Annotated in this window: 54 protein-coding genes and 1 pseudogene (1 of these 55 only partly in view); 39 read left to right on the plus strand and 16 right to left on the minus strand. The window is 71.9% G+C overall.

What is annotated here, in order from left to right; translation table 11 throughout:
• Positions 1-149, plus strand: a pseudogene (locus MHW47_RS35890) (urease accessory protein UreD); the annotation flags it as partial.
• A 150-nt stretch (positions 150-299) separates the two neighbouring features.
• On the plus strand, positions 300-800 hold the full coding sequence (locus tag MHW47_RS03835) for a metallophosphoesterase (RefSeq protein ID WP_239221230.1): 501 nt from the start codon (positions 300-302) through the stop codon (positions 798-800).
• Positions 801-849: 49 nt separating this feature from the next.
• Here the strand turns inward: MHW47_RS03835 and MHW47_RS03840 are convergent, their stop codons facing one another.
• Positions 850-2,637: a serine hydrolase gene (locus MHW47_RS03840; protein WP_308381361.1), complete on the minus strand. Its 1,788-nt coding sequence runs from the start codon at positions 2,635-2,637 to the stop codon at positions 850-852.
• Between the two features lie 162 nt (positions 2,638-2,799).
• Between MHW47_RS03840 and MHW47_RS03850 the strand changes: the two genes are divergently transcribed.
• From MHW47_RS03850 to MHW47_RS03865, 4 genes are all read left to right on the plus strand, one after another.
• On the plus strand, positions 2,800-3,450 hold the full coding sequence (locus tag MHW47_RS03850; protein ID WP_239221173.1) for a TetR/AcrR family transcriptional regulator: 651 nt from the start codon (positions 2,800-2,802) through the stop codon (positions 3,448-3,450).
• Between the two features lie 129 nt (positions 3,451-3,579).
• Positions 3,580-4,092 carry a tetratricopeptide repeat protein gene (locus tag MHW47_RS03855; RefSeq protein WP_239221174.1) on the plus strand — a complete coding sequence of 171 codons (513 nt, stop codon included), beginning with the start codon at positions 3,580-3,582 and terminating at the stop codon, positions 4,090-4,092.
• A gap of 227 nt (positions 4,093-4,319) precedes the next feature.
• Entirely contained in the window at positions 4,320-4,655 is a 336-nt protein-coding gene (locus MHW47_RS03860) for an STAS domain-containing protein (protein WP_239221175.1), read from the plus strand.
• A gap of 189 nt (positions 4,656-4,844) precedes the next feature.
• On the plus strand, positions 4,845-6,056 hold the full coding sequence (locus MHW47_RS03865; RefSeq protein ID WP_239221176.1) for a PP2C family protein-serine/threonine phosphatase: 1,212 nt from the start codon (positions 4,845-4,847) through the stop codon (positions 6,054-6,056).
• A gap of 37 nt (positions 6,057-6,093) precedes the next feature.
• Here the strand turns inward: MHW47_RS03865 and MHW47_RS03870 are convergent, their stop codons facing one another.
• From MHW47_RS03870 to MHW47_RS03880, 3 genes are all read right to left on the minus strand, one after another.
• The gene (locus MHW47_RS03870) at positions 6,094-6,522 is read right to left on the minus strand and encodes an ATP-binding protein (RefSeq protein WP_374230048.1); all 429 of its coding nucleotides are present in this window, start codon (positions 6,520-6,522) and stop codon (positions 6,094-6,096) included.
• 267 nt (positions 6,523-6,789) lie between these two features.
• Complete coding sequence (locus MHW47_RS03875; protein WP_239221178.1) at positions 6,790-7,209, minus strand: DUF302 domain-containing protein; 420 nt, start codon at positions 7,207-7,209, stop codon at positions 6,790-6,792.
• 306 nt (positions 7,210-7,515) lie between these two features.
• Entirely contained in the window at positions 7,516-9,003 is a 1,488-nt protein-coding gene (locus MHW47_RS03880; RefSeq protein WP_239221179.1) for an FG-GAP-like repeat-containing protein, read from the minus strand.
• A gap of 247 nt (positions 9,004-9,250) precedes the next feature.
• On the opposite strand from MHW47_RS03880, the gene MHW47_RS03885 reads away from it, so the two are divergent.
• Together MHW47_RS03885 and MHW47_RS03890 are read left to right on the plus strand one after the other, a co-directional pair.
• On the plus strand, positions 9,251-9,664 hold the full coding sequence (locus MHW47_RS03885) for a hypothetical protein (RefSeq protein ID WP_239221180.1): 414 nt from the start codon (positions 9,251-9,253) through the stop codon (positions 9,662-9,664).
• Between the two features lie 146 nt (positions 9,665-9,810).
• Positions 9,811-10,302 carry a hypothetical protein gene (locus MHW47_RS03890; RefSeq protein WP_239221181.1) on the plus strand — a complete coding sequence of 164 codons (492 nt, stop codon included), beginning with the start codon at positions 9,811-9,813 and terminating at the stop codon, positions 10,300-10,302.
• 72 nt (positions 10,303-10,374) lie between these two features.
• On the opposite strand, the gene MHW47_RS03895 is transcribed toward MHW47_RS03890, so the two are convergent.
• Positions 10,375-10,773 carry a VOC family protein gene (locus MHW47_RS03895; protein WP_239221182.1) on the minus strand — a complete coding sequence of 133 codons (399 nt, stop codon included), beginning with the start codon at positions 10,771-10,773 and terminating at the stop codon, positions 10,375-10,377.
• Between the two features lie 90 nt (positions 10,774-10,863).
• On the opposite strand from MHW47_RS03895, the gene MHW47_RS03900 reads away from it, so the two are divergent.
• The gene (locus MHW47_RS03900; protein WP_239221183.1) at positions 10,864-11,856 is read left to right on the plus strand and encodes a YafY family protein; all 993 of its coding nucleotides are present in this window, start codon (positions 10,864-10,866) and stop codon (positions 11,854-11,856) included.
• A gap of 42 nt (positions 11,857-11,898) precedes the next feature.
• On the opposite strand, the gene MHW47_RS03905 is transcribed toward MHW47_RS03900, so the two are convergent.
• Entirely contained in the window at positions 11,899-14,046 is a 2,148-nt protein-coding gene (locus MHW47_RS03905) for a protein kinase (RefSeq protein ID WP_239221184.1), read from the minus strand.
• Positions 14,047-14,195: 149 nt separating this feature from the next.
• Here MHW47_RS03905 and MHW47_RS03910 point away from each other — a divergent pair, with 149 nt between their 5' ends.
• The 4 genes from MHW47_RS03910 to MHW47_RS03925 all read left to right on the plus strand — a co-directional run bounded on the left by MHW47_RS03910 (position 14,196) and on the right by MHW47_RS03925 (position 17,149).
• Positions 14,196-14,366, plus strand: coding sequence for a hypothetical protein (locus tag MHW47_RS03910; RefSeq protein WP_239221185.1), 171 nt, complete (start codon positions 14,196-14,198; stop codon positions 14,364-14,366).
• A 144-nt stretch (positions 14,367-14,510) separates the two neighbouring features.
• The gene (locus MHW47_RS03915; protein ID WP_239221186.1) at positions 14,511-14,678 is read left to right on the plus strand and encodes a hydrophobic protein; all 168 of its coding nucleotides are present in this window, start codon (positions 14,511-14,513) and stop codon (positions 14,676-14,678) included.
• Between the two features lie 536 nt (positions 14,679-15,214).
• Positions 15,215-15,880: a maleylpyruvate isomerase family mycothiol-dependent enzyme gene (locus tag MHW47_RS03920; protein ID WP_239221187.1), complete on the plus strand. Its 666-nt coding sequence runs from the start codon at positions 15,215-15,217 to the stop codon at positions 15,878-15,880.
• Positions 15,881-16,078: 198 nt separating this feature from the next.
• Positions 16,079-17,149 (plus strand): hypothetical protein, encoded by a 1,071-nt coding sequence (locus tag MHW47_RS03925; RefSeq protein WP_239221188.1) that lies wholly within the window; start codon positions 16,079-16,081, stop codon positions 17,147-17,149.
• A 34-nt stretch (positions 17,150-17,183) separates the two neighbouring features.
• On the opposite strand, the gene MHW47_RS03930 is transcribed toward MHW47_RS03925, so the two are convergent.
• Positions 17,184-18,191 (minus strand): Gfo/Idh/MocA family oxidoreductase, encoded by a 1,008-nt coding sequence (locus MHW47_RS03930; protein WP_239221189.1) that lies wholly within the window; start codon positions 18,189-18,191, stop codon positions 17,184-17,186.
• A 166-nt stretch (positions 18,192-18,357) separates the two neighbouring features.
• On the opposite strand from MHW47_RS03930, the gene MHW47_RS03935 reads away from it, so the two are divergent.
• Entirely contained in the window at positions 18,358-19,101 is a 744-nt protein-coding gene (locus MHW47_RS03935) for a GntR family transcriptional regulator (protein WP_239221190.1), read from the plus strand.
• A gap of 62 nt (positions 19,102-19,163) precedes the next feature.
• Here MHW47_RS03935 and MHW47_RS03940 read toward each other — a convergent pair whose 3' ends face one another.
• The 3 genes from MHW47_RS03940 to MHW47_RS03950 all read right to left on the minus strand — a co-directional run bounded on the left by MHW47_RS03940 (position 19,164) and on the right by MHW47_RS03950 (position 22,176).
• Complete coding sequence (locus MHW47_RS03940) at positions 19,164-19,808, minus strand: DUF47 domain-containing protein (protein WP_239221191.1); 645 nt, start codon at positions 19,806-19,808, stop codon at positions 19,164-19,166.
• Positions 19,802-20,773 (minus strand): inorganic phosphate transporter, encoded by a 972-nt coding sequence (locus MHW47_RS03945; RefSeq protein ID WP_239221192.1) that lies wholly within the window; start codon positions 20,771-20,773, stop codon positions 19,802-19,804. The genes MHW47_RS03940 and MHW47_RS03945 overlap by 7 nt, the downstream gene beginning before the upstream one ends.
• 95 nt (positions 20,774-20,868) lie before the next feature.
• Positions 20,869-22,176 carry a phytase gene (locus MHW47_RS03950; RefSeq protein WP_239221193.1) on the minus strand — a complete coding sequence of 436 codons (1,308 nt, stop codon included), beginning with the start codon at positions 22,174-22,176 and terminating at the stop codon, positions 20,869-20,871.
• A 286-nt stretch (positions 22,177-22,462) separates the two neighbouring features.
• On the opposite strand from MHW47_RS03950, the gene MHW47_RS03955 reads away from it, so the two are divergent.
• The 19 genes from MHW47_RS03955 to MHW47_RS04045 all read left to right on the plus strand — a co-directional run bounded on the left by MHW47_RS03955 (position 22,463) and on the right by MHW47_RS04045 (position 42,859).
• Positions 22,463-23,677, plus strand: coding sequence for an ABC transporter substrate-binding protein (locus tag MHW47_RS03955; RefSeq protein ID WP_239221194.1), 1,215 nt, complete (start codon positions 22,463-22,465; stop codon positions 23,675-23,677).
• A gap of 71 nt (positions 23,678-23,748) precedes the next feature.
• Positions 23,749-25,602: an iron ABC transporter permease gene (locus tag MHW47_RS03960; RefSeq protein WP_239221195.1), complete on the plus strand. Its 1,854-nt coding sequence runs from the start codon at positions 23,749-23,751 to the stop codon at positions 25,600-25,602.
• Between the two features lie 7 nt (positions 25,603-25,609).
• The gene (locus MHW47_RS03965) at positions 25,610-26,752 is read left to right on the plus strand and encodes an ABC transporter ATP-binding protein (protein ID WP_239221196.1); all 1,143 of its coding nucleotides are present in this window, start codon (positions 25,610-25,612) and stop codon (positions 26,750-26,752) included.
• Positions 26,740-27,522 (plus strand): HAD family hydrolase, encoded by a 783-nt coding sequence (locus MHW47_RS03970; protein WP_239221197.1) that lies wholly within the window; start codon positions 26,740-26,742, stop codon positions 27,520-27,522. The genes MHW47_RS03965 and MHW47_RS03970 overlap by 13 nt, the downstream gene beginning before the upstream one ends.
• Positions 27,523-27,589: 67 nt before the next feature.
• Positions 27,590-28,387 carry an HAD family hydrolase gene (locus MHW47_RS03975; RefSeq protein WP_239221232.1) on the plus strand — a complete coding sequence of 266 codons (798 nt, stop codon included), beginning with the start codon at positions 27,590-27,592 and terminating at the stop codon, positions 28,385-28,387.
• Positions 28,384-29,214, plus strand: a complete 831-nt coding sequence (locus MHW47_RS03980) for an inositol monophosphatase family protein (protein ID WP_239221198.1) — start codon at positions 28,384-28,386, stop codon at positions 29,212-29,214. The genes MHW47_RS03975 and MHW47_RS03980 overlap by 4 nt, the downstream gene beginning before the upstream one ends.
• Positions 29,211-30,026, plus strand: a complete 816-nt coding sequence (locus tag MHW47_RS03985; protein ID WP_239221199.1) for an HAD hydrolase family protein — start codon at positions 29,211-29,213, stop codon at positions 30,024-30,026. The genes MHW47_RS03980 and MHW47_RS03985 overlap by 4 nt, the downstream gene beginning before the upstream one ends.
• 61 nt (positions 30,027-30,087) lie before the next feature.
• Positions 30,088-30,783, plus strand: a complete 696-nt coding sequence (locus MHW47_RS03990; protein WP_239221200.1) for an MgtC/SapB family protein — start codon at positions 30,088-30,090, stop codon at positions 30,781-30,783.
• Between the two features lie 235 nt (positions 30,784-31,018).
• The gene (locus MHW47_RS03995) at positions 31,019-31,939 is read left to right on the plus strand and encodes a sugar phosphate isomerase/epimerase (protein WP_239221201.1); all 921 of its coding nucleotides are present in this window, start codon (positions 31,019-31,021) and stop codon (positions 31,937-31,939) included.
• Positions 31,940-31,941: 2 nt separating this feature from the next.
• Positions 31,942-32,916: a 5-dehydro-2-deoxygluconokinase gene (gene iolC / locus MHW47_RS04000; RefSeq protein WP_239221202.1), complete on the plus strand. Its 975-nt coding sequence runs from the start codon at positions 31,942-31,944 to the stop codon at positions 32,914-32,916.
• Positions 32,916-33,794: a deoxyribose-phosphate aldolase gene (locus MHW47_RS04005; RefSeq protein ID WP_239221203.1), complete on the plus strand. Its 879-nt coding sequence runs from the start codon at positions 32,916-32,918 to the stop codon at positions 33,792-33,794. The genes iolC and MHW47_RS04005 overlap by 1 nt, the downstream gene beginning before the upstream one ends.
• Positions 33,791-34,762 carry a 5-deoxy-glucuronate isomerase gene (gene iolB, locus MHW47_RS04010; RefSeq protein WP_239221204.1) on the plus strand — a complete coding sequence of 324 codons (972 nt, stop codon included), beginning with the start codon at positions 33,791-33,793 and terminating at the stop codon, positions 34,760-34,762. The genes MHW47_RS04005 and iolB overlap by 4 nt, the downstream gene beginning before the upstream one ends.
• Entirely contained in the window at positions 34,759-36,744 is a 1,986-nt protein-coding gene (gene iolD / locus MHW47_RS04015; protein ID WP_239221205.1) for a 3D-(3,5/4)-trihydroxycyclohexane-1,2-dione acylhydrolase (decyclizing), read from the plus strand. Before iolB ends, iolD begins: the two co-directional genes overlap by 4 nt.
• A 23-nt stretch (positions 36,745-36,767) precedes the next feature.
• The gene (locus MHW47_RS04020; protein ID WP_239221206.1) at positions 36,768-38,267 is read left to right on the plus strand and encodes a CoA-acylating methylmalonate-semialdehyde dehydrogenase; all 1,500 of its coding nucleotides are present in this window, start codon (positions 36,768-36,770) and stop codon (positions 38,265-38,267) included.
• 91 nt (positions 38,268-38,358) lie between these two features.
• Positions 38,359-38,940, plus strand: a complete 582-nt coding sequence (locus MHW47_RS04025; RefSeq protein WP_239221207.1) for a YdeI family protein — start codon at positions 38,359-38,361, stop codon at positions 38,938-38,940.
• 169 nt (positions 38,941-39,109) lie between these two features.
• Positions 39,110-40,348 carry a PP2C family protein-serine/threonine phosphatase gene (locus tag MHW47_RS04030; RefSeq protein WP_239221208.1) on the plus strand — a complete coding sequence of 413 codons (1,239 nt, stop codon included), beginning with the start codon at positions 39,110-39,112 and terminating at the stop codon, positions 40,346-40,348.
• An 80-nt stretch (positions 40,349-40,428) separates the two neighbouring features.
• On the plus strand, positions 40,429-41,232 hold the full coding sequence (locus tag MHW47_RS04035; RefSeq protein WP_239221209.1) for an alpha/beta fold hydrolase: 804 nt from the start codon (positions 40,429-40,431) through the stop codon (positions 41,230-41,232).
• Complete coding sequence (locus MHW47_RS04040) at positions 41,232-42,515, plus strand: PP2C family protein-serine/threonine phosphatase (protein WP_239221210.1); 1,284 nt, start codon at positions 41,232-41,234, stop codon at positions 42,513-42,515. Before MHW47_RS04035 ends, MHW47_RS04040 begins: the two co-directional genes overlap by 1 nt.
• Complete coding sequence (locus tag MHW47_RS04045; protein WP_239221211.1) at positions 42,512-42,859, plus strand: STAS domain-containing protein; 348 nt, start codon at positions 42,512-42,514, stop codon at positions 42,857-42,859. Before MHW47_RS04040 ends, MHW47_RS04045 begins: the two co-directional genes overlap by 4 nt.
• An 81-nt stretch (positions 42,860-42,940) precedes the next feature.
• Here MHW47_RS04045 and MHW47_RS04050 read toward each other — a convergent pair whose 3' ends face one another.
• Positions 42,941-43,894, minus strand: coding sequence for a hypothetical protein (locus MHW47_RS04050; RefSeq protein WP_239221212.1), 954 nt, complete (start codon positions 43,892-43,894; stop codon positions 42,941-42,943).
• Positions 43,894-44,280 (minus strand): hypothetical protein, encoded by a 387-nt coding sequence (locus MHW47_RS04055; protein ID WP_239221213.1) that lies wholly within the window; start codon positions 44,278-44,280, stop codon positions 43,894-43,896. The genes MHW47_RS04050 and MHW47_RS04055 overlap by 1 nt, the downstream gene beginning before the upstream one ends.
• Positions 44,281-44,479: 199 nt before the next feature.
• On the opposite strand from MHW47_RS04055, the gene MHW47_RS04060 reads away from it, so the two are divergent.
• The 3 genes from MHW47_RS04060 (at position 44,480) to MHW47_RS04070 (ending at position 49,839) form a co-directional block, all read left to right on the plus strand.
• A complete protein-coding gene (locus MHW47_RS04060) occupies positions 44,480-47,230 on the plus strand; it encodes a CHAT domain-containing protein (protein WP_239221214.1) in 2,751 nt (916 codons plus the stop codon).
• 106 nt (positions 47,231-47,336) lie between these two features.
• Positions 47,337-49,049, plus strand: a complete 1,713-nt coding sequence (locus tag MHW47_RS04065) for an amidohydrolase (protein ID WP_239221215.1) — start codon at positions 47,337-47,339, stop codon at positions 49,047-49,049.
• A gap of 31 nt (positions 49,050-49,080) precedes the next feature.
• A complete protein-coding gene (locus MHW47_RS04070) occupies positions 49,081-49,839 on the plus strand; it encodes a LuxR family transcriptional regulator (RefSeq protein WP_239221216.1) in 759 nt (252 codons plus the stop codon).
• Between the two features lie 52 nt (positions 49,840-49,891).
• Here the strand turns inward: MHW47_RS04070 and MHW47_RS04075 are convergent, their stop codons facing one another.
• On the minus strand, positions 49,892-50,374 hold the full coding sequence (locus tag MHW47_RS04075; RefSeq protein WP_239221217.1) for a hypothetical protein: 483 nt from the start codon (positions 50,372-50,374) through the stop codon (positions 49,892-49,894).
• 69 nt (positions 50,375-50,443) lie between these two features.
• Positions 50,444-51,478 carry a YihY/virulence factor BrkB family protein gene (locus tag MHW47_RS04080; RefSeq protein ID WP_239221218.1) on the minus strand — a complete coding sequence of 345 codons (1,035 nt, stop codon included), beginning with the start codon at positions 51,476-51,478 and terminating at the stop codon, positions 50,444-50,446.
• A gap of 244 nt (positions 51,479-51,722) precedes the next feature.
• On the opposite strand from MHW47_RS04080, the gene MHW47_RS04085 reads away from it, so the two are divergent.
• Complete coding sequence (locus MHW47_RS04085; RefSeq protein ID WP_239221219.1) at positions 51,723-52,193, plus strand: hypothetical protein; 471 nt, start codon at positions 51,723-51,725, stop codon at positions 52,191-52,193.
• A 148-nt stretch (positions 52,194-52,341) separates the two neighbouring features.
• Here the strand turns inward: MHW47_RS04085 and MHW47_RS04090 are convergent, their stop codons facing one another.
• Complete coding sequence (locus MHW47_RS04090) at positions 52,342-52,575, minus strand: DUF5133 domain-containing protein (protein ID WP_239221220.1); 234 nt, start codon at positions 52,573-52,575, stop codon at positions 52,342-52,344.
• 235 nt (positions 52,576-52,810) lie between these two features.
• Positions 52,811-53,833, minus strand: a complete 1,023-nt coding sequence (locus tag MHW47_RS04095) for a LacI family DNA-binding transcriptional regulator (RefSeq protein WP_239221221.1) — start codon at positions 53,831-53,833, stop codon at positions 52,811-52,813.
• Between the two features lie 292 nt (positions 53,834-54,125).
• On the opposite strand from MHW47_RS04095, the gene MHW47_RS04100 reads away from it, so the two are divergent.
• Both MHW47_RS04100 and MHW47_RS04105 read left to right on the plus strand, forming a co-directional pair.
• Entirely contained in the window at positions 54,126-56,102 is a 1,977-nt protein-coding gene (locus MHW47_RS04100; protein WP_374230047.1) for a glycoside hydrolase family 127 protein, read from the plus strand.
• A 52-nt stretch (positions 56,103-56,154) separates the two neighbouring features.
• Positions 56,155-56,337, plus strand: the 5' end (the start) of a protein-coding gene (locus tag MHW47_RS04105) for an extracellular solute-binding protein (RefSeq protein WP_239221223.1). 1,068 nt of this gene lie beyond the right edge of the window; only the first 183 of its 1,251 coding nucleotides appear in the window; it begins with the start codon at positions 56,155-56,157; the stop codon falls past the right edge of the window.

The raw sequence follows: 56,337 nt of genomic DNA on the forward strand, positions 1-56,337 counted from the left end.
CAGCCGCACGGGCCCGCCCGCCCGGCCCGCCGCACCACCACCGCGCGGAGCTGGCCGGGCCCGGCGCGCAGATCCGGCTGCTGGACACCGCCGCCCCGGCCGTGGACGCGGAGCTGACGGTGGTCTGGGAGGCGTGGAGCCGTCCTTGACGAAGCCGATGCGTATACGGTGCTCGGCCCGTCGCGTGGGAAGAAGAGGCCCCATGGAGGAGACTGCTGCCCGGGCCGGCGCCGCCCGGCCGGACAAGCGTCGACGACACCACAACAGACAACGACACCACACCACGCGTGGAGGCTTCCGTGCTGCTCGTGCTCGTCTCGGACACCCATGTGCCCCGACGCGCCAAACAGCTCCCCGGTGAACTGCTGGACGCGATGGAACGGGCGGACGTCGTCGTTCACGCCGGCGACTGGGTCGACGCGGCCACCCTCGACCTGTTCGAGCACCGCGCCCGGCGCCTGGTCGGCGTCTACGGAAACAACGACGGCCCGGAACTGCGGGCCAGACTGCCGGAGGTGGCCCGCGTCCGCCTGGGAGGTTTGCGCTTCGGCGTCGTCCACGAGACGGGAGCGGCCCCGGGCCGGGAGGCGCGCTGCGCCGCGCGCTACCCGGACCTGGACGTCCTGGTCTTCGGCCACAGCCACATCCCCTGGGACACCGAAGCACCGGGCGGTCTGCGCCTGCTCAATCCCGGGTCGCCGACGGACCGCAGACGTCAGCCGTACTGCACCTACATGACGTGCGCAGTCGTGGACGGAGCCCTCACCGACGTCACCCTGCACCGCCTTCCCCGACGCTGAGCGCGAAGGTTCCGCGCGTGGCGCAAGGGGGCGGTTCCGGGCCGGACCTTCACCGCGCGGAGCGGCCCTCTCCCCGGAGCGCGGCGGTGACCGCGGCGATGAGACGGTGGTTCTCGGGCGCTCCGCCCCCGCCGCCGGGAGTGAAGCGGCGGCGGGTGTAACTGTAGGCGAGGCCGGTGGCGGGGTCCGCGAACGACTGCGCGCCGACCGCCCCGCTGTGCCCGAACGCCCGCGCGCTCAGCGACCCGTAGCGGACGCCCTGCGCTTCGAAGCCCAGCAGGAAGTGGTCCCGCTCCCCGGTGACCAGATCGACGCCCGGCGAGTGCGGGGTGGTGAACTCCGCGAGCACCTCCGGGCCGAGCAGGGGCGCACGACCGTCGACCGGGGAGATCGCCGCCGCGTACAGCTTGGCGAGGCCCCGTGCCGTGCCTACACTCGCCGAGGAGGCCGAGCCGCCCGCCCGTACGCCCCGCGTATTGGCGTACGCCACCAGGTCGGTGGGCGGATCGGCGTGCGTGTTGAAGGCCAGGGCGGTCAGACCGGCGGGCACCGGACCGGCTGCCGGTGAGGGTGCGGGCTGCGCGGGCAGGTAGCGGGGCTCCTCGGTCTCGGGGAGGCCGAGGTGGAAGTCGAGCCCGTACGGGACGCGCAGCCGTTCGGCGTAGTGCTCCTGGAGGGTGCGGCCCGTGACGCGGCGGACGACTTCGCCGGTCAGGGCCGTGACGGTGAAGGCGTGGTACCCGTAGCCGCTGCCGGGCGCCCAAGCCGGGGGCAGGGGCGCGAGCAGCTCCGCCAGGCGCCGTTCGTCGGCCAGCTCGGCGCTGCTCAGCCCCTCGGGTGTGCCGAGGAGCCCGGCCCGGTGGGCCAGCAGGTCACGCAGCGTCAGCCCCGCCTTGCCGGCGGCGGCGAACTCGGGCCAGTCGCGGGCCACGGGCCGGTCGAGGTCCACCACGCCGTCCTGCACGAGCAGCGCCGTGACGAGGTGGGCGGCACCCTTCCCGGAGGAGTACAGGGCGAACAGGGAGTCGCCGGTGACCCCGGGACCGGTCCACAGGTCCGCGACCTGGCGCCCGTGCAGCCGTACGGCCAGCTGCGCGCTCAGCCCCGGTTCTTCGCGGGCCACCGCGGCGAGTTCCTCGCGTACGGCGGCGAACCGCGCGTCCACCGTGCCGTGCACGGATGCGGCCGACGGCGCCGTGGTCGCGGGGGAGGAGGAGATCGGTGCGTTCATCGTGGGCGTTCTCCTGCAGACCGCGGCCGGGACGCCGGCCCGGGCCGCCTCGACCTTGTGGGCGAGAGTGTCCAGCAGTTCCGCCAGCAGGCGGCGGGTGGTGGGGTCGGTGAGGTTGCCCTCCTCGTTGAACCGCTCGTGCGAGCGGAAGACGATCACCTCCGGCTTCACGACCAGGTCTGAGTCCGTCCAGAGGAACACCTGGCGCAGCGCCAGCTGTGCTCGTACGGAGCCGAAGCTGGTCGGCGCGGCCCCCGTCAGGGCGATCGGCTTGCGCCGCAGCGGCAAGCCTTCGGTGCCGGTCCAGTCGGTGCTGACCCAGTCCAGGGCGTTCTTCAGCACGCCCGGAATCGAGTAGTTGAACTCCGGCGTGGCTATCAGCAGCGCGTCCGCGGCGGCGATGCGGGCCCGCAGTTCAGCGACGGGGGCGGGGCGCCGGTCCGGGGTGTCGAGGTCCATGTCGTACGGGGGGATGTCCCGGAGCCCCGCGTAGAGGTCGATCGCGACGCCTTCGGGGGCGATGGCCCGTGCGGCGCGCAGCAGGGCCGTGTTGTGGGAGTCGGCGCGCAGGCTGCCGGAAAGGGCGAGGACATCGATGGGGCTCATGGGATCAACTCCGTTGTCTCGTTCGGGGGCAGGTGTGCCATCGGGGCAGGTGTGCCATGAGGGCCCGCGTGACGGTGGGCCGCCGCGGGAACGCCGTGAACTGTACCGTTCAGTTCATGTGAACTCAACTGTACAGTTCAGATCCTTGGTAGGATGCGGCCGATGAAGGACTCCACGACCAAGCGGAAGCCGTCAGGGGAGCGCGCGGCCCGCAAGCGCACCGCGATCATCGGCGCTGCCCGCGAGCAGTTCCTGCGCCACGGCTTCGGCGTCGGAATGGACCAGATCGCCACCGAGGCCGGCGTGTCGAAGGTGACGATCTACAACCACTTCGACGGCAAGGAAGACCTGTTCACGGAGGTGGTCGGCGACGCCCTGGAACAGGCCCTGGGTGATTCGGCCCGGGCGATGGACCGGCGGCTGGCGGCGGACGAGGACATCCGCGACGTGCTCGTCGCCGCGGCGCACGGCTGGGTGGAGGGGATCGCCCAGGACGAGGTGCTGGCGCTGCGCGCGCTCATCGCCGCCGAATCCCACCGCTTCCCCCAGCTGGGCCGCGCCTGGCGCGCCCAGGGACCGGACCGCTTCGCCGAACCCCTCGCCGTCGCCCTGAGACGCTGCGAGGACCTGGACATCCCCGACATGCAGGTGGCGATCCTGCAGTTCTACGCGCTGGTCCTCTACCCCCACATCGTCCACAGCGGCTACGGCGAACGCCTCGCCCCCGACCTCGCGGAACGCCTGGTGCAACGCGGCGTGGACATGTTCCTGAGCTACTACCGCACGCCGGGTGGTGCGGGTCGAACCGGATGACGGCCGGCTCACGGACCCGCCGTTGATTCCGGACCTCGCCCGCACCATCTCGCCCACGAGAAGGCGCCCGCGGGCGGGGCTTCGGTACGGTGGGACGATCTTCGGACTCGTAGGCGTGGGGGCCCAGTAGTGACGACCGACGTGACACCCGAACTGGCCGAGGCGATCCGGCGCGGCTACGACCAGCGCGACCGGGCGAACATGGCGCCGACGATCGCCTACTTCCAGGCGCTGCTCGCCGAGCACCCGGACCACCCGGTCCTCGTGTTCGAGGTGGGCGGCGCCTACGACAGTGCGGGCCAGGAGGACACCGCCCGCGGCTACTACGAGCGCGCGCTCGCCCTCGGCCTCCACGGTGACGTGCTGCGCCGGTGCCTGTGCCAGTACGCGAGCACCCTGAGGTGGCTGGGCGAGCTGGACGAGTCGCTGGCAGTGCTCGACCGCGCCCGCACGGAGTTTCCCGACTCCGACGCCGTCCGCGTCTTCCGCGCGCTCACCCTCAACGATGCGCGGCGGCCGGACGAGGCGGTGGCCGAGCTGCTCACCGTCGTCACCGGGCACGACGAGGTGACCGACCTCGGGCGCTGGTCGGTCGGGCTGCGCGGCGTGGCCCAGTGGCTCGCCGACGGCCGCCCCGAGTAGGAAGCGGGCGCTCCCCGTCCCGGCGAGGCTCGCCAGACGGGGTACAGATGTGCGACGGTGGGCTGACAACGAGACCGACCGCCGCCCCCTCCCACGGGTGGCGGCCTTTCAGGGAGCGGGCGTTGCCCCCACCACGGGCACCCGGCCCCTGCCATCGTCGTAGCCCCCCGTAGCGGGGGTGGCTCCGCCTTTGGGCTCGACAACCCCCGAAGGGGGGCGCGCCCACCATGAACATCACCACCGTCATCAACGGCACGTCCGCACGCATCACCCCGCGCGGGGACATCGACGCCGACACACTCGTCCCCCTGCGGACTGCTGTGCACGCACTCCCGCCCCACGTGACCGATCTGCAATGGGACCTGCGCGGCACATTCTTCATGGACGTCACGGGCCTCCACCTCTTCGTCCCCTCATCCACGCCGGCAGGTGCCGCGAGACGCCGCATCACGGTCACCGGACTCCAGGACCAGCCGGCACGGCTCCTCCTCCTAGCCGCGGACACCCGCCCCGACGTCATCGATTTCGCCGGACTCCTGCCCGATTCACCCGCAGAGCTGTAGGCGACGTGGTCCGGTGACCACCCCCTCGCACACTCCGCGAACGTCCGCGCCCACCGGCTCCTCGACACCGGCATGCCGGCGGGGGCCCGAACCGCACTGAAGGAGGACGCGGTGCTCCATCTGCGGCAAGGCCGATGGGCCCGGGGACGGAGAGGTGTGAGAGTGGGCGGATGAAGTGGAGGCGGCGCCGTGACGGACGAGCGTGACCATGTGACCGAGCCGTGGCCGGACGAGCGGCTCCTGGAAGGACTGCTCGCCGAGGCCCACGCGAGCGTCCCCTACCGGCTGCCCGGCGTGGTGAACCGCTGCGCCCGGGCGATGGGACTGGGCAGCGCGACCACCTACCTGGTCGACCTGCAGCAACAGGTACTGGTGCCCCTCGACGATCAGGACGCCTGGCTGCCGGTGGACGACAGCAGCGCCGGATGGGCCTACCGCACGGTTTCGGTGCGGGTGGAAGAAGACCAGAACGAACTCGTGGTCTGGGTTCCCCTGATCGACGGCGCCGAACGCCTCGGCGTACTCGGCGTGCGCCCCGGCACGATGGACGCCGTGCGCCTGCGCCGCTGCCATCTGCTGGCTCACGCCCTCGCACTGGTGATCACGTCGAAGCGCACCTACAGCGACTGGTTCGTCTCCCGTACGCGCACGAAGAACATGCACACGCACACCGAGATGCTCCGCGCCTTCCTGCCTCCCCGCAGCATCGGCACCACCTCGGTGACCTCCGCCGGAGTCCTGGAACCCGCCTACGAACTCGGCGGGGACGCCTTCGACCACTCCCTGACCCGCAACATCCTGCATGCGGGCATCCTCGACTCCATGGGCCACAACCTCGCCTCCGGCCTGACCACGGCCGTGGCCCTGGCGTGCTGGCGCAACGCCCGTCGCTCCGGCGCGGACCTGCCCGAGATGGTGGGCACCGTCGACCAGGAGCTCGCCCGCTGGCTGCCCGAGCAGTTCTGCACCGGCGTCGTCTGCCAGCTGAACACGGACACGGGCGTGCTGCGCTGGTGCAACTGCGGCCATCCCGCGCCTCTGCTGATCCGCGATCAGCGCGTGGTCGACAAGGCGCTGGAACGTCCCCCGCAGCCGCCCATGGGCTTGGACTCCCTGCTCTCCACCCCCGGCACCGCGCGCCCGGTGCACGAGCAGACCCTGGAGCCCGGCGACCGGGTCCTGCTGTACACGGACGGCGTCACCGAGGCCCGCCGGGGCAGCGACGAATTCGGCCTCGGCCGGTTCACCGACTTCATCATCCGCTCCGCGACCGCAGGGCAGCGGCCCGCCGAGATCCTGAGGCTGCTCATGCACGACATCCGCGCACACCACCACGACGAACTGACCGACGACGCGACCATCGTCCTGATCGAATGGAAGCCCCAGACTCCCTTCCACTGAGACTTCTGTCATTGCAGGCTGGGGTGCGGCGCGAGGGCTACCAGGCGGTGTGGCCGGCAGGGCTGCCTTCCTGGCTGTCGACCAGGGAGATGCGGACGGTCAGGCGTTTGCCGACCGGTGCGCGGTGGATCTCGAAGCTCTGGCAGACCATGAGGACGAGTTCCAGGCCGTGCCGGCCGATCCGGGCCGGGTCCGAGGGGGAAGCGGCGGGCAGTACCGCGCCGGAGTCCCACATGGTGATGCTCAGCATGGCGCCGTCGGATTCCAGGTCCAGCAGACACGGCCCCGGAGCGTACTTGCACACGTTGGTGGCCAGCTCACTGACCACCAGCTGCGCGATGTCCGCCGCACGGTCGGAGACCGGCCATCCGCGTGATGCCTCGGTCTCGGAGAGAAAGTCGCGGACGAAGCCGCGGGCATCGGCGATCGCACCGGACGTCATGTCGTACGCGGCGCTGCCGCGCATGGTGTGGCTTTCGCCGTGCCGGATCTGGTCGCCGCTGTGACAAGCCGCCTGCTGGTTCATGAATCCCCCGTGTACCTGGCCGAATTTCGCAACCTTCCGGCCACTACCCCGACACGCGAGGTACACACCTGCTGGAGTGCGTGATCAGGGGCACGTCCATGGTCGAGGGCGGACAGACGGACGGTTGCCGTCGGCCATCGGCGTCGAGCACGCGACAGAGCGCGGGGCGGGTTGCCCGCGAGAGGCGGCGCACCGCAGGTCGCCGGTTCAGGCGGAGCCGCCCTGGCGGTCCTGCCCGGCGGCTTCCACGGCGGCGAGGGCGGCGTCGAGCCGGCGGGTGGCTTCCTGGGCCACGGGCGCGAGGGCGTCGAGGCCGGTGAGGGAGACCATGGCGTTGGGGTCGAAGGCCTGCACGACCACCTCGTCGCCATCGGCTCGCACGACGACGTTGCAGGGCAGGAGCAGCCCGATGGAACGGTCGACCTCCAGCGCCCGGTGGGCCAGGGAAGGGTTGCAGGCGCCCAGGATCAGGTAGGGCTCCATGTCGTGATCGAGCTTCGCCTTCAGGGTCGCCTGTACGTCGATCTCGGTCAGCACGCCGAAACCCTGGTCGGCCAAGGCGCTGCGGACCTCCTGCTGGACCCGGTCGAACGGTCCCTCGACGGTCACGGTGCGGTCGTAGGGCATCAGGGCGCCTCCTCCGTCTCCTGCCGCGCGTGATCGAGTCCGGCGGTCCCGGCACCGCGACAGTCACCACTTCCTGCACGTACCCCCGGAGGGTAAGCCTCGCCGCAACCTCAGCCCGGCATTGACCAGGCCGCGACGAGCGGAATCCCTGATGAAGGAGGTGCGCCCTTCGGCGGCTCGGGAAGTCCGAGACGGACGAACCGTGTCGCGGCAGCCCTCGCCGCGACACGGTTCGTCCGAGGCACAGCGCGGGGTGGTGCCGTTACGTGGCCGAGGCCCGGCACCACCCCGCTATCGGCAGGTACGTCAGCCGATGCCGGGGCCGTTGTCGTTGGCCAGGTTCAGGCCGAAGCGGGCCTTGAGAACCGGGGAACCCAGGTCGACAGGGTTGAAGGCGAAGGAGCCCTTCGCGGTCAGGCCCGAGGAGACACCCCGCAGCGACCACACCGCACCGCCGTCGGCGACGGTGCCGAGGTTCTCGTCGGGAGCACCGGCCATCAGGTCCGCCTTGCGGTCCTTGTTGATGTCGAGCAGCCGGACCGATGCGCCGAAGTGGTCACCGGCCTCCGCCACCCCCGGCACCCCGGCCGAATCCTGGTGGAAGGACTGCGAACCGGTACCGCTGAGACCACCGGCCCGGCCCTTCAGCAGCACCACCGCGCCCGCCGCCTTGGTCGTCCCGATGGCCTCGAACGGCACACCCGCGGCCAGGTCGGCGTAACCGTCGCCGTTGACGTCACCCGCGCTCAGCCGCGCGCCGAACTGATCGCCCTTCTCGCTCACCCCGGGTACGCCCGCGGTGTCCTGGGTGATCGTCTTCGTCCGGGTGGTGCTCAGCCCGGACGCGGAACCGTAGTAGATCTTGATGGTTCCGGCATCGGTGGACAGGTTGTCCGTGTTGCCCTTCGGGATCACCCGCGTCGCGAGGTCGTCCCTGCCGTCCTTGTCGAAGTCACCGACCGCGGCGGCCGAGGCGCTCGGGAGCGGGATCGACTTCGTGGACAGGCCCTTGCGGGTACCCAGCCACAGCTTGCCGCCCAGGGCCTTGCCCTCGTACACGAAGAACGTGCACAGGTCGTCGATGCCGTCGCCGTTGAAGTCACCGACAGCGGTGTCCGACATGCGGTTGTTCGTATCGGCCATGAAGATCCCCCGCTCGCGGGCGGGCTTCCCGGTACGGGTGAACGGGCCGTACAGCACGTCGCGCTGCCACCCGTCGTCTCCGTTGAGCATCATCAGGTCCGTCGCGCCGTCACCGTCGAAATCACCGGCGGTGAGGTCGTCCCCGATCTGGTAGTCGGGGAAGGTCGGTATACGGGCCGCACCCTTCCCGGTGATGCCGCTGGTCCTGCCCCACAGCAGAATGACGGACCCGTTGATGGCATAGCCCTCGCCCATGAACCGTTCATGGGTGACCAGAGCGAGATCGGTCAGCCCGTCGTGGTCGAGGTCCCTGGCGGCCAACCGGTAGCCGAAGCCGTGATTCTTTCCGGGCGCGCCCGGCACGCCCGCGGTGTTCTGATCGATGACCGTGGTCTTCGCCTTGCTCAGACCCTTCGCCGATCCATAGCTGACGGTGACATAGCCGGCCCCGGAGTGGCCGGCGACCGTCGCGGCGGGAGCGGCGACGGCAAGGTCCTGATAGCCGTCGCCGTTGAAGTCCTCACGCACGGTCGTCGCCGCCGTACTTCCGGCGGCCCCCGCGGACGTGCCGCTGGGGGCTGCGACGGCCATGCCGCCCGTCAGTGCCGTGACAGCACAGACAGCCAGGGCCAGCGTGGTGCGTTTGCCCACAAATTCTCCTTGGTCGCATACATCGAGCCAATGGCGTACGAGGTACGAGGCTCGCAAGGAAGACCCTTACGAAGGAAAGAAGGTTGCACAGTGAACACGGCGTGAACTCATCCGCTGAGCAGGCACGGAGGGACGGGGAGGGCGACGCTCGTGCACTGTGGTGCGTGGTCGCGCGGGGATTTCTACTCGGGTACGGCTGAGTACCTTCGCTCTGCTGCGGGCCGGGAAGTGCCGGGAGGCTGGGGCCATGACGAACGAACAGCGAAACCCCGCGCCCCTGTCCATGACGATCGTGCTGCTCGCCGGTGTGGCGGTGGCGATGTGGGCGTCCTGGCTGGGATGGGACCAGCACCGTGACGTGCATCCCGACGGTTCCACGACCGGCCCCTACGAGGCGTGGCAGGTGGCCGGGCTGGCGCTGGGTCTGCTGATACCGGTGTGCTGGGCGGCGCTGCGGGGGCACGGCAGAGCCGCGGTGCTCGGCATCTCAGGTGGTTTGACCCTGGCCGCGGCCTACGACTGGTCGGACGACGCGAGCGGTCTGTTCGTGGTCGGTGCGGGAATGGTGATGCTCGGGAGCGCGGCCGCGACGGGTCTCGTCACCTTCCTGACCTCCACCCTGCACAGGGCAGTCGCCGGAACCGGCCGCGCCGGGCACTGATCCGCAGAGGCGGTGGAAGCGGCGGCGGCCTCGCCGGTCTCCTCCTGGCCGGGGGTGACATGATCGTGCGGTGTCACGGGTGATCATGGCGTCGCGATCGGCGAACTCGTGCCCCTTCACGAGCACGAGAACAGGAGCAGCGACCGGTGAACAGGAACCTGGCCGAGGTGGAGATCGCTCGTACGGACTGGGCAGGCTTCCGGACGCTGGGCGACCGGTCCCGTGACGTACCCGGCGCGTTGCGTCGTCTGCTGGCGGCCTCGGACGAGGACGAGGCCATGGCGGCCTACTGGGACCTGGAAAACGTGGTCGTGGTGCAGGGGCAATTGCACAGCGCCGCCCTCCCCACGGTCCCCGTACTCCTAGCGGGGCTGCTCGGCGAACTGTCCCCGGACGCCCGCGACCTCGTTCTGGAACTCCTCCGGCAGATCGTCACGGGCGAGCCGGACAGGGACGAGCATGCCCTGGGCAACACCGATCTCGGTGACCGCTGCCGGCAGGCCGCCCGCACCGGTCTCTGGCTCGTCTATCGGGAGCTGGGAACACGGCGCCGGGACACGGCGGAGGCCATCCTGGACCGCATCGAGGAGGACCCCGCGCGTATCGCCGCGTACCTGGCGAACACCCGGGGCAAGTAGCCGCCGGAGAACCGGGGGACACCCCGAGCCGTCCTCCGCCCCCGACGGCCGAGCCGGGCAGCCGCGCCGGCCTCAGCGAGCGAACTTCTCGATGGCCGCCGGTGTGACGGGGGTGAAGAAGTTGACGAGGTTGCCGTCGGGATCCCGGAACAGGAGCGCGCGGTTGCCCCAGGGCATCGTGGTGGGCTCGTTGACGAAGTCCTCCACGAAGCCCCTCAGGTTCTTGTACACGCCGTCCACGTCGTCGACGAGGAATTCGAGGATGACGCTGCGATTGTCGGCCGGACGGGCGGAGCCGGGCGCGAACAGGCCGACCGTGCGGGTGCTGCCGATCGCCAGGGTGGCCGAGCGGGTCGTGAGTTCGGCGAAGTCCTCGGTGAACCAGGTGGCGGACACGCCGGTGGCGCGCTCGTAGAAGCCGACGAGGCGGGCCACGTCGCCCGTGATGATGCGTATGGAGACGAAATTCATGGATTTCTTCCGTTCTGTACGTGCTGAGGGCTTCACCGTACGACTGATACCGGGCGGAACCCGCCCGGTATATGCGGGAGGATGCGAGGTATGCCTCGCCCCGCCGCCCGCGTGCTCGCCCTGCTGGAGCTTCTGCAGTCGGGCGGCATCCGCACCGTGACCGAACTGGCCGGACGGCTCGGCGTCGACGAACGCACCGTCCGCCGCTATGCCGGTCACCTCCTCGACCTCGACATCCCCGTCGAGTCCGTCCGAGGCCGCTATGGCGGCTACCGCCTCGCCCCCGGTTACCGCATGCCCCCGCTCATGCTGAGCGACGACGAGGCGCTCGCCGTGCTGCTCGGCCTGATCGCAGGCCGGAGAGCCGGACTGACGACAGCCGTGTCCACGGCCGGTGAGACGGCGACGGCCAAGATCCGGCGCGTGCTCCCCGAACGGCTGAGCCACAGGCTCGACGCGGTCCTCGGCGCCCTTGCCTTCACCGATCCGCCCGGCGAGACAGCCGCACCGCAGTCCGCGGTGCTGCTCGCCATCGCCGACGCGGTCAGCCATCACCGGCCGGTCTCGATCCGGTACACCGCCGCCGACGGCAGGCACAGCGCACGCACCCTGCACCCGTACGGGGTCGTCTCCCACTCGGGCCGCTGGTACGTCACGGCCGCGGATCTCACGACAGGTGAGGACCGGACGTTTCGGCTGGACCGCGTCACGGAGGCGAGAATCCTGCCCGGCTCATTCGAACCGCCCGCCGGACCCGACCCTGCCCAGCGCGTCCTGACCGGGCTCGCCACGGCTCCGTACCGGCACGAGGTGACCGTGCGGATTCAGGGCACGCCCGAGCAGATCCACACCCGGCTCCCCGCCGGCGTCGCCATCGTGGAGGAACTTCCCTCCCCGGGCCGTGCGGAACCGGACACCGAGCGCTGGTGCCGGGTCGCCCTGCGGGTCGAACGGCTCGACTGGCTGCCCGCCGTCCTCGCCTCGCTGGACCGGCCCTTCGTCATCGAGCGCCCCGATGAGCTTCGCGGTCTCGTCGAAGCCTTCGCCGAACGGCTCAAGAGCTCCGCCCGGCGCACCCCGTGAGCACACCCGGCGAACCCGTTCCGCCTTCGCCCGGAACCGGTGCTACCCGGTGGCGCTCGCACGGCCCGGCGGCTCGAAGGCGGCCAGGGTGCGTTTCCCGACGGCCGCGTAGACGACACCGTCGGCCCGGACCGTCAGGTGCGATCCGCCGCCGGACGGTCGGGGCTCCGAGGTCCGGACGGGCTTCGACCGCCACAGCTCCCGCCCGTCGGCGCCGTCCAGGCAGACGAGCGAGCGGTTCGCCCTGAGCACGTAGACGCGGCCCTTGGCGTCGATGTACGGATCGGCGTCCGACCCGGCGATCGGCACCTGCCATCGCACCCTGCCGTCCTCCAGGCCAGTGGCCACCAAGCGGCCCTTCACCCGGTCCCGCACCACCTTCCACGTGGGGCCGAAGACGACGGTGTCGGGTTCCTCGCCGGCGGTCTGCGGCGGGTCGATCTCGTGGCTCGCCCGCCGCGTTCCGTCGGTGTCGAAACGCATGTACTCCTTCATGCGGGTCGAGTCGTCGTTCCAGATCTCGATGCCGACGGAGTCCTTGTCGGACTGGTGCGCCCAGGACACGGCGGGGGAGGGCAGGTCGCGGCTCCAGCGGACGTCGCCCGTATGCGGATCGATGCGCTCCACGACCGCTCGGGGCCGTTGCGCGGTGGGGCCGGGACGGAGGTTGAGGACGGCACCCGCCACCATTCTGGGGTAGGTGGCCGCGCTGCTCGGCGTGGTCCGGTTCCAGATCGCGGCGCCCGTCTCGATGTTCCTGCCGCTGATACCGAAGGTGCTTCCCACGACGAGGTCGGTACCGCTCAGCACCGCTGACGTACCCATCGGAGCCTTGACGTTCCACCGGTCGATGCCGGTGGCCAGATCCACGGCGCGCAGCACCTGCCGTTCCCATTCACCGGTGTCCATGAAGTTGTTCCCCTCGGCGACGATCACCAGTGACCGCCTGGGCGAGACGGTCAGCATCATGCTGTTGTCCCGGGTACGCGGGGTGGCCCACCGCTTCTTTCCCGTGCGGGCGTCGTAGGCGGTGACCGCCTCCCGCTGCGACTCGCAGAGCACCAGTTCGCCGGTGGCGGTGCAGTGACCGACGTCCGACGGTACTTTCGCCGTCCAACTCGCCGTAACGGCGGGCCCCGTCGGCGAGGACGTGGCGCCGGACGCGCCCTGTCCCTTGTCCGTACGACCGGTTCCCCACTGCTGCCAGGCGACCAGGCCGAGAGTCAGCGAGACCACGAGAGTCCCGGCCCCCAGGGCCACCCGTCGCCACGGGCGGCGGCCGGACGCGGCAGCATCCTGCCCGGTCTCGTCCTCCTCCTTCTGCTGGGGTTCCGGTGACGGGGGTGCGTCCTCGGCGGATGAGACCGCCGGTGGCCGGATCGTGCTGCCCCGGAGCAGCTCCAGGATCTCGGCGGGGGCCGGCCGGGCGGCGGGGTCCTTGGCCAGGCACCGGCCGATCAGCTCGTGCAGGGGGCTTGTCCCGGCGAGGGGTGCGGGCTCGCCGTGTACGACGTGCCAGGCGATCGCGTAGGGGCTGTCGCCCTCGAACGGACCCGCGCCGGTCAGCGCGTACGTGAGCACCCCGCCCAGTGCGAAGACGTCGGCGGCCGGCCCCGCCTGGGCCTGGGCGAGGAACTGCTCCGGGGCCATGAACGCCGGCGTGCCCACCAGGGCGTCGGTTTGGGTCAGGCGTTCGGTGCCGTTGACCCGCGCGATGCCGAAGTCGATGACGCGCGGACCGTCGCCGGTCAGCAGGATGTTGCTGGGCTTGAGATCGCGATGGACCAGCCCGACCCGGTGGATGTCCCGCAGGGCCTCGGCCAGTTCGTACGCCAGGACGCGCACCTCGTGCTCCGGTAGCGGACCGCGGTCCCCCACGCGGTCGGCGAGCGAGGGCCCCGGTACGAACAGCGTGGCCATCCAGAGCAGCGGGCCCTCGGTGGCGGCGTCGATCACCGAGGCCGTGTACGCCCCGCTGACCCGCCGGGCCGCCTCCACCTCGCGGGCGAACCGGGCCCGGAATCGGGGATCGGCGGCGTACTCCTCGCGTATCACCTTCATCGCGACGCGCCGGCCGGTGGGGGAGACCGCCACGAAGACGCGGCCCATGCCTCCCGACCCCAGGAGCCGCTCGACCACGTAGTGGCCGACCGTCGCCCCCGGCCCCAGCCGCTCCCCGTACGCATCCATCACTCCGGCCCCCGCTTTCACCGGCCGACGACGATACCGATCCGGGATGCCCGCCGTGAGAGCGTTCTCGGCCGTAGCCGCCCGCCGACAGCGCCTATGTGCCCGGCGACGGGGTACTGGGGGTGCACTTTCCCTGAGAGGAGCTTGTGATGCTCGGTATGGTCGCGGCAGTGCTGTTCTTCGTCTCGTTCCTGATCAACGTGGCGGAGGTCAGCACCAACGACGTGTTCTCTTCGACGAACGTGATGCTGCTGGGGCTCACGGCCCTGGCTCTGCATGTGGCGGGCGTGGGCCACGGCTGGGGCGCCCGCAGGAGGTGACTGCCGTCCGGGCGCCGTGACACGCCGGACCGGTCCCTCGACAGCTCTCCCTGACACCCCGCTCCGGGCGGAAAGAGGAATTCCAAAAGTGGGGGGAGTGGGATCGCACCTTGGGGGCAGAGGATGTCTCGGAGGTTGATAATCATGGTTCCCCTTATTCTCGTTCTTCTGCTGGCTCTGCTTCTCTTCGGTGCGGGTTTCGCATTGAAGGCGCTCTGGTGGATAGCGATCATCGTGCTGGTGGTCTGGCTGCTCGGATTCATCGTCCGGCCGACGGCGAATGGAAAGCGGGGCCGTTGGTATCGGTGGTGACATCCACCGCTCTACCGGGCTGGTCCCCGCGTGTGGGCCGCAACGATGCGTCGTTGCGGCCCACACGCACGTCGACATCCTGGTGTGGGTCAGGCATGGGAGGAGCGGTGCGGGGAAGCAGGGAGGAATGGCCGGAGATTCCTTCAGGAACCATGACCTCCACTGAGGGAATCTCCGGTCACCCCCTTACGCCTTTCATCGGCTACCGCTGCCTCACGCGCAACGGGAATTCTCAGGTCTCGGGTCAGCCGATCTCGCCGAAAGCGAACACAGTCGGCTCCGCGTCCTGCTCGTGACGCGGATAGCGAAGATTTCCGCAGGGGGCCGCCTCGTTGGGCCAGGAGCCGTCCCGCGCCTTCGCGCCGGCGGATCGTCGCGGAGGCGCCGCTCGCCGCCGGCCGATCGCCGGAGGAAAGATCATCCGCGGCGATTACTTTGCTCCGGAGCGGGAGTCCTCTTCAGGAACGCTCTGCCGGACACCCACCTGCTTCCGGACCGGGCACGATGTCGAGCACGCCCCTACCAGGAGGTACCTCATGACTGATCCGGAACTGGCAACAGACCACAGCCGCAAGGCCGGAGTCTGGCCCGCGATCCACACCGAGCGGGCGGAACTGGCAGCCGATCTCGGACAGCTGACGGCCGAACAGTGGGAGACGCCGTCGCTGTGCTCCGGCCTGACGGTGCGTGAGGTGCTGGCGCATCTCACCGCCGGCGCCAGCCTGAACACCGTGCGCTGGCTGGCGGGGGTGATCCGCTGCCGGTTCGACTTCGACAAGCAGGTGGCCATGCGGCTGGCCGAGCAACTGGGCACGGGTCCGGCCGAGACCCTTGAGCGGTTCCGGGCTGTCGTACCGAGCCGCACCAAACCTCCCTTGCCCCCCATCGCCATGCTGGGCGAGACGATCGTCCACGGAGAAGACATCCGGAACCCGCTGGGCATCCGTCGCCCCTACCCGATCGAGGTCGTCACTCAGGTGGCCGAGTACTACCAGGGCTCGGACCTCGTGGTCGTTGCCAAGGGACGCATCGGTGGCCTGCGACTCGTCGCGGCCGACGGCCCTTTCACGACCGGATCCGGGCCGCTCGTGTCCGGCCCCACCCTGGCCCTGGTGATGGCCATGACCGGACGCGCGACGTACTGCGACGACCTCGAGGGCGACGGTGTGGAACTCCTCCGCAGTCGGTGCGGGACAGCCTGACCATGTCCTCGGCGTTGAGCGCGCCGGCCGGCCTGTGATCACTCGTCGGGCACGGTGTGCGAGGCCCGGCCCTTGCCTGGGGCCGTGCTCCGCCCGTTTCCCGTGATCGCCGCACATGGTTGCGATCCACGTGGTTCGCTGGCCTCGGGGGGCGCCACCGGTGCCCGCACGGGATACGAGACGGCAATCGGAGGCTCAGTGAATCACCCGCGTGAATCCTTCAAGGTGCTGGCCGCGCTCACTCTGCTCGGGGCCGCCGTGCTCGGCACCGCGCCCACCGCGTCGGCCGTCGAACAGCCGGTCCCGGCCGCCCGTGCCGTGGCGGAGGAGTCCGTGCCCTCGGTGGCGTACCTCTGGGCGGGTTCGCACACCTTCGACTTCAGCCTGGACGGTGGGGCGACCACCCGGACCGGCTCCTACCAGAACGTGACACCCCCGCTCTCCAGTGCGAAGCCGAGCGATCTGGCCAGCGGTGCGGACGTGCGCAGCACCGTGACGACCGAGGGCGGCGTCACCACCGTGTCGCAGGTGCACCGTTCCAGTGGGGACGCGGCCCGGTTCAACCTGCCCAGCGGGCAGTCGTTCCGGGCCGCCACCGGCTGGAGCGTCCTGGCGGGCGGCAACTGGGGCAGCCCCCTGCGGGTATGGCGCGCCGGCGCCCTGCTGCCGGTCGCGAACGTCATCGGCGGGCAGCAGGTGAGCGGCATACCCTCCGGCGCCTCGGTGAGCCGGGTCCAGCCGGGCGGTTCCGTGCAGTACATGGCCGTCAGCTACAGCTACCAGGGCGTGACCACGGCCGGTCTCGTCAACCTCACCACGTACGCCTTCACGCCGTACGTCACCGGCCTGTCCGGCACGGCCCAGATCCGCTACAACGACCGGTGGTTCGCCGTCGACGAAGGGCCGGACCACACGCTCCGCGCCGCACGCGTCGGCTCCCCTTCCGGTACCCAGCCCAAGGCCCTCGGCGACGCCGGCTCCTACCGGCTCCGTGCCGTCGTCGGGGACCATCTCGTGCTGGACGACCCCGACGCCGGCTCCGGGACGCCCGGGCGGGTGGACGCGGTGTCCGCCATCGACGGTTCGCGGCGCACGGTCCTCGAACCCGCACTGGGCGACGCGACCTTCGCGCAGGACGGCGCCGCGCTCGTCACCGCCCAGGACGAAACCGGGCTGTGGCGCGTGTACCACCTGCTCCCCGGCGGCACCTCAGGACTCCAGGCGTGGCCCTCCTGGATCGTCGGCGGTACGGACATGACGGCGAACTGACGGGCGGGGCCCGGCCACCCGGGCGCCCGTCGCCCTACACGTGCGCCCGGGTGGCAGCGGACACCGGGACGGGGCGCCCCTCGGCCCGTGAACGGGTGGCGGCTTCGGCCACGGCCAGGGCCGCCCGGGCGTCCTCGCCGGTACACGGGCTGGGGCGGGCGCCCGCCACGACCTCGGCGAACGCGGCGAGTTCGGCGCGGTAGGCGTCCCGGAAGCGCTCCATGAACCCGGGGTAGGGGGAGCCGGCCGGGTACACCTTCCCCTCGGCCGAGGCCAGCGGGGCCTGTTCCGTCAGACCGGCGACCAGGGTGCCTTCGGAGCCGCAGACTTCCAGACGGACGTCGTAGCCGGCGCCGTTGTACCGGGTGGCGGTGCAGGTGGCCAGGGTGCCGTCGTCCAGGGTGAGGACGGAGACGGCGGTGTCGACGTCCTGGGCCGCGGCGAAGAACGCGTCACCGCGGTTGGCCCCGGTGGCGTAGACCTCGGTGATCTCCCGGCCGGTCACCCAGCGGACGATGTCGTAGTCGTGCACCGAGCAGTCGCGGAAGATGCCGCCCGAGCCGGGCACGTACCCCGGGTGCGGGGGAGCCGGGTCCGCGGTGCAGGCCCGCAGGGTGTGCGTCCAGCCGAGCCGCCCGGCCGCGACCGCCTCGCGCGCGGCCCGGTACCCCGCGTCGAACCGGCGCTGGAAACCGATCTGCAGGGGCACGTCCGAGTCCCGCAGCGCCGCCAGCACGCGGTCGGTCTCGTCGAGCGTGGAGGCGACGGGCTTCTCGCAGAAGGTGGGCAGCCCCGCGCGGTGGGCGGCCAGGATCAGCTCCGCGTGGCTGCCGGTGGGCGCCGCGATGACGATGCCGTCCAGTCCGGCGCCGAGCAGCCCGCCGAGGCTGCCGGCGCACGCGCCGCCCACGGTGTCCGCCACGGTACGGGCGGAACGTGCGTCGGGATCGTGGAGGACGAGCGCGGTGACGGCCGGGAGGGCGGCGAGCGTGGAGGCGTGGAACGCGCCGATGCGGCCCGTGCCGATGAGTCCGATACGCATGTGCGAGCCTTTCGAGCGGGCGGGGGGACGAGCCTGGAACGGCCCAGCTGATTTCTATCCCCGGGCCGGGCCAAGGACAAGGGTTTGTTCAGACATAAAGACGTACGAATCTAATGTGGAGTGAGGCATACTGGCAGGTGTCGGCAGCACAGCGCGGGAGGGTGACGTGGAATCGCTCACGAAGAAGATCACGATCGACCGGAGCAGCCCGGTCCCCCTCTACTTCCAGTTCGCCCAGCAGTTGCAGAGCCTCATCGAGTCGGGTGACCTGCCGCCCGGCACCAGGCTGAGCAACGAGATCCTGATGGCCGACGAGTTCGGCCTCTCCCGCCCGACCATGCGCCAGGCGATGCAGCACCTCGTCAACAAGGGCCTGCTGGCCCGCAAGCGGGGCGTGGGCACGCAGGTCGTCGCCAATCGCATACGCCGACAGGTCGAGTTCACCAGCCTCTACGAGGACCTGGAGCGGGACGGCCGCCGCCCGTCCACGCGGGTGCTCTCCGTCGAGACCGTTCCGGCCGCAGCCGCCCCCGCCGCCGCGCTCGGCCTGGAGGAGGGCAGCCCGGTGCTGTCCGTCGAGCGCCTGCGCCTCGCCGAGGACCAGCCGATCGCGCTGCTGCACAACTTCCTGCCGCCGGGCGTGATCGAGCTGAGCGCCGACTCGCTGGCCGACGGCGGGCTGTACCAGCTCCTGCGCCGGTCCGGCGTCGTCCTCAGCAGCGCCGAGCAGACCATCGGAGCCCGCAAGGCGACGGCCGCCGAGGCCAAACTGCTCGACGAGGCCAGGGGCGCGACGCTGCTCACCATGACCCGCACCGCGTTCGACGGCTCGGGGAAACCGGTCGAGTACGGGGCGCACGTCTACCGCGCCTCCCGCTACGCCTTCGAGATGACGGTCTCCGCGCACTGATCCCGGACGGACCGGGCCGCGCGAACGCGCCCTGCGCGAGAGGCGGTCCGGCGTCCCGGGGATCAGTGCCCCCGCTTGAGCAGCGCGTCGGACAGGTCGGCGGCGGCGTCCTTGAGGCGCCGCCCGATGCCGTCGAGGCGGCGCAGCAGTTCCCGGCGGCCGAGCGTGTCGACGCGCACCTCCTCGCGGAGCAGCGCGGCTATCGCTTCCTGGTACGCGCGTCGCACCCGTCCGGCGGCCTTCCGGGCGGCCATCGCTCCCTGGTGCACCTGGGCGGGGGCGCCCGTCAGCGCGCCGACCGCCTCGCGCAGGGCGATCAGGCCCTCACGGACTGCCCGCAGGGCAGGCAGGTCGGCCGGGTTTCCGGGCAGGCCGAAGAGATCGGTCTCCCGGACCAGATCCCGCAGGCCGTCGAGGACGTCGTCGACGGACCGGGAGAAGCGGTAGAGGTCCTCACGGTCGAGCGGCGTGGTCAGTGCCGCGGACAACTCCGCGACGAGCGCGGCCCGGCGCTCGTCGCCCTCGTGTTCCACCCCCGCCATGCGCTCGCGTGCCTCGGGCGGAGAGACGCGCCCCGCGGCGAGGTCCGCCGCGAGGTCCACGCCCCGGACGGTCGCGTCCAGCTGCGCGGTCAGCAGGCCGACGGTCGTGCGGTGTGTGCGTCCGGTGAGATCGCCGATGACGCGGCGGACGGTCGCGCTCACCATGAGACGGCTCCCTTGAGGATCAGGCCGGCCAGCGCGCCGGCGACGAAACCGGCCGGCAGCGTGACCAGCCAGACGGTCAGCAGGGGAAGGGTGTACTGCCAGCGCACCCGCCGGCCGCCCTCGCTGACGCCGGTGCCGACGAGTCCGCCGGCGACCGACTGCGTCATGCTGACCGGCATGCCGAATCCGGCGGTGGACAACACCGCGGCGGACGAAGCGAATTCGGCGGACATCACCTGCCAGGGCCGGGTGGTCAGCAGGCGGCTGGTCGCCCCGCGCGCCACCCGGCGCGCACCCAGCACGGCGCCCGCCGCGAACACCGCGGCCACCATGACGTCACCGGCCTGCCAGGGCTGCGGCATGAGCACGTCTCCGGCGAAGGCGACGGCCACCACCGCGAACATCTTCTGTGCGTCATTGGCCGCGTAGGCCAGGCACTGGCAGCCGTACGCCGTCAGTTGCAGACCGCTCACGATCCGCGGCATCCCGTGCAGCGAGGGCAGCAGACGCATCGCGCGGCCGATGAACCAGCCCGCTCCCGCCCCCACCAGCGGCGCGGCGACGCCGACGGCCAGCACCATGCCCAGGCTGCCCCACGCCGGACGGACACCGAGGGCGACGTCCGCCCCGGCGAGTGCGCCCAGGACGGCCAGGGTCAGCGAGGTGGGAACGCCCCGCCAGGCCAGCAGCAGGACCAGCACGACCGACGCGCCGGCGCCCGCGAGGAAGACCAGCCGCGCCGCGTCGGGCGGCCCCTCGCCGAGATGGCCGGTGAAGGTGCGGGCGACGGCGAGCCCGAAGAGGTCCGGTCCCAGTCCGACGGCCAGCACGAGGAGGGTGAGGAGCAGCCCCGCCGAGCGGCCGCGGTGCCGTACGGCGAGTTCCAGCAGGGCACCTCCGTCGTTGGCACCGCAGATGAAGACGAAGGCGACAGCGGTGACGCACAGGGCGATGGTGACGGTCACGGGGAGCCTCTCTCACGGCTGGGGCCGGTCGCGGCCGGGGCGCGACCCGCTGCGGAGGGGGAGGGCGGTGTCGGCCGCCCTCCCCCTCCGTCCGGTCAGCGCACGCCGGCGGCGCGCAGTACGTCGGACAGGTCGACGAGCTTGTAGTTGGTGTCGGTGCGGTCGCCGTCGTCACCGGACGCCGGGGCGTTGTAGCCGTCCTGCGCGACGAACAGGCCGTTCGGGAAGGCCGTGCCGAGCCCCCGGCCCGTGGCGGCGATGCCGTCGGTCTCCTCGGAGCCGTCGGCCACCGCGCCGGGAGCCACGCGGAAGGAGCCGGCCCACTCGTCGTCGTCCGAGGTGTCGTAGACGGAGTAGGTGTAGTCGCCCTGGCTGGAGACGATCAGGTACTGGTGGCCGGAGGGCCCCCGGAACAGGGTGAGTCCTTCGGTGTCCGCGGTGATGTGCTCGCCGCCGTACCCCGGGTCGGCGCCCGCCACGCACTCGTCGCTCACCGGGTCGTAGACCGCCGGTATCCCGAACTGTCGGGTCCGGTCGATGAGTTCGGGGTCGTCGTCGAGGTCGGCGTCCACCTTCCAGACGCCGACGTCCTCCTGGCCGATGTAGACGTCCTCCTCGTCGGCGTCCACCACGAGACCCTCGATCTGCGGACCGTCACCCGGGTCCTGGCAGGGGCTCCAGGTGCCGCCGGGGGTCCGGAAGGTGCTCGGCAGGGTGAGCGTGCGGACCTTGTCGTAGGTGACGGTGCCGGACCGGGTGACCCGCACCTCGAACAGCCCCAGATCGGGGGTGTGGCGGCGGCTGGCGAGCACGTACGAGCGGCCGTTGTCCTCGTCGCGCCACACCGCGGTGCCGTACGCCGTGTACTGGTCGTCGACCTCCGCCTCGGTGGCCGCGAAGGCGCGCGGGACGGCGGTGTCGGTGACGTCGGTCAGCGGTGCGCCGGGCCGGGAGCCGTCGATCCGGTAGAAGCGGATGCGGTCGCGCCCGCGGTCGGTGACGACGGCGACGTCCGAGCGCCGGCCGTCGGGGAACCGTACTCCGGTGAGCACGTCCACGTTGTTGAAGCGTCCGGGGGAGGAGTCGACTCCGGGCGCGGCCGGCGCGGGGAGGGACTGCACCAGCGAGCCGTCCAGGCGGTAGACGTCCAGACCGCCCTCCTTGGCGGTGCCCAGCACCAGACTGGAGCCGGGGTGCGCGGAGTTGTACCAGATCGCGGGGTCGTCGGCGTTGGAGTTGCCGCCGGCGTCGTCGTCGAAGAGGGCCCGGGTCTCGGCCTTCGCGTACACGGGCGCGACGGAGTGGTTGCCCGGGAGCGGCGGCGTCGACGCGGTGGCGGTCGCGGCGGTCAGCCCGGTCACGAGCACGGCGAGACCGGCGGCCAGGCGGGTGCGTCTGTGCATGGTTCCTCCTTGACGGAAGTGAGTCACCTCATCAGTGAGAACGGACCTTACATAAGAATGTGCTGACAAATAAAGAGTCGCGTCATGGCCTCTCCCGGCAAACGGCGGGTGACCTGCTCGTTGCGGAGAGGTGAACATTATGTGTGCTGGTTTGATCCTGATGTCTTGACATAGTGCTTCGGGCAGGTCGAAGCTGTCCGGCATCAGGTCGCCGAGCGGTGCTCGTTGGCCTCGGACCACGCCAATCGAGCCCGGTTCCCACCGGGACACCGCGGGAGGTCAACTCATGCGCAGCTCTGCTCTCGGAACCGTCGTCGGCCCGGGCCGCCGGCGCCGGCGCCTCGCCGTTTCCCTCGTCCTCGCAGGCGCGCTCGGCGCCGCCGCGGCCTGCGCGCCGTCCACGGGCCCGACGGGCACCGCGGGCGAGACCGGCGCCGCGTCCGGCGCCGGGCCACAGATCGACTCCGGCTTCGACCTGGAGAAACTCGTCGCCCAGGCGAAGAAGGAAGGCAGCGTCACCGTCTACGACAGCACCGGTGACATCACCAAGACCGCTGCCGCCTTCACCGCCGAGTACGGCATCAAGGCCACCGGGGTCAAGAGCAAGGTCGGCGACACCCTGGAGAAGATGACCAGGGAGAACCAGGCCGACAACGTCACCATCGACGCCACGTTCTACGAGGACGGGCCCTCGCTCGTCGGCCAGCTGCTGGCGCAGAAGGTCGTCTACACCTGGATACCCGGCAGCCTCGCCCAGGACATACCCGCCTCCCGGCGGAACCCCCTGCAGGTGCTGTCCAAGGGGAACATGTGGATCTACAACCCCCGGCTCTTTCCCGAGGGCTGCCCCGTGAAGAACATCTGGGATCTGGCCGACCCCGCCTGGAAGGGCAAGGTCGCCATGCAGGACCCCCTGGGCAAGCCGAACATCGTCGAGTTCTTCAACCAGCTGAAGTCCGGCGGCGAAGCCGGACTGCGGCAGGCGTACAAGACGAAGTACGGCAAGGAACTGGCCCCCGGTGACTCGGCGGCGGAGGCGTGGATCAAGGGGCTCGCCAAGAACAGCCCCATCCTGACCTCCTCGGACGACGACGCCGCCGCGGCGGTCGCCTCACCGAACCAGACCAAGGACCGGGTCGCCCTGGTGTCCAACGCGAAGTTCCGTGACGTCAAGGAGAAGAACTACAGCATGAGGGTCTGTGCCGGGATGCAGCCCTGGTCCGGATACCAGTACCCGAAGTACGCGGCCGTCGCCACGAAGACCGAACACCCCGCCGCCGCCAAACTCTTCGTGTACTTCATGCTCACGCAGGACGGCGTGGACACCCAGCTGGGCAACGGCGGTCTCCCGGGCAATCCGACGCTGAAGCAGGGCACGTTCCTGCCCGACGGCCTCACCGACTGGAACAAGCAGCTCTTCGTCTTCGACCCGGCCCAACTCAAGAGCGACTTCGACAACCTGCAGCCGACGCAGGACCTCTGGCGCCTCAACCACGGCTGACCGACCGCCGGCGCGTCCTCCCGGACCCGCCGGCCCGCATACGGACACGGACACGTTACGGAGAACCGCGTATGGCCGCCGCAACCCGTTCACCCGATACCGCCCCACCCGAAGCCGACGGACCGGCGGGAACCAGGATCAGCCGACTGCGCTACCGGCTGAGTGTCCTGCGGCACGAGCCGACGCACCTCCTGGGCGTCCTGCTCGTCGTGGCCCTCCTCTACCTGGTGCTGGCACCGCTGATCGCGGTGCTCTCCGACTCCACCCAGGTGCAGTACGGCGACGAGGGCCAGGCCCGCCAGGCGCCCGGCAGCCTCACCAGCTACTACTTCTGGCGGGTCTTCCGCTCACCGGTCGCCCGCATCCTGTTCTGGGAGCCGCTGCTGCACACCGTCGTGGTCGCGCTCGGCGTCACGGTCGTGGCCGTGGTCCTCGGCGGCTCCATGGCCTGGCTGCTGACCCGCACCAACGTGATGGGCCGCAAGAGGCTGTCCACCGCGCTCGTCGTGCCGTACATGCTGCCGTCCTGGACCTTCGCGCTGGCATGGCTGGCCCTGTTCAAGAACGACTCCTCCGGCGGACAGATCGGCATCCTGGAGTCCTGGGGCGTGCACACGCCGAACTGGCTGGCATACGGCCAGGTGCCGATCATCCTCTGCCTGGGCCTGCACTACTACCCGTTCGTGCTCCTGCTGTTCGGCAATGCCCTGCGCCGCATCGACAGCCAACTGGAGGACTCCGCCCGCATCCTGGGCGCCGGCCGCCGCACGGTCGCCGCCCGGATCACCCTCCCGCTGATGCTTCCGTCGCTGTCGTCCTCGGTCCTGCTGGTCTTCGGCCGCATCCTCGGTACCTTCGGCACCCCCTACATCCTGGGCCTGCCCGTCGACTACAGCCTCCTGTCCACCTCGCTGTTCCGTGCGGTCAACAGCCACCAGCGCGGCGTCACCGCCGTGCTCACCGCGGTCATCGTGGTGGTCGGGGTCCTGGTGATCCTCGTCGACACCCGGCTCGCCAGGGAGCAGAAGCGGTTCGTCACGGTGGGCGGCAAGGGCGCCATGGACCGCGTTTCCGACCTCGGACGCTGGCGCCGGCCCGCACTCGGTGCCGCCCTCGCCGTGTTCACCGCGGGCGTCGTCCTCCCGGTGGCCACCCTCGCCCTGTCCACCGTCACCAAGACCCCCGGCGTCTTCCGCGCCGACAACTTCACCCTCAAGTACTGGATCGGCGGCCATCTGCCCGGCGCCCCGGGCTTCCCGCACGGGGTGCTGCGGGGCAGCCAGCTCTACGAAGCCGCGTGGAACAGTCTGCGCATCGTCGGCCTCGCCGCCCTCATCTGCGGCGTGGTGGGCCTGCTCGTCGGCTACGTCGTGGTCCGCGCCGGCAACGGCAGGACCGGCTCGCTCCTGCGGCAGATCAGCTTCCTCCCGTACATGGTGCCGGGCATCGCCTTCGCCGCCGCCTTCCTCTCGCTGTTCGCCGTACGCCGGGGGCCGGTTCCCGCCCTGTACGGCTCGGTCAGCCTGCTCGTGCTCGTCCTGGCCGTCACCCACCTCCCCTACGCCTCACGGTCGGGCATCAGCGCGATGACCCAGCTCGGCCGGGAACCGGAGGAGGCCGCGCAGATCTCCGGCGCGGGCTGGTTCACCCGGCTCCGCAAGATCATCATCCCGATCCAGCGGGGCGCTCTGACGACCGGCGTCATCCTGCCGTTCATCTCCGGCCTCAAGGAACTGAGCATCGTCATCATGCTCACCACCACCGGCACCCAGCTGCTGACCACGCTGTCGATCAACCTGGTCGACTACGCCTACGACCAGATGGCCAACGCGGTGGTGCTCGTCATCGCTCTGGTCTCCTTCCTCGCCACCTATCTCACCCAACGCCTGACGAAGACCAACCTGTCGTCCGGACTCGGAGGCTGAAGACGTCATGCCGACCATCACGCTCTCCTCGGTGCGCAAGAGCTACGGCTCCGGACCGCCCGCCGTCGACAACCTCGACCTGGAAATACCCGACGGCTCGTTCACCTGCCTGCTGGGCCCCTCCGGGTGCGGGAAGACCACCACCCTGCGCATGATCTCCGGGCTCGAACCGCTCGACGCCGGCACCATCACCGTCGGCGACCGGATCATGGACTCCACCGTCGACGGAGTCTTCGTCCCGCCGGAGAAGCGAGGCATGGGCCTCGTCTTCCAGAACTACGCCCTCTGGCCCCACCTGACGGTCGCCAAGAACGTCGAGTTCGGACTGAGGGTCCGCAAGGTCAAACCCGCGGAACGCGCCGAACGCGCGGCCGCCGCGCTGAAGATGATGCAGATCGAATGGGCGGCCGACCGCTACCCCGCCCAGCTCTCCGGCGGCCAGCAGCAGCGCGTCTCCCTGGCCCGCATGCTCGCCGTCAACCCGAACGTCCTGCTGCTGGACGAACCCCTGTCCAATCTCGACGCGCAGTTGCGTCTGGACATGCGGGCCGAACTCAAGCGCATCCACGACGAGACCGGCCACACCATCGTCTTCGTCACGCACGACCAGCTGGAAGCCATGACCATGGCCACCCACGTCGTGGTGATGAACAAGGGCCACGTCCAGCAGATGGCCCCGCCCATGGAGGTCTACACCCGGCCGGCCAACACCTTCGTGGCCCGCTTCGTCGGCAGCCCCCCGATGAACCTGTTCGCAACCGGCGACAACGGGTTCACCGAAACGGCCCGCGACCACGTCCTCGCGGCCCGCCCCGACCTCACCGGCCGACTGACCACCATCGGCGCCCGCCCCGAGCACCTGCGGCTCCTCGACGACGGAGACCAGCCGCCCGAGGGCACCCACGTCTTCGAAGCCGCCATCAGGACCGCCCTGCCCACCGGCTCCAGCTGGACCGTACTGGTCGGCGCGGGAGACACCGAGCTGTACCTCGTCTCGTACACCGACGTACACGCCGCCCCCGGGACGACCGTGCGCTGCGCCGTCCGCACGAGCGACCTGCACCTGTTCGACGCGTCGGGGGACAGGCTGCCCGACGAAGCCGCCGACACCCCACTCACCGAGGAGAACACCGCCACATGGGCCAGCTGACCCGCCCCACCGCCCTGCTGCTCGACTTCGGCGGGGTGGTCGTGGCGACGACCAACCGGCCCACCTGGGCCGGCGAACTCGCCACCGAGTTGCACACCGCGCTCGGCGCGGCGGGCTGCCGCGAACTGAGCGTCGAGCACATCGAGGCCGACCTCAGGGCGGGTTCCGCGGCCGACTCGCACTGGAAGAACGCCATGAGCCGGCCGGCCGCGCCCGAGGAGATGACCCACCAGCGCTTCTGGCGCGACTTCGTCGCCGCGGACTGGCCCGCCGCCGCGCACGCCTGGGTGACCGCGCACGCCGACCCGCTGTGCCACCGCCTCGGCGAACTCAAGCAGGACCGCACCACCCGCCAGGGCATCTCCGAACTCCTCGACGCCTGCGACGACCTCGGCATCGCCGTCGCCATCGTCTCCAACGCGCTCGCCGGCTCCGTGCACCGCGCCTACATGGCCGAGCACGGCCTCGACAAGCGCGTGGCGGTGCAGGTGTACAGCGACGAGGTCGCCGTCCGCAAACCCAACCCGGAAATGATCCGCATCGCCGCACGGGCCCTGGGCACCGACCCGGCGGGCTGCTGGTACGTCGGCGACAACTACGACCGCGACGTCCTGTGCGGCAGGCGCGCAGGGGCCGGCGCCACCGTCCTGATGGAGGCCCGGGGCACCTACGACCGCCCCTACGTCGTCCAGGCCGAACCCGACGCCGTCGTCGGCGACCCGGACGAACTGCGCGGCCTCCTTCTCGGGGCCCCGGCCCCCCGGACCTGATGAGGACCGCGGGGCTCCGCGTACACGTCCCGACCACCCGAACCACCCGATGGGAGACCCCGTGACGATGCTCCGCCCCCCGCGGGCGCTGCTGCTGGACCACGGCGGTGTGCTGATGCGGTCCGTCAAACACCCCGAGCGCATGGCCGGCTTTGCCGCCCGCGTACACGCCCTGACCGGCCCCGCCCCGGGGCTCGACCGCGCGGCCGTGCTGGCCGGCATCACCGCCGGCAGGGCCGCGTACCGGGCCTGGAAGAACGGGCTCGCCCGCACCCCCGAGCCCCGCGAGATCCGGCACCGCGAACTCTGGGAGGACTTCATCGCGGCCGACTGGCCGCCCGCCGCCCGCGCTCTCGTCGGCGCGGAGGCGACCTGGCTGTGCCGCGAACTGGTACTCGCCGAGAGCGACAGGACGGTCGCCCCGGGCATGCTCGACACGCTGCGGCTCGCCCGCCGCCACGGGGTCCGTACCGGCATCGTCTCCAACACCCTCGTAGGCGCCCTCAACCGGGACCTGGCCCGGCGCTTCGGCACCGACCCCCTGCTCGACGTGCAGGTGTACTCCGACGAGACCGGGCGGCGCAAGCCCGACCCCGAGATGATCCGCCTCGCCGCCCGCGCCCTGTCCGTCGACCCCTCCGACTGCTGGTACGTCGGCGACCACTACGACCGTGACGTGGTGTGCGGCAAGCGCGCCGGGGCCGGGGCGACGATCCTCATGCGCCCCGCCGACCGCCGCGACCCGCAGGCCCGCCCCCGGCCCGACGCCGAGGTCGCCGACGGAACCGAACTGCTGGACCTGCTGCGTACCGCACTCACCCACCACGACACCGCACACACCCCCGGGCAGGAGGCCGCGGCATGAACGAGCTGGACGAGCTGTCCGTACGGCTGCGCGAAGTCGCCACCGAGGCGGCGCTGGCCGTCGCACCCGACCTGGTGGCGGCCTTCCGCAGCGCCATGGACGTGGACTTCAAACGCGACGAGCACGACCCCGTCACCGTGCACGACAAGCGCGCGGAGGAACGCATCCGCGAGGTGCTGGCCGAGCGGGTGCCCGACAGCACCGTCGTGGGCGAGGAAGGCGGCCGCCACGACGGCGGCGGACGCATCGCCTGGTACGTCGACCCCATCGACGGGACCGCCAACTTCGCCCGGGGCCTCGCCTTCTTCTGCACCTCCATCGGCGTCACCGTCGACGGCGAACCCGTGGCGGGCGCCATCGTCGACCCGGTCGCCGGACACGTCTTCACCGCCGACGCCACCGGCGCACGCCTCAACGACGAGCCGCTGCGCCCCCACGGAGTGCGCGAAGAGGCCCGCGGGCTGCTCATCACCGGCTTCCCCACGACCCGGGAGCTGGCGTGGAACGACCCGCAGACACTGCCCCGGTTCGGTGAACTCGTCACCCGCTACGGAACCGTACGCCGCCCCGGAAGCTCCGCGCTGACCCTCGCCCACGTCGCGGCCGGCTGGTGCGACGCGGCCCTCGGCACCTCCGTCAACGCCTGGGACATCTGCGCCGCCCACGTGCTGGTCCGGCGCTCCGGTGGCGTGTACCACTCCTTCGCCGGCGACGACGGCTGGGACCAGCCCGGATATCTCGCCCACGGGCCGAACCTCGAACCGCTCGCCGCGCGCGCGTTCGTGGAGTGGTACCAGAGCCGGCTGCCCGCGAGGAGCATCGCATGACGCCCCCCGCGACACCCCCGCACTACGCGTGGATCGTCACCGACCTGGACGGCACCCTGGTCGACCGCGACCTGCGGATCGTGCCCCGCAGCGCCGAGGCACTGCGGCGCTACCAGGACAGGGGCGGCACCGTGGTCATCGCCACCGGCCGCAACGAGGTCTCCGCGGGCCGCTACCACGACGAACTCGGCCTGCGCACCCCGCTGATCGTCTACAACGGCGCACGCGTCGTCGATCCGCTGTCCGGAACACGCCTGCTCGACCTGGATCTCGGGGACTCGTGGCAGCCCCTGCGCGACGACCTGCTCCACCAACTCCCCGACGGCGTGGGCGCGGTGGCCTTCGCCGGCGAGGACGCCCACATCCTGCGGCCGGCGCCCGCGCTGGCGGCGTACGCCGGACGCGACCGGATCGAACTGCGCGAGGACGCCGTACACCGGGCGCCGACCAAGGTCATGCTGATCGCCGACCGCCCGGGCCTCGGCCCGCTGGCGCGACTGGCGGCCCGGCACTGCCCGGCCGCCCGGCTCCTCCAGTCCGAGGACACCTATCTGGAGATCCTGCCGCAGGGCGCGGGCAAGGAGGTGGCGGTGCGCCGGCTCGCCGAGCGGGCCGGCGTGCCGATGGAACGCGTCGCGGCCATCGGTGACAACCCCAACGACACCGCCATGGTGCGGGCGGCCGGCCTGGGAGCGGCGGTCGGCGACGGCCACCAGGAGGTCCGCGCCGCCGCGGACCTCGTGGTGGGCCCGTGCGGGCTCGGAGCGGTCGCCGACCTCGTGGAGCGCGTCCTCGAAGGCGGCGGACCGTGATCGTCACGGTCCCCGGGGCCGGCCAACCGCCGCTCCGGGCGGCGGGCGGGGCGATGACACGGTGAATCACGACGGGACCTCACTCGCCCACCTGGCGGTGGCCTTCGCCCTGTGCGCCGTCATCGGTTTCGAGCGCGAGTACCGCCAGAAGTCGGCGGGCCTGCGCACCCATGTCCTGGTCGGCCTCGGATCGGCGCTGTTCATGCTGGTTTCGAAGTACGGCTTCGCCGACATGCTGGGACTGCCCGGCGTGGGGCTGGACCCCTCCCGCGTCGCCGCGCAGATCGTATCCGGGATCGGGTTCATCGGCGGTGGACTGATCTTCGTACGCAGGGACGCGGTGCGCGGTCTGACGACGGCGGCCAGCGTGTGGCTGGCGGCGTCGGTCGGTGCCGCGGCGGGCTCGGGGCTGCTGGTGCTGGCAGCCGCCGTGACCGCGGCCTACCTCCTGGTCGCCTTCGCGTTCCCCGCGCTCGCACGGCGGTTGCCCCGCTCGCCCTCGGAGTCGGTCCTTCTGCACGTCAGCTATCTGGACGGGCGGGGACTGCTGCGCGACATCGTCCGTGAGTGCACGGGGGCGGGATTCCACGTGGCGGGACTGCGAACGGCGGGCTGTCCGCCGGCGGACGCGAGCCCCGCCCAGGTGGGCGTCCTGCTCGAACTGTCCGGGCAGGGGGAGCGCGACGAGCTGGTCCCTCGCCTGTCCGACCGCGAGGGAATCACCGAGGTGGCCCTGTTGCGGGACGAGGTCGACTGACGAACGCCGCGCACGCACCGGCCCGGCTTCGCCGCTTCCCCCGACGGCCGGGCACCCGGACATGGGCGATTCCTCGGCCAGTATGTAAGGACAATAGGTTGACAGGTCGCTACTCGACGGAGCAAGCTCGGTCACGAGAACGGGCACATGCCCGGTACACCCACCACGGAGAGAAGAGGCACGGCATGCCGATCAGGCCGGTCCACGCCGTACACGTCGCCGAAGGAGGCAGGCCGTGACCGCACCCCTCACCCAGCGCATCGCAGGAGCCCCCATCTCCTGGGGCGTCTGCGAGGTCCCGGGCTGGGGCCACCAGCTCGGCACCGACCTGGTGCTGCGACAGATGCGCGAGGCCGGACTCGCCGCCACCGAGTTCGGCCCGGAAGGCTTCCTGCCCGACGCCCCCGCGGCCAAGGCGGCCACCCTCGCCGCGCACGGCCTGCGCGCCGTTGGCCAGTTCGTGCCGGTCGTCCTCCACGACCCGGCCCACGACCCCCTCCCCGAGGTCGAGACCGCGCTGACCGGTCTCCTGGCGGCCGACGCCCGCACCGTCGTCATCGCGGCGGCGACCGGGGCCGACGGCTACGACGACCGGCCCGCGCTCGACGCCGCGGGCTGGTCCGTCCTCCTCGCCAACCTCGACCGGATCTCCCTCGCCGCGGCCGACGCCGGTGTCCTCGCGGCCCTCCACCCCCACGTCGGCACGATGGTCGAATCGGGCGACGAGACCCAGCGGGTCCTCGACGGCTCGGACATCGGCCTGTGCCTGGACCCCGGCCACCTGCTCATCGGCGGGGGCGCCCCGCTGGCCCTCGCCGCCCGCCTGCCCGGCCGCATCGTCCATGTGCACCTCAAGGACGTACGCCTCGACCTCGCCGACGAGGTACGGGCCGGACGCATGACGTACACCCGGGCGGTCGCCGAGGGCATGTACGTCCCCCTGGGCGCCGGCGACATCGACATCGCCGGGATCGTCCGGCTGCTGGAGGCGGACGGCTACGCCGGCTGGTACGTGCTCGAACAGGACACCATCCTGCGCGCCGCACCCGGCGAGGACGGCGGGGCCGACCCCCTCGACGACGTCCGCGCCTCGGTCGCCCACCTGCGCTTCCTCGCCGCCGGCCACGGGCCCGCCGACGACACCGTGGCGGGCTGACCATGGCCCACGAGTTCCTCGCCATCGGACGGGCCGGTGTCGATATCTACCCGCTCGACCACGGCGTCGGCCTCGAACAGGTGAGCATGTTCGAGAAGTTCCTCGGCGGAAGCGCCATGAACGTCGCCGTCGCCGCGGCCCGCCACGGCCGCGACGCCGCCCTGATCACCCGGGTGGGCCGCGACCCCTTCGGCCGGTACGTCCAGCAGGAGGCCGCCCGCCTCGGCGTGGACACCGCCTTCATCGCACCCCTCACCGCGCCCGACGGACCGCCCACCCCGGTCACCTTCTGCGAAGTCTTCCCGCCCGACGACTTCCCGCTCTACTTCTACCGGTACGGCGCCGCGCCCGACCTCATGATCGACCCCGGCACCCTTCCCCTGGAGGAGATCTGCGCGGCGTCGGTGTTCTGGTCCACCGTCACCGGCCTGTCCGCCGAGCCCAGCCGCACGGCCCACTTCGCCGCCTGGCGGTGCCGCGGCCGGCGCACCCGTACGGTCCTGGACCTCGACTACCGCCCCATGTTCTGGGCCGGCCCCGAGGAGGCCCGACGCCAGGTGGACCGCGCCCTCGACCACGTCACCGTCGCCGTCGGCAACCGGGAGGAGTGCGAAGTCGCCGTCGGGGAGACGGACCCGGGGCGGGCGGCGGACGCCCTGCTGGAACGCGGCCTGGAACTCGCCGTCGTCAAAATGGGGCCGGCCGGTGTCCTGGCCGCCACCCCGGACGAACAGGTGCGCGTCGCCCCCTTCCCCGTCGAGGTCGTCAACGGGCTCGGCGCGGGCGACGCGTTCGGCGGCGGGCTCGTCCACGGCCTGCTCAGCGGCTGGGGCCTGCGCCGCGTCATCGAGTTCGCCAACGCCGCAGGTGCCATCGTCGCCTCCCGCCTGGCCTGTTCCACCGCCATGCCGACCACGGCCGAGGTCCGGGCGGCCCTCGCGTCCCGGTCGCCGGCCCCCGCCGAAGGGATCGCCTGATGGATGCCGCACAACTGACCGAGATCCGGGCCCGCGAGCCCGGCCGCATCGCACGGTCCTGGCAGAAGCGCTCCCGCCGGCCGCTCACCGGCGAGGACGGCCGCCTGCTCATCGTCGCGGCCGACCATCCCGCCCGCGGAGCGCTGGGCGCGGGCGGGGACGAGGCGGCCATGGCGAGCCGCAGCACCCTGCTCGACCGCCTGGCGACCGCGCTGTCCCGCCCCGGGGTGGACGGTGTCCTGGGCACCCCGGACCTCCTCGACGACCTGCTGCTGATGGGAGCCCTGGAGGACCGGGTCGCCATCGGCTCGATGAACCGCGGCGGACTCCAGGGCGCGTCCTTCGAATTCGACGACCGGTTCACCGCCTACACCGCTGAGGCGATCGCCGGGCACGGGCTCGAAGGCGGCAAGACGCTCACCCGGATCTGCCTCGACGACCCCGGCACCGCGGCCACCCTCGAAGCGACCGCCGCCGCCGTCACCGGCCTCGCCGGCCACGGCCTCATGGCCATGATCGAACCCTTCCTCACCGTCCGCGAGGAGGGCCGCGCACGCAACCTCCTCGACCCCGACAGCGTCATGAGATCGATCCACATCGCGAGCGGCCTCGGCGCGTCCAGCGCCTACACCTGGCTCAAACTGCCGGTCGTCGACGAACTCGAGCGCGTCCTGGACGCCACCACCCTGCCGACGCTGCTGCTCGGCGGCGACCCGCAAGGCGATCCGCACGACACCTATGCGTCCTGGGCGAAGGCGATGTCACTGCCGGCGACACGAGGACTGGTCGTCGGACGCACCCTGCTCTACCCGCCCGACGGCGACGTCGCGGCCGCCGTCGACATCGCGGCCGGGATCGTCCACGGGAGCGGCGCATGAGCGGCGACAGCCGATGGGTGCGCCCCCTGGGCACGTCGGCCGACGCGGGGTGGCAGACCGCCGTCACCGCCGACGGCCGGGACTGGCGGCACACCAGCCTCCGGGTGACGACCCTGGTCCCCGGCGAGAGCCGCGTGGTGGAAGCCGGGGCGTGGGAGCACATCGTCGTGCCGCTGTCGGGCCGCGCCCAGGTCACCGCGGTGACCGCCGACACCCGCACCCACAGGGCACGGCTCACCGGCCGCCCCGACGTGTTCGCCGGTCCCACCGACACCGCGTACGTGCCCGCGCACGCGCGGATCACTCTCCGCGCCCCGGACGGGCCGGTCCGGCTCGCGCTGGCCGGAGCACACGTGGCGGGCGGCACGGGCAAGGGCTCACCCGGCGGCCACGCCTTCCGGCACCTGGCCGCGGCCGAGGTACCGGTCGAACGGCGCGGGGCCGGCAACGCCTCCCGGCTGGTGCGCAACTTCGGCACCCCCGAGGTGCTCGGCGCGGACGCCCTCATCGCCTGCGAGGTCGTCACACCGGCCGGCAACTGGAGTTCATGGCCGCCGCACAAACACGACACCGCGCTACCGGGGGAGGAGAGCGAGCTGGAAGAGATCTACTACTTCGAGACCGCACCCACGGACCCCCGATGCACCGACCCCGTCGGCTACCAGCGCGTCTACACCTCCGACACCCGCCGGCCCATCGACGTGCTCGCCGAAGTCCGCACCGGCGACGTCGTCCTGGTGCCCCACGGCTGGCACGGGCCCGCGATCGCCGCCCCCGACGCCCACCTCTACTACCTCAACGTCATGGCCGGTCCCGGCCCCGGGCGGGCCTGGCTCATCAGCGACGACCCGGCCCACGCCTGGGTCCGCGAGACCTGGCCCGACCTGCCCTTCGACGCACGACCGGCGTCCCAGCAGCCCGCCGCGGCCCGCCGGCCCGTACCCCGCACACCAGGAGGCGCCGTATGACCACCGCACCGCGAGCAACCGTGCGGCTCACCGTGTCACAGGCGACCGTCAGGTTCCTCGCCGCCCAGTGGTCCGAGCGCGACGAGCAGCGCAGCCCGTTGTTCGCGGGCGTCCTCGGCATCTTCGGCCACGGCAACGTCGCGGGCATCGGCCAAGCACTGCTCGAACACGAACACGAAGCGGACGGGCGGCCCGGCCTTCCCTACATCCTGGCCCGCAACGAGCAGGCCATGGTGCACACCGCGGTCGCCTACGCCCGGCAGAAGGACCGCTTGCAGACCTGGGCCTGCACCGCGTCGATCGGCCCGGGATCGACGAACATGCTCACCGGAGCGGCCCTGGCCACCATCAACCGCCTGCCCGTCCTGCTGCTGCCCTCCGACACATTCGCCACCCGCCCGAGCGCCCCCGTGCTCCAGGAACTGGAACACCCCTGCGCGGCGGACATCTCCGTCAACGACGCCTTCAGGCCCCTGTCCCGGTTCTTCGACCGGGTCAACCGGCCCGAGCAGCTTCCCCCGGCGCTCCTGGGCGCCATGCGGGTGCTCACCGACCCCGCGGAGGCCGGTGCGGTGACGATCGCCCTGCCGCAGGACGTCCAGGCCGAGGCGTACGACTGGCCCGCCGAGCTGTTCCACGACCGCACCTGGCACGTGGCCCGCCCGCCGGCCGAGGCGTCCCGCCTCGCGGCCGCCGCCGACCTCGTACGACGGGCGCGTCGGCCGCTCATCGTGGCGGGCGGCGGCGTGCACCACTCCGAGGCGGAGGCGGCGCTGACCGCGCTGGCCGAGAGGACCGGCATCCCGGTCGGTGAGACCCAGGCGGGCAAGGGATCACTCCTGCACGGTCACCCGCGGCAGATGGGCGGCATCGGCTCCACGGGCACGACCGCGGCGAACGCCCTCGCCCGGGACGCGGACCTCGTCATCGGCGTGGGCACCCGCTGGACCGACTTCACCACCGCCTCGCGGACCGCGTTCCAGCACGAGGACGTCCGCTTCGTCAACATCAACATCACCGGCTTCGACGCCGGCAAGCACGCCGGCCTCCCGGTCGTGGCCGACGCCCGCGAGGCCCTGACCGCCCTCACCGGCGCACTGGACGGATACCGGGTCGACCCCGCCTACGAGAAACGGCAGGCCGAGCTGTGGCACAGCTGGAACGAGCAGGTCGAGGCCGCCTACGACCCGCCGCCCGAGGTGACCGGCCGGCTCGCCGACGGCGTTCTCACCCAGGCCACCGTGCTCGGCTGTGTCAATGAACTGACCGACCCGCGCGACGTCGTCCTGTGCGCGGCCGGTTCCATGCCCGGCGACCTGCACAAGCTGTGGCGCGTCCGCGACCGCAAGGCGTACCACGTCGAATACGGCTACTCCTGCATGGGCTACGAGATCCCCGCCGCGCTCGGAATCCGGCTCGCCGACGACACCCGGGACGTATTCGCCATGGTCGGCGACGGCGGCTACCTCATGATGCCGACCGAACTCGCCACCGCCGTCCAGGAGCACCTCAAGGTCGTCGTCGTCCTCGTCCAGAACAACGGCTTCCACTCGATCGGTTCCCTGTCGGAATCGCTCGGCTCCCAGCGCTTCGGCACCCGCTACCGCTACCGCTCCGCCGGCGGACGCCTGGACGGCCCGGACCTGCCCACCGACCTCGCCGGCAACGCCCGCAGCCTCGGCGCCCACGTCGTCGAGGCGCGTTCCCGCGCCGGACTTGCGGAAGCCCTCGCCCAGGCCAAGGCGTGGCCGGCGGACGGCGGTCCCTTCGTCATCCACGTCCGCACCGACCCGCACGTCCCCGCGCCCGGCAGCGACAGCTGGTGGGACGTCCCCGTCGCCGCGGTCTCCCGGCTCGGCACGACGCAGGACGCCCACGCCGCCTACACGGGCCACAAGAAGGCCCAGCGGCCCCTGCTCGCCCCCGCGGCCGGCCGGGGGAGCGACGGCGCGCCCACCGAGCGCCCGGGCAACCAGTCCTGACCCCCTCGCAGAAGGAGCTCGCCGTGAGCCAGCCGCAGCGCATCACCCACTTCATCGACGGCCGTCCCTGGACCGGGCCGGCCGGACGCACCGGCCCCGTCCACAACCCCGCCACCGGCGAGCTGACCGCGAGGGTGGACCTGGCCTCGGCCGCACTCGTCGACGCCGCCGTCACCTCCGCCGAGACGGCCTGGCGGGAGTGGCGCGCGCAGTCCCTCGCCAAGCGGGTCCGGGTGCTCTTCGCCTTCCGGGAACTGCTCAACGCGCGCAAGCGGGAGATCGCCGCCCTGATCACCGCCGAGCACGGCAAGGTCCTCTCGGACGCCCTCGGGGAGGTCACCCGGGGCCTGGAGGTGGCCGAGTTCGCCTGCGGGATTCCGCAGCTGCTCAAGGGGGACTACGCCGAGAACGCCTCGACCCGGGTGGACGTCCACTCCGTGCGGCAGAGCCTCGGCGTCGTCGCGGTGATCTCCCCCTTCAACTTCCCCGCCATGGTGCCTATGTGGTTCGTCCCCATCGCGCTGGCCTGCGGCAACGCGGTGGTGCTCAAGCCCAGCGAGAAGGACCCCAGCGCCGCCCTCGCCCTGGCCGCCCTGTGGAAGGAAGCCGGTCTGCCCGACGGCCTGCTCCAGGTCGTCAACGGCGACAAGGAGGCCGTCGACGCGCTCCTCCACCACGGCCTCGTCAAGGCCGTGTCCTTCGTCGGCTCGACACCCATCGCGCGGTACGTGTACGAGCAGGCGACCGCCCGTGGCAAGCGGGTCCAGGCCCTGGGCGGCGCGAAGAACCACATGCTGGTGCTGCCCGACGCCGATCCCGACCTCGTCGCGGACGCCGCCATCAACGCGGGCTTCGGCTCGGCGGGCGAACGGTGCATGGCGATCTCCGTGCTCGTCGCCGTCGAGCCGGTCGCCGACGAGGTCGTGGGACGGATCGTGGAACGGATGCGCCGACTGCGTACCGGCGACGGAACCCGCGACTGCGACATGGGCCCCCTGGTCACCCGGGAGCACCGGGACAAGGTCGCCTCGTACCTCGACGCCGGCGTCAAGGCCGGCGCCACCCTGCTCGTCGACGGCCGCGAAGGCGCGGTCGACGCCGACGGGGACGGCTTCTTCCTGGCCCCGACGCTCTTCGACCACGTCGGTACCGAGATGCCGGTGTACACCGACGAGATCTTCGGCCCCGTCCTCTGCGTGGTCCGTGTGCCCTCCTACGACGACGGCCTGGCCCTCATCAACGCCAATCCGTACGGCAACGGCGCGGCCATCTACACCAACGACGGCGGAGCGGCCCGGCGCTTCCAGGACGAAGTCGAGGTCGGCATGGTCGGCATCAACGTGCCGATCCCCGTGCCGGTCTCCTACTTCTCCTTCGGCGGCTGGAAGAACAGCCTGTTCGGAGACACCCATGCGCACGGCACCGAGGGCGTGCACTTCTTCACCCGGGGCAAGGTCGTCACCTCCCGCTGGGCCGACCCCAGCCACGGCGGCATCGACCTCGGCTTCCCGCAGAACGGATGACGGCTCCGGCAGCCCACCGCAGCGGTTTCCCGGTTCCGGCGACCGCCCGAGTAGGTCACGTTCTGTCCTGTAGGGCTCCTAGTCTGCGGTCATGCAGAAACACGAGGACGGTGTCGAGATCCTGGTCCCCGCGAGCCCGGCCGAGCTGGAGGCGTGGCTCGAAGAACATCACGCGGACACGACTGCGCTCTGGGTGAAGATCGCCAGGAAACATACCGGCATCTCGTCGCTCACCTGGGAGGAGATGGTCGACACGGTGCTCTGCTTCGGCTGGATCGACGGTCAGCGACGGAGCTACGACGAGACGTACTTCCTGCAGCGCGCGACCCCCCGCCGCCCCCGCTCCGCCTGGTCGCAGGTGAACGTCGGCAAGGCCGAGGCCCTGATCGCGGCAGGCCGGATGCGCCCCCGCGGCCTGGCCGAGGTCGAGGCGGCGCGGGCGGACGGCCGCTGGGAGTCGGCGTACGCCTCGCAGAAGAACACCACCCCGCCCCCTGATCTCGTCGAAGCCCTCGCCGCGAACCCCGCGGCGAGGGTGTTCTACGACACGCTCGGCAAGTCCGACCGGTTCGCGCTGCACCTCGCTCTGGTCACCGCCCGTACCGAGAAGACGCGGCTGGCCCGCCTGGAGCGGATGGTGGCGTCGATGGCCCGGTCCGAACGGCCGTCGTGATCGACCGCCCGGCCGTCCGGGAGGTCTCCGCGCGGTGGAGTACGGGGCCGGACGGTGAGACCACGGCGACGCACCTCGTGGTCCCTGAGGTCGAGGTGCCGGATGTGCCTGTGATGGCCAGGGCGTCAGCGGGAAGGAGGGCCTCTATCCAAGGAGATTGAGGTGGAACATGGCCGGTATCGAGCTTGCGGAAGTGCTGGCGGCAGCGGAGAAGGCGGCGCCGGTGCGCTCCCTCGATGTCGTGGCGCACAACCTGCGCGAGCGGTTCGGTGCGCGTTACGTGTCGTTCCTGTTCGTCGACCTCGTCGGCCGAAGCCTGCTGCGGGTCAAGGAGGAGGGGACGGCGTCACCGGAGCACGGCGCCGATCGGGTGCCCCTGGCCGGCAGTGTCTACGACGACGTCCTGCGCACGCAGAAAGTGGTGCGGGTGCCGGAGGGTGCGCAGGGGCAGCGCGTGCTCGCCCCGGTCACCCACCGCGGCGACGCCATCGGGGTCCTGGAACTCAACCTCCCCCGCGTCACGCCGGACGTCCTGGAGCAGGTCGGGGAGGCCGCGCACGCGCTGGCGTACATCGTCGCCACCGACGGGCGCTTCACCGATCTCTACCACTGGGGCAACCGCACCACCCCGGTGACGCTGGCCGCGGAGATCCAGCGCCAGCTGCTGCCCTCGGCGCCCTCCTGCGAGGCTCCCGAGTTCGTTCTCGCCGGCGCCCTGGTCCCGGCCGCCGACATCGCCGGCGACACCTACGACTACAGCCTGGACCACGACACCCTGCACCTGTCCATCACCGACGCCATGGGCCACGACGTCGACGCCGCCCTCATGGCCACCCTCCTGGTCAGCGCCTCCCGCGGCGCACGCCGCTCCGGCGCCGATCTCGCCGAACAGGCCCGCCGGACCCACCAGGCACTCGTCGACCACGGCAGACGGACCTTCGCCACCGGACAACTGATGCGCATCGCGCTGGACGGGAGCGGCGCCCAGCTCGTCAACGCCGGCCACTTGTGGCCCCTGCGGCTGCGCGACGGCACCGTTGAAGAGGTCGAGCTGCGCATCAACCTCCCCTTCGGTGTCGCCACGCACTCCGTCTACCAGGTACAGGACATCGACCTGCGCCCCGGTGACCGTCTCGTCTTCTACACCGACGGAATGCAGGAGCGCGAAGCGGCAGCCGTCGACCTGCCCCGTCTCGTCCGCGACACCGCGACCGAGCACGCCCGGGAGGCCGTACGCGCCATGGTCGCCGCCGTCCTGGACGCCGGCCACGGCCGGGTGAGGGACGACGCCACCGTCCTGTGCCTGGACTGGCACGGCCCGGTCGCCGGCCGGAGCACCGAACACCGACGCCGGACCCAGCGGGACGGTGTCTTCGGTCACGGCCCGGGCCGGGCACGCCAGGCGTGACACCGCGATCGGGCCGGGCCCCCGCTGCTGCGCCGTTACGGGAAGCGAGGTCGGCGGCGAGGAGTGCGAGACTGGCAGATATGGATATTCGCCGCAGGAACAACGTCGTCCTCACCGGCCGTGCCGACGGGCCGGTGCTTCTGCTGGCGCACGGGTTCGGCTGCGACCAGAACATGTGGCGCCTGGTGGTGCCCACGCTGGCGGAAAACTACCGGGTGGTGCTCTTCGACTACGTGGGCTCGGGCCGGGCGGACCCCTCGTCCTGGGACGAGGGGCGGTACAGCTCCCTGGAGGGCTACGCGCTCGACGTGCTGGAGATCTGCGAGGAGCTGGACCTGCGGGACGTCACGTTCGTGGGGCACTCGGTCAGCGCGATGGTCGGGGTGCTCGCCGCGGCGAAGGCCCCGCAGCGCATCTCACGTCTGGTGATGGTCGCGCCCTCGCCCTGCTACATCGACGACGAGGGATACCGGGGCGGATTCAGCGCCGAGGACATCGACGAGCTGCTGGAGTCGCTGGAGTCGAACTATCTGGGCTGGTCGGCGGCGATGGCGCCGGTCATCATGGGCAATGCGGAGAGGCCGGAGCTGGGCCAGGAGCTGACCGCCTCGTTCTGTGCGACCGACCCGGCCATGGCCCGCGTCTTCGCCCGTACGACGTTTCTGTCCGACAGCCGCGAGGACCTCAAGACGGTCACGCTGCCGACGCTGATCCTGGAGTGCCGGCAGGACGTGATCGCCCCCCGCGAGGTCGGCGCCTACGTCCGCGACGCCATCCCTGGCAGCCGTCTGGTGACCCTGGAGGCGACGGGCCACTGCCCGCACCTGAGCGCGCCGCAGGCCACGGCGGAGGCGATCCGCGCCTTCCTCGGAGCGGCCCTGTGATGTGCCCCGCTTCCCAGGAACCCGAGCCGGGGGAGGGGAGGGACGTGGACACCACGGACGCGGTGTTCACGTCGCTGCTGGAGGACAACGCCGAGGAACTGTACGAGCATGCCCCCTGCGGGTACCTGTCCACGCTGATGGACGGCACCATCGCCAAGATCAACGCCACGTTGCTGGACTGGCTGGGCCTCGACCGGTCCCGGGTGGTGGGGCGGATGCGGTTCACCGATCTGCTGACCGTGGGCGGCAAGCTGTACCACGAGACGCACTTCGCGCCGCTGCTGCAGATGAAGGGTGAGGTCAGCGGCATCGCCATGGACCTCAAGGCGGCCGCCGGCCGGCGGATGCCGGTGCTGGTCACCTCGCAGGTGAAGACCAGCGGGGACGGCGAGCCGCTGCTGATCCGCACCACCGTCTTCGACGCCCGGGACCGCCGCGCGTACGAGACCGAGCTGCTGCGCGGCCGGCAGGTGGCCGAAGAAGCGCGGCGACGCTCCGAGGCCGACCGCGAACGGCTCCAGGAAGCCCTCGCCATCCTCCAGCAGAGCCTGCTGCCCCCGGAGCTGCCCGCGGTTCCGGGGGTCCAGGCCGCTTCCTACTACCACACCGCTTCCCCGGACCTGCTGGGCGGAGACTTCTACGACCTGTTCCCCCTGGGCTCCGACCGGTGGGCGTTCTTCCTCGGTGACGTGTGCGGCAAAGGCCCCAAGGCCGCCGCGGTCACCTCGCTGGCCCGCTACACCCTGCGCGCCAGCGCCCTGCACGACTCCGACCCCGTCACCGTGCTGACCATGCTGAACACGGTCCTGCACGAGCGACAACAAGGCGGCGACAGCCGCTTCTGCACCGCCATATTCGGCGTCCTCGAACCCCGGGACGGCCACGTCGCCGTACACCTGGCCTCCGGCGGCCACCCCTCCGCGCTGATCCAGCGCGCGGACGGCAGCGCCGACTTCCTGCCCACCCCCGGCGGAATGCTCATCGGCGTCGTGCCCCAGGCATCCTTCACGGGCGCCCACACCGAACTCCTGCCCGGCGACACCCTGCTGCTGTACACCGACGGCCTGACCGAGGCCCGCACCGGAACGGAACGAGAACTGTACGGCGACGACGCCCTGCGCACCTTCGCCGCCGCACAGCCACCGGCGGGCCCGCAGGCGCTGATCACCGCCCTCAGCGGGCTGCTGACCTCCTTCGGCGAGGGCCTGGACGACGACACCGCGCTCCTCGCCCTCGGCGTTCCCGCCCCGACTCCCACCACCGCGACCGAAGAACTGACATGAGCTCATTGACGATCACGACCCGAGACGCCGCCACCGGCCCCGTACTGGAGGTCACCGGGGACCTCGACCACTACACGGCGCCCGGCATGCGCGCGGCCCTGGACGGCCTGGCCATCGCCGAGGGGCAGTTGCTGGTGGTGGATCTGACCGGTCTGGAATTCTGCGACTCCAGCGGGATCGGCGCGCTGCTCTCCGTCAGGAGCCTGGTCGGTGAACGGGGCGGCACGATGGCTCTGGCCGCGGTCCCCGCCAACACCGCCCGCATCATGCGCATCATCGGCCTGGACCAGGTCTTCACCATCCACCCGGACGCCGCGACGGCCACCGCCTCCGCTGCCCGCTGATCCCGGGCAGCCGCTGCTCGTCGCCCACGACCCGGCCCCGGCACAGGGTTCACGTCGGCCGGATTCCTCCCCTGCCCGGCCTCACGGCGCCCCCTCGGGGCCGGCCTCCAGCACGGGGAGACGTGAATCCAGCAGGTCGTTCAGCACGTCGCCGACATCGTCCGACAGCGGCCCGCTGTGGTCCACGCCCAGCAGACCGAGCAGTTCGACGGTGCGCAGCCGTACCGTCGCCTCCACGAGCCGGGCGTAGCTCTCCGCGGCGGCGCGCGTGCGGTGACGAGCCGTCAGCAGGAGCAGGAGGCTGACACCTGCCGCAGGCCACCAGACAACCGCCAACGGTGCGTACAGGAGGGACCACGCGGCCAGGGCGGTGGAGGCGGCGAGTTCCCCGCGCGCGGCGGACAGCTCGGCACGGTCCGTGTCGGGCAGGGTGAGCCACAGGTGAGGCCACAGGACGGCGAGGTCGATGCGGTGGTCGCGGCGGACACGGGTGCCGGTGGCACGGACCCGGTCGCCCACCCACGTCGGGCGGGCGGGGCGTTCCGGCGCGATCCGCTCCAGGCGGCGGCGCGCCTCGTGAAGGGCCTCGGCGTCGTGCGGCTTTCGCAGGGCCGCCGCACGGGCGGCCGCCCTTCGGTGCCCGTCCAGGACGTGCCGGGCGGTGTCCCAACGCCGGCGTCGAGCGGCCACCCGACTGCCGGCGAGGCGCCGCAGCGGCTGGGGCCAGGTGTCCCAGTCCGCGGCGAGCACGACGCGCTCGATGCCCGCGCCCAGCGTACGGGCGGCGATGCCGACGGCGGCCGAGGCCGCCAGCACCCCCGCGAGCAGGACGACCTGCCCGCCGAACGAGTGGACCGGCGGCGCCCCGGCCCAGGCGGTGAGCCGGCGGGTCAGCCGAGCGAGGTCGAACGGGTGGGCGTGCCCCAGGACTTGGGCGGCCTGGGCGACTGCGAGGTACAGGGCGCCCGGCAGAGCCAGGAGGGTCAGCCAGCGTTCGGCGAGCTGTTGGCCGAGCCGGGTCAGGAACTCCGGCATCAGCCGATCACGTCCCGGCGCAGGGGCTCCCCGCTGACCTCGCACCGCGGCGTCGCGCCCGGGGCGGGGAAGGCGAACCGGGCACAGGGGTAGAGCGTTCCCTGCGGGCACAGGAGCACCGGCTCCTGGCGTGCGTGCCGGTCGGAGCCGGCCAGGTCCCAGCTGCCTCGGGACCGGCCGAAGACGCCCAACGCGTCGCCCGCGACGCGCAGCGCCCGGTGCAGGTCGGTCAAGGACTGCCGCGGATCTCCGCCGGCGCGCAGGACGCCGACGACGGCGTCGAGCGGAGCGGCGCCCGGCCCGGAGCCCAGGACCTCGCGAAGCCGGTGCTGATGCCGGCACACGTACTCCACCGCGTCGGCGATTTCCGCGGTCGACCTCTCCACTGCCCCGCCCCGTCCGTCCGTCCTTCGAGCCCCCGCCCCGTCGGCGGGTGCGATCGTATGCTGAACCGCATCGGGGCGGGAAGGGCCTGGGGGAGCCGTGGAATCACTCGAAGTGGTCATGTCCTGCGTCAGGGAAGCCGCCGGGACCGGGAGCGTCGAACCGGTGTTCCGGCCCGGTTCGCTCGCGCACGCTCGGCGCTTGGCGGCGCACCTGGAGACCCGTCCCGACCACGGTCCGGCGCGGTATCTCCTGGGGTGGTTCCACTGGTACCGGGCCCTGGGCCTTCCCGAGGGCCAGGACGAGCAGGACCTGGACCTCGCGCGGGACTTCCTCCTCCACCACTTCGTCGTCGACGGATCGGGAGAGCTGCCTGAGCCGCTGGCGGCGACCGTCGCCCTCATGGCGGTCCCGAGCGCGCTCGCGCACCACCGCCGCACCCTGCTCGCGCCCGACGGGCTGTCGGTGGACGTGGCGGTCCGGCTGTGGACGCGCATCGTGGAGGCACAGGAGCCGGACGACTCCCTGAGGGCGCTCTGCCTGATCAGTCTCAGCACCATGTTGCAGATCCGGGGCAGGCTGGGGGGCGGCATCGAGGACGTGGACGAGGCCGTCCGCCTGAGCCGCGAGGCGGTCACGCTCAGCCCCGGCCCCCACGCGGCCGCGGCCCTGTCCACGCTCGCCACCGCGTTACGTGACAGGTACGGCTTCGTCCGCGCCATCGGGGACCTGGACGAAGCCGTCGCGACGGGGCGGCGCGCCATCGAGGCCGCCCGCCCGGACGAGGAGGACCTGCCCGGATACCTGTCGAACCTGTGCACGATGCTGATCATCCGTCACGGTCACACGCCCGACGTGGCGGACCTGGACGACGCGATCCGGCTCGGCCGCCGCGCCGTCGCCCTCACCCGGGACGACAACCCCGACCTCGCCGCGCGGTTGTCGAACCTCAGCCTCGCCCTCCAGAACCGCTTCGCGGGCACGGCAGGCTCCGCCGGCCTCGACGAGGCGGTCGAGGCCGGCCGGCGTTCGGTCGCCGCCACCCCCGAGAGCCACCGCGAGTGGGCCACCCGCCTGTCGGTCCTCGGCACGGCGCTGCGCCACCGCTGTGAGGCCGACGGCGCTCTCGCGGACGGCGACGAGGCGGTCCGCGTCTCGGCCAGGGCTCTGCGGGCGACTGCCGAAAACGACGCGGCACGGGCGACGAACCACCAGAATCTGGGCCTCGCACTGCTGGCCCGCTACCAGCTGTCCGGCGACCTCGACGACGCGTTCCGAGCCGCCGACTCGTTCGCCGCCGCGGTGGCGGCCCCGACCGCCCCGCCGCTCCACCGGATCAGGTTCGCGGGCAGCGCGGCCGGGCTGCTCGCCCTGATCGATCCTTCCCGCGCTGCCGACATCCTGGAACAAGCCGTGCGCCTGCTGCCCGAGGTCGCACCGCGCCGCCTCGTGCGTGCCGACCAGCAGGACGCCCTCGTCGCCGTCGCCGGACTGGCCGGCGACGCCGCCGCCCTGGCGCTGGACGCCACCCCGGACCAGCCGGACCGGTGCGCCCAGCGTGCCCTGTCCCTGCTGGAGAGCGGGCGCACAGTCCTGACCGGGCAACTCCTGGACGGCCGCGGCAGTTTGCACGGCCTGCCCCCCGCTCTCGCGGCCCGGTTCACCGCGCTGCGGGAAGCACTCGAAGGCAGCCGGGGCACCGATCCGCTGTCCGCCCTCCTGCCCGGTGGGCCGGGCACCAACGACGACCGGGCCGGCCTGGCTCGCGACATGGCCGCCACCCTCGCCGAGATCCGCGCGCAGGACGGCTTCGCCTCGTTCGGACTGCCGCCCGGCCTGGATGAACTCCTGCCCGAAGCCGCCCACGGCCCCGTGGTCACCCTCAACGTCGCGGAGCGCCGCAGCGACGCACTCCTGCTCACCACCGCCGGAGTCGCCGCGCTGCCGCTTCCCGGCCTGGACCGCGCGACGCTCACCGCCCGGATCGAGGCCTTCCACGCGGCACTCAAGGGGACCACGGACCCCGACCAGGACCGGCCGGCCGCCCAGGCGGTACTGACCGGGACGCTGGAATGGCTGTGGGAGACCGTCGCCGAACCGGTCCTCGACGCACTCGGATACCGCGAGGCGCCTCAGGACGGCTCCACCCCGCCCCGGATGTGGTGGGCACCCGGCGGGCTGCTGAGCCTGCTGCCGTTGCACGCCGCCGGCCGCTACGACGAGCGAGGACGCGTCCTTCGCGGGCAGTCGGTCATGGACCGGGTCGTCTCCTCGTACACGCCGACGATCCGGGCCCTGAGACACGCCCGCGAGCGCCGGATCGCGCCGGCCGGCCGCCAGAGCTCGCTGATCGTCGCCCTGCCGGAGACCCCGGGGCTGCCCGGCCTCGCGCACGTTCCCGCCGAGGTCGAAACGCTGACGTCGGCACTGCCGGACCCGCTCGTGCTGACCCGGTCCGCGGGCGCCCTCCCGACGCGCGACCGGGTCCTGAACGAGCTGCCTCGCCACGCGATCGCGCACTTCGCCTGCCACGGTGCGCACGATCCCGCCGACCCCTCCCGCAGCCGCCTGCTCCTGCACGACCACGACCAGTTCCCCCTCACCGTCGCCGCCTTGGCGCCGATCGACCTCTGGCAGGCCCGCCTCGCCTACCTGTCCGCCTGCGAGACCGCGCTGAACACCGCCACCGGACTGCTCGACGAGGCGATCCACCTGGCCTCGGCCTTCCAAGCGGCCGGCTACTCCCACGTGGTCGGCACGCTGTGGGCGATCGATGACGAGACCTCCGCCGAGATGGCCGGGGACTTCTACGCCGGGATGCGCGCCGCCGGCTCCCAGGGGCTCGACTTCACGGCGGCGGCACAGGCGTTGCACGGCGCGGTCCGCACCCAGCGCGATCGGTTCCCCCGGATGCCGTCCCTGTGGGCGGCCCACCTCCACGTCGGCCCGTGACGCATCGGTGGGATGACCGATGTGCGGCAGGCGGGGGAGTGGCCATAGTCCTCGGGAGATCGTTTGCGGGCGGCCCCGGCGCGCCCCGTTGTCGAAGGGACCTTCTGTGGACACGTATGCCGACCTGGTGTTTCTCGGCGGGCGGGTGGTCACGGTCGATGCGGACTTCTCCGTCGCCTCGGCCCTGGCGGTGACCGGCGGGCTCATCACCGCCGTCGGCGAGCGGTCGGACGTCGCGCCGCTCGTCGGACCGGGCACCCACGTCGTCGACCTGCGCGGGGCGACGCTGCTGCCCGGCATCAACGACTCCCACCTCCATGGATGCGCCTTCGGCATGGCGACGCCGCCGCTCTCCCTGGACGTCGGCCATCCCGCCGTGTCCTCCCTCGCGGACGTGGCCGAGGCGGTACGCGAGGCCGTCGGACGGGCCCCGCACGGGCAGTGGATCACGGGACACGGCTGGGACACCGGATACCTCGCCGAGTGCCTCTCCGATCCGTCACGGCTCCCCTCGCGCAGCGACCTCGACGCCGTGAGCCCGGACCACCCCGTCGTCCTGTACTCCTTCTCCGGGCACGCCACCTGGGTCAACACCAAGGCGATGGAGCTCATCGGAATCGACCGGAACACCGTCGCGCCGCCCGCCGGGGCCATCGTCGTGGACCAGGCAGGGGAGCCGACCGGGCTGCTCCACGAGGGAGCCCAGGCCCTCGTCCAGAACGCGCTGCCGCCGCTCAGCCGGCAGGAGCGGACCGACGCGATCAGGTCCACCCTCGCCACGCTCGCCCGGCTCGGCGTGACCAGCTACACCGAGCCCGGTCTCGGCCCCGGCGGCACCGGCATCATGCGGGGCGCGCTCGGCCCGGAGACCCTCGACGCCTACCGCCGGCTGCTGGCCGACGGCGAACTGACCGCCCGCGTCGGCGTCCTGCTCCTGCCCACCGGCATGGCGAGCACCGCCGACGAGTTCAGCCGCACCCTCACCGCCCTCGACGAGTCCGGTGACTCCGGCGACGCCGATCCACGGCGCCTCGCGATCCACGGCGTCAAGATATTCGCCGACGGCATCGTCCCCAACAAGACGGCCTGGATGCACGAGCCGTACGTCGGCGGCGGCTGCGGCTCCCTGTGCGTCGGCGGCGAGACCGACACCGAGCGGATCGCCGAGATCGACGCCATGATCCGGCATGCCCACGCCGCCGGACACCAGCTGGGCGTCCACGTCACCGGCGACCGGGCCATCGACACCGTCGCGGACGCCTTCGCCGCGGCCATGGCCGAGCACCCGCGGCCCGACGCCCGCCACTACGTCATCCACGGCGACTTCCTCACCGCGCACAGCATGAAGGTGCTGGGCGCGCACGGCTTCGGCGTCAACATGAACCCCACCATCAAATGGACCGTCGCCGACATGGAGGAGGAGTTCGTCGGCGCCGAACGGGCCGCGTACGCATGGCCCTATCGCGATGCCATCGACGCCGGTGTGCGGGTCGCGAGCGGGTCCGACGCCCCCGTCACGTACCCGGACTGGCGCCAGGGCATCGCCACCATGATGCTGCGCGAGTCGAAGGCCGCCGGCCGGGTCAGCGGCCCCGAGCAGCGCATCGGCCTGGCCGAGGCGATCCGCACGTACACCATCGACGCGGCCTGGCAGGACTTCGCCGACGACTGGAAGGGCTCCCTGGAACCGGGCAAGGCCGCAGACCTCTGCGTGCTCGACGGGGACCTGCTCACGGCCGACCCCCACGACATCCCGGACATGCCCGTCGTCCTCACCGTCATGGACGGGCAGGTCGTGCACGACACCCTTCGCGATTGACGTATTCCGGGCACATGATCATCCTTGGGGGATGGCAGCGGAGCAGAGCATGGCGGACATCCTGGACGCGGGCATCCACGTCCGCGACGCCGCCAGGAGCGCCACGAGCGGCGCGACCGGCGTCGACACGGTCCTGGCGGCGCTGTCGCAGATGATGGAGTACGACCACGCCTCCCTGGCCCGCTGGGATCCGCTGCGCCGACGCCACACCACCCTGGCCGGGAGCTACCCGGACGACGCCACGGCCTACATCGAGACCCGCCTCCACCACGACCCGGTGTTCCCCGTGCTCCGCAGCCCGGCCCGGGGCGGGCTCTGGCTCCGGGACGTCCCCGGGCAGCTCCTGGCGGCCTCGCCCGGCTTCCAGGAGGTGCTGTCCCCGCTCGGCATCGAGGACGGCGTGGCCCAGTGCCTGTTCGCCGCCGACGGCCGGTACGTCGGCATGCTGAACGTCAGCACCCGCCGGCCGCGGCGCAACCCCGACCCGGCGCGGGCCGTGCTCACCCTGCTCACCGAGGCTCTCGCCGCGGCCGTCGACGCCCGCGCGACCCCGCCGCCCGAGCAGGCCCCCGCGGAGGCGCGGCGGTTCGGCGGACTCTCGCCACGAGAACTCCAGGTGCTGGCCGAACTGACCGCCGGCCGCACCAACCGGGAGATCGCCCAGCGGCTGTACATCACCCCGCACACCGTGGGAACCCATATCGAGCACATCCTCGCCAAGCTCGACCTCCCCAACCGCGCGGCCGCCGCCGCCCGAGCCGCCGCCTGGGGAATCGAACCCTCCCGCTGACACGAGCCAGGCCCGCCGGCCGTCCTGCGTCCCGGCCGGGGCGGTCACCGGTTCACGCCGCAGCCGGGAGGTGGGGGCAGGGCGGCGGGGAGGCGAGGCCGGGGAGGCGCATGCGCAGCAGGAGGTCGCCCTCCTCGTCGGGGCGTGCGGTGCTCTGCCAGGTGGTCCCCGGGTGGCGCGCACGGAGGTGGGCCAGGGCCCGGGCGCCCAGGCCGGTGTCCCGGAACGGTTCGCTGATGGTGAGGGCGGTGATGACGCCGTGCGTACAGGTGGGGCAGAACCGGTAGCGGACCTGCCCGACGACCTGGCGCACGTTCACCAGGAGCAGGCATTCCTCCCCGGGTCCGGCATGACCCGGGATGTGGGTGGAGAGGAACTCGACCGCCCGGTAGGCGCGGACGCGGCGTCGCAGCCGGGCGGTCAGCCCGCCGCCACGACGAGCGTGCTTGGCGCCGCCGGAACCGGGCACCGAACGGCCGCCCGTGGGCTGGGTGATGGACGAGGTGCTCCTGAGACGTGCGTGTTGTCCCTGCATGCGCCTCGTGTGCCCCGATCCCCGGGCCGTACCCGCTGTACCCGCCGGACTCCGACTGCGGTCCGGCGCTCAGTCCAGGCGGCGATGGTCCTCATCGCTCCAGTCCCGGGTGTCCCGCGGCTCGACGTAGGGCTCCTCGTCCGCGGGGTGCCCGCCGGCGATCGCACGCTGGCGCACCATCTCGGCGTCGAACTCCAAGCCCAGCAGGACGGCCAGGTTGGTGATCCACAACCACACCAGAAAGATGATCACGGCCGCGAGGGTTCCGTACGTCTTGTTGTACGAGCCGAAGTTCGCGACGTAGAACGCGAACCCGGCCGAGGCCACCACCCAGATCACCAACGCCAGGAAGCTGCCCGGGGTCACCCACGCGAAGCCGCGCCCCTTGGCGTTCGGCGCGGCCCAGTACAACAGCGCGATCATGATCGTGACCAGGACCAGCAGAACGGGCCACTTCGCGATCGACCACACGGTCATCGTGGTGTCACCCACGCCGAGCACCGACCCCGCCTGCCGGGCCACGGCGCCGGTGAACACGACGATCATGGCGCTGGCCACGGCCAGGATCATGAGCAGGACCGTCAGTCCCACGCGCAGGGGCAGGACCTTCCACACCGGCCGCCCCTCCGGCATGTCGTAGACGGCGTTCGAGGCGCGGATGAACGCGGCCACGTAACCGGAGGCCGACCAGACCGCCACGAGCAGACCCACGACGGCCAGCAGCGAACCGGTGCCGGCGTTGCCCTGGAGTTGCTGCACCGCGTTGCTGATCACGTCCCGCGCCGCCCCGGGAGCGAGCTTTCGCAGGTTGTCCAGCACCTGCTCGGTCGCCGACTCGCCCGCGATACCCAGCAGTGACGTCAGCACCAGCAACGCGGGGAAGAGCGACAACACCCCGTAGTAGGTCAGCGCCGCAGCCCGGTCCGCGAGTTCGTCGTCCCTGAACTCCTTCAGCGTCCCGCGCAGCACAGCCTTCCAGGACCGCTTGGGCAGTTCGGAGAGCCGATCGGGCGCCTGCTCCTCCACCTGCGGGTCCGGGCCCGGGGCCTCGCTGTCCGGGGTCCGGCGCTCTTCCCCGGGCTTCCCTGTCGTTGTGGGTTTCATAGTCGGCGCATGTCCACTTCGGCCGTACCCATGCCCGGAGCGGCCTGCGAGCCGCCGGTCCGGTCCGGCCGACCCACTCCGGGGCTGGAGAGAAGCGGGAGCCGAGTCGAGCCGCAGGTCCGGCAGCGGTGATGGCGGGCCTGGAGGGGGCGTGCTCCGACGATCGCCATACGCCATCATGGTCTGCCGGACGGAACAACCCGTGGCGGTCCGGTGAAGAACACTCCGTCGGCGAGGTGGGTCCATGGATCAGAGCGAAGACCAGATTCTGGCTGACGAGCTTGCTGCGCTCGGTGCGGCGGGTGGGGGCAGCGGTCGCTTGGTGCGCGTCGTGGCCAAGTTGATGAAGAAGAACGTCCATGAGGTCGATCTGCTCGTCCCTTTGCCTTTCGATGACGCGGTGGAGCGGGTCTCCGCTGTGCTCGTAAGGGCGGGCAGCGTCGTCGAGACCGTGCCGGTCTGTGCGGGGGAGGACGAAACCATCCGCGTCGTCGCAAGCGGCGGTGCCGGCGGCATGAATCCCGTAGTGGTCACCGCGCGAGTGCTGAGAGCCGATGAGGGCAGCTCGGAGGTCTGGCTTCGTGCAGCGGCCCGAGAAGGGCTGATCAGGCAGCGAGCCGGGGAGAAGACCGCCGTCCGTCTCGCCGCCCAGGTGCGCGGGGCAACCGGAGCGGACGAGACCGGTGGGGAATCGGCGACTCGGCAACGACCCTGACCGCCTCTGAGCGCCCCACGCCGCCGAAGGCAGACCCCCTGCCGCTCCGCCACCGGCAGGTGGGAGATCGGCGCCGGGCTAGCGGCAGCGGTGGCCGCGTGGTGGGGCCGACTTCCTGGGAGGAGGCCGGCGGGAGAGGGCGGGTGGTTCAGCCGGGGTTCAGGAGGGAGTCGTCCAGCGGGCGGGCGCCGGGCAACTGGTGGCGGGCCGCGATCAGCGCCGCGTCGATGTCGCGGGTGCCCGTGGACACGCACAACGTGTAGGCGACGTCGTTCATGCGCTGACGTACCTGCGCACTGTCCGCCCGGGAGGCGTCCACTGCGGCAAGGGCTTCGTACTGGTCGATCAGATTCCGCAACACCGCGGGATGGGCCATCAGCATGACAGAACCGTCCTTCGTTCACCTGCACCGATCACCGACTGGCCGGTGCCGGGCACTCACGTACCCCCTCCCACGCCCCGCACTCCCCACCCGCCACGCCCGCCTCGACCTCGCCCTGCGGGCCCCCTCGTTCGCGTTCTTCCTGTTCGCCGGGGCGCCGGCCGGGGTGATGTGCCTGGGGGCCCACGCGGCACCGGGAGCGAGAAGGCGCGGAATGCCGCAGCGCGGCCGGACGTCAGGTGGACTCGCGGACGACGAGCCGGCAGGGCACCGTGTGCACACCCGGCTCCGGGCGTGAACCGATGGCGTCCAGCAGACGCAGCGCGGCCTGGCGGCCCACCTCGGTGAGGTTCGTGTCGATCGTGGTCAGCGGCGGACGGCAGGCCAGGACCATGGTGTCCCAGTTGTCGTAGCCGACGACGGCGACCCGGCCGGGAGTGTCCACGCCGTTCTCCCGCAGCGCGTCCGCGGCCCCGCGGGCGATCTGGTCGTTGCCGCAGAACAGGGCGTCCGTGTCGGGGGCGGTACGCAGGATGTTCTCGGTCGCCCGCCGCCCCCATGCTTCGCTCCACTCCCCGAACTGCGCCCGGCCGCCGACGATTTCCAGCCCGGCGCCGCCGAGCACGTCGAGCGTGTGCCGGGCCCGGTCCCGGGCCGCCGCGTGATGGGCGGGGCCGGTGATGTGCGCGATGCGCGTACGCCCCGTCGCCAGAAGGTGCTCGACGGCCAGCCGCACACCGCTCAGGTCGTCGGAGACCACGGAGATGTCGTCCGGATCGGTGGACGGCGACAGCGCGTACACCGTGGGAATCCGCTGCACACCCTCCAGCGGCGGCCGCGCGTCCGTGCGCCTCCCCGTCACGATGATGCCGTCCACCCTGCGGTCCATGAGGTTGCGCAAGTGGTGCTGCTCGCGGATGGCGTCACCGCGGGTGTCGCACAGCAGCACCGAGATCTTGCCCGCGCCGAGCGCGTCCTCCGCTCCGAGCAGCACCGGGGTGCTGAAGCGGCCGATGCCGTCGGTGGTCATCAGGCCGACCGTCCAGCTCCGGCCGGAATGCAGACTCTGCGCCTGCGGATTGGGCCGGAAGTCCAGCTCCGCCACGGCCTCCAGCACCCGCTGCCGCGTTTCGGGCCGCATCCGGCCGCTGCCGCTCAGCGCCTTCGAGGCCGTTCCGACGCTGACGCCCGCGAGCCGTGCCACGTCGGCGAGCTTCGCCCGCCCGGACGAGGAGGAACCTGCCGCATCTGCCGTCACGCGCAACCCTTTTCCTAACCGAAGCCGACCATCGCATCCTGACACCATTGTGCCGACTAGGCCAGTGTCCCATGGGCCTGGAGATACTTGCGCCCTGCCCCTTGACTCACGCTCTGCGCGCTCTCTACGTTGACGGCCAGGAAAACGATTGCTCAACCTTCATCTGCGGAGCGGCCGGCGTCCGGACACCCCGGACCGGCGGCGAAACGCCTCACTCGGAGCCCGGAGTGGCGCCCGGAGCCCCCTCGTACGCCGCGCTCCGACCGCTTCCCGTCTATCTTCCCGGAGAGTCATGCACAGCCCAGGTCCTGCGGTGCCCCCCTTCACCACCCCGTCCGCACCCGACCCCTCCCCACTCGGCCCGGTCCGCCTCGGACCCACCACCACGGCGGCCCTCGCCCCCGCCGCCACCGAGGTGAGCGGCGGCTTCTGGGCCACGCGCCGCGAGGTGAACGCGAGCACCTCCATCCCGCAGGGGCCCGCCCTGCTGGAGTCCGCGGGCAACCTGAACAACCTCCGCCTGGCGGCCGGCACCGCCGAGGGCGCCTTCCAGGGCGCCTACCCCTTCGTCGACTCGGACGTCTACAAGTGGCTGGAGGCCGCCTCCTGGCAGCTCGCCCAAGGACGCGCCGAGGACGACAAGCTCGCGGAGGACGTGCGGCGCCTGGTGTCCCTCGTCGCCGACGCGCAGCAGCCCGACGGCTACCTCAACACCTGGTTCCAGCTGCTCAAGGGCGGCGAACGCTACAAGGACCTGCGCTGGGGCCACGAACTGTACTGCGCCGGCCACCTCATCCAGGCCGCCGTCGCCCACCACCGGGCCGGCGGCCGCACCGAACTCCTCGACGTAGCGGTGAAGTTCGCCGACCACATCGACGCCACCTTCGGCCTGCCCGGCAGCGGCAAACCGATCGACGGCGTCGACGGCCACCCCGAGGTGGAAACGGCCCTGGTCGAGCTGTACCGGGAGACCGGCGAACGCCGCTACCTCGACCTCGCGCGCTACTTCGTCGACCGCCTCGGCCACGGACTGCTCGGCGGCGAGGCGTACTGCCAGGACCGCGTCCCCATACGCCAGGCCACACAGGTCGAAGGCCACGCCGTACGCCAGCTGTATCTGCTGGCCGCCGTCACGGACCTGGCCACCGAGACGGGCGACGGCGAACTGCGGACCACCGCCGAGCGGCTGTGGGAGGCCATGACGCGCACCAAGACCCACCTGACCGGAGGACTCGGCGCCCACCACGACGAGGAGGACTTCGGCGACCCGTACGAACTGCCCAGCGAGCGCGCGTACTGCGAGACCTGCGCCGCCATCGCCTCGATCCAGTGGAGCTGGCGGATGGCCCTGCTGACCGGCGAGGCCCGCTACTCCGACCTGATCGAACGGACCCTGTACAACGGCTTCCTGGCCGGCGTCTCCCTGGACGGCGAACGCTGGCTGTACGTCAACCCCCTCCAGGTACGCGACGGCCACACCGACACCGGCGGCGACCAGTCGGCCCGGCGGACACGCTGGTTCCGGTGTGCCTGCTGCCCGCCGAACGTGATGCGCCTGCTGGCTTCCCTGGAGCACTACACAGCCTCCGGCGACGGCGGGGGACTGCAGATCCACCAGTACGTCACCGGCCGCCACACCGCCGAGGTGCACGGCGCCCCGGTCGCGGTGCGCGCCGAAACCGACTACCCGTGGGACGGCAGGGTCACCCTGACCGTCGAGGACGCCCCGGCCGACCGCGCCTGGACCCTCTCGCTGCGCGTCCCGCAGTGGTGCACCGCCCACCAGGTACGCATCGGCGACACGGTGCACGACTCCACGACCGCCCCCGCCACCGACGGCTGGCTGCGCCTGGAGCGCAGGTGGGCGCCCGGCGACCGGGTCGTCCTGGACCTGCGGATGGAGCCCCGGCTCACGGCCGCGGACCCGCGCGTCGACGCCGTGCGCGGCTGCGTCGCGATCGAGCGGGGCCCTCTCGTGTACTGCGTCGAGCAGGTCGACCATCCCGGCGGCGGACTGGACGACATTGTCCTGGACCCCACCGCACCGCTCACGGCCGACCACCGCCCCGGCCTGCTTGGCGGCGTCACCGCCATCGTGACCGCCGGACACCGCCGGCGCGTATCGGACACGGGCTGGTGGCCCTACACCCCTGCCGGACAGGTGCCCCCCGCTCCGGACGGCGAACGGGTCGCACTGACCGCCCTCCCCTACTACACGTGGGCGAACCGCCAGGACGGCTCGATGCGCGTCTGGCTCCCCACCTCCTGAACCTCTCGCACCCACTGCCCCCTGCACGTACCGCCAGGACAACGAGGTCACCATGAGAATCACCCGCCGCACCCTGACCACCGCCGTCGCAGCCGTCGCGGCACTCACCTCCGTCGCCGCCTGCGGAGGCGACTCCGGCTCCTCCGGCGCATCCGGCACCTCCGCTAAGGGCGGGACCTACACCTTCTGGGATCCCTACCCGCAGTTCGACACCTCCTCCGCCTGGGGGAAGCTG

The organism is Streptomyces sp. OfavH-34-F (genome assembly GCF_022347745.1).
Classification (GTDB): Bacteria; Actinomycetota; Actinomycetes; order Streptomycetales; family Streptomycetaceae; genus Streptomyces.

Excerpts from the sequence above, each read along its gene's own strand:
- MHW47_RS03840 (WP_308381361.1), bottom strand. The coding sequence starts at position 2,637 with ATGAGCCCCATCGATGTCCTCGCCCTTTCCGGCAGCCTGCGCGCCGAC.
- MHW47_RS03850 (WP_239221173.1), top strand. The coding sequence starts at position 2,800 with ATGAAGGACTCCACGACCAAGCGGAAGCCGTCAGGGGAGCGCGCGGCC.
- MHW47_RS03860 (WP_239221175.1), top strand. The coding sequence starts at position 4,320 with ATGAACATCACCACCGTCATCAACGGCACGTCCGCACGCATCACCCCG.
- MHW47_RS03870 (WP_374230048.1), bottom strand. The coding sequence starts at position 6,522 with ATGCGCGGCAGCGCCGCGTACGACATGACGTCCGGTGCGATCGCCGAT.
- MHW47_RS03875 (WP_239221178.1), bottom strand. The coding sequence starts at position 7,209 with ATGCCCTACGACCGCACCGTGACCGTCGAGGGACCGTTCGACCGGGTC.
- MHW47_RS03885 (WP_239221180.1), top strand. The coding sequence starts at position 9,251 with ATGACGAACGAACAGCGAAACCCCGCGCCCCTGTCCATGACGATCGTG.
- MHW47_RS03895 (WP_239221182.1), bottom strand. The coding sequence starts at position 10,773 with ATGAATTTCGTCTCCATACGCATCATCACGGGCGACGTGGCCCGCCTC.
- MHW47_RS03900 (WP_239221183.1), top strand. The coding sequence starts at position 10,864 with ATGCCTCGCCCCGCCGCCCGCGTGCTCGCCCTGCTGGAGCTTCTGCAG.
- MHW47_RS03905 (WP_239221184.1), bottom strand. The coding sequence starts at position 14,046 with ATGGATGCGTACGGGGAGCGGCTGGGGCCGGGGGCGACGGTCGGCCAC.
- MHW47_RS03910 (WP_239221185.1), top strand. The coding sequence starts at position 14,196 with ATGCTCGGTATGGTCGCGGCAGTGCTGTTCTTCGTCTCGTTCCTGATC.
- MHW47_RS03915 (WP_239221186.1), top strand. The coding sequence starts at position 14,511 with ATGGTTCCCCTTATTCTCGTTCTTCTGCTGGCTCTGCTTCTCTTCGGT.
- MHW47_RS03920 (WP_239221187.1), top strand. The coding sequence starts at position 15,215 with ATGACTGATCCGGAACTGGCAACAGACCACAGCCGCAAGGCCGGAGTC.
- MHW47_RS03930 (WP_239221189.1), bottom strand. The coding sequence starts at position 18,191 with ATGCGTATCGGACTCATCGGCACGGGCCGCATCGGCGCGTTCCACGCC.
- MHW47_RS03940 (WP_239221191.1), bottom strand. The coding sequence starts at position 19,808 with ATGGTGAGCGCGACCGTCCGCCGCGTCATCGGCGATCTCACCGGACGC.
- MHW47_RS03950 (WP_239221193.1), bottom strand. The coding sequence starts at position 22,176 with ATGCACAGACGCACCCGCCTGGCCGCCGGTCTCGCCGTGCTCGTGACC.
- MHW47_RS03955 (WP_239221194.1), top strand. The coding sequence starts at position 22,463 with ATGCGCAGCTCTGCTCTCGGAACCGTCGTCGGCCCGGGCCGCCGGCGC.
- MHW47_RS03960 (WP_239221195.1), top strand. The coding sequence starts at position 23,749 with ATGGCCGCCGCAACCCGTTCACCCGATACCGCCCCACCCGAAGCCGAC.
- MHW47_RS03965 (WP_239221196.1), top strand. The coding sequence starts at position 25,610 with ATGCCGACCATCACGCTCTCCTCGGTGCGCAAGAGCTACGGCTCCGGA.
- MHW47_RS03970 (WP_239221197.1), top strand. The coding sequence starts at position 26,740 with ATGGGCCAGCTGACCCGCCCCACCGCCCTGCTGCTCGACTTCGGCGGG.
- MHW47_RS03975 (WP_239221232.1), top strand. The coding sequence starts at position 27,590 with ATGCTCCGCCCCCCGCGGGCGCTGCTGCTGGACCACGGCGGTGTGCTG.
- MHW47_RS03980 (WP_239221198.1), top strand. The coding sequence starts at position 28,384 with ATGAACGAGCTGGACGAGCTGTCCGTACGGCTGCGCGAAGTCGCCACC.
- MHW47_RS03985 (WP_239221199.1), top strand. The coding sequence starts at position 29,211 with ATGACGCCCCCCGCGACACCCCCGCACTACGCGTGGATCGTCACCGAC.
- iolC (WP_239221202.1), top strand. The coding sequence starts at position 31,942 with ATGGCCCACGAGTTCCTCGCCATCGGACGGGCCGGTGTCGATATCTAC.
- MHW47_RS04005 (WP_239221203.1), top strand. The coding sequence starts at position 32,916 with ATGGATGCCGCACAACTGACCGAGATCCGGGCCCGCGAGCCCGGCCGC.
- iolB (WP_239221204.1), top strand. The coding sequence starts at position 33,791 with ATGAGCGGCGACAGCCGATGGGTGCGCCCCCTGGGCACGTCGGCCGAC.
- iolD (WP_239221205.1), top strand. The coding sequence starts at position 34,759 with ATGACCACCGCACCGCGAGCAACCGTGCGGCTCACCGTGTCACAGGCG.
- MHW47_RS04025 (WP_239221207.1), top strand. The coding sequence starts at position 38,359 with ATGCAGAAACACGAGGACGGTGTCGAGATCCTGGTCCCCGCGAGCCCG.
- MHW47_RS04030 (WP_239221208.1), top strand. The coding sequence starts at position 39,110 with ATGGCCGGTATCGAGCTTGCGGAAGTGCTGGCGGCAGCGGAGAAGGCG.
- MHW47_RS04035 (WP_239221209.1), top strand. The coding sequence starts at position 40,429 with ATGGATATTCGCCGCAGGAACAACGTCGTCCTCACCGGCCGTGCCGAC.
- MHW47_RS04040 (WP_239221210.1), top strand. The coding sequence starts at position 41,232 with ATGTGCCCCGCTTCCCAGGAACCCGAGCCGGGGGAGGGGAGGGACGTG.
- MHW47_RS04045 (WP_239221211.1), top strand. The coding sequence starts at position 42,512 with ATGAGCTCATTGACGATCACGACCCGAGACGCCGCCACCGGCCCCGTA.
- MHW47_RS04050 (WP_239221212.1), bottom strand. The coding sequence starts at position 43,894 with ATGCCGGAGTTCCTGACCCGGCTCGGCCAACAGCTCGCCGAACGCTGG.
- MHW47_RS04070 (WP_239221216.1), top strand. The coding sequence starts at position 49,081 with ATGGCAGCGGAGCAGAGCATGGCGGACATCCTGGACGCGGGCATCCAC.
- MHW47_RS04075 (WP_239221217.1), bottom strand. The coding sequence starts at position 50,374 with ATGCAGGGACAACACGCACGTCTCAGGAGCACCTCGTCCATCACCCAG.
- MHW47_RS04080 (WP_239221218.1), bottom strand. The coding sequence starts at position 51,478 with ATGAAACCCACAACGACAGGGAAGCCCGGGGAAGAGCGCCGGACCCCG.
- MHW47_RS04085 (WP_239221219.1), top strand. The coding sequence starts at position 51,723 with ATGGATCAGAGCGAAGACCAGATTCTGGCTGACGAGCTTGCTGCGCTC.
- MHW47_RS04090 (WP_239221220.1), bottom strand. The coding sequence starts at position 52,575 with ATGCTGATGGCCCATCCCGCGGTGTTGCGGAATCTGATCGACCAGTAC.
- MHW47_RS04100 (WP_374230047.1), top strand. The coding sequence starts at position 54,126 with ATGCACAGCCCAGGTCCTGCGGTGCCCCCCTTCACCACCCCGTCCGCA.